This window comes from Brenneria sp. L4-2C (assembly GCF_040240335.1).
GTDB lineage: Bacteria > Pseudomonadota > Gammaproteobacteria > Enterobacterales > Enterobacteriaceae > Brenneria.
In genome coordinates, this window is record NZ_JBEIAC010000001.1 from 690,910 (window position 1) to 747,956 (window position 57,047).

General features: G+C 53.8%; 54 protein-coding genes (2 of these 54 only partly in view). 21 read left to right on the forward strand and 33 right to left on the reverse strand.

The genetic code is table 11. From position 1 onward, the window contains the following. Both ABRZ26_RS03220 and ABRZ26_RS03225 read right to left on the reverse strand, forming a co-directional pair. Positions 1-456, reverse strand: the 5' portion of a protein-coding gene (locus ABRZ26_RS03220; RefSeq protein ID WP_319602782.1) for an N-acetylmuramoyl-L-alanine amidase. It extends 384 nt beyond the left edge of the window; 456 of the gene's 840 nt are visible here — the first part of the coding sequence; it begins with the start codon at positions 454-456; its stop codon lies beyond the left edge, outside the window. Between the two features lie 55 nt (positions 457-511). Further along, positions 512-835, reverse strand: coding sequence for a heavy metal-binding domain-containing protein (locus tag ABRZ26_RS03225; RefSeq protein WP_319602783.1), 324 nt, complete (start codon positions 833-835; stop codon positions 512-514). A 317-nt stretch (positions 836-1,152) separates the two neighbouring features. On the opposite strand from ABRZ26_RS03225, the gene artP reads away from it, so the two are divergent. The 5 genes from artP to artJ (ABRZ26_RS03250) all read left to right on the forward strand — a co-directional run bounded on the left by artP (position 1,153) and on the right by artJ (ABRZ26_RS03250) (position 4,850). Then, positions 1,153-1,881: an arginine ABC transporter ATP-binding protein ArtP gene (gene artP, locus ABRZ26_RS03230; RefSeq protein ID WP_319602947.1), complete on the forward strand. Its 729-nt coding sequence runs from the start codon at positions 1,153-1,155 to the stop codon at positions 1,879-1,881. Between the two features lie 20 nt (positions 1,882-1,901). Next, the gene (gene artJ / locus ABRZ26_RS03235) at positions 1,902-2,633 is read left to right on the forward strand and encodes an arginine ABC transporter substrate-binding protein (protein WP_319602784.1); all 732 of its coding nucleotides are present in this window, start codon (positions 1,902-1,904) and stop codon (positions 2,631-2,633) included. An 11-nt stretch (positions 2,634-2,644) separates the two neighbouring features. Next, complete coding sequence (gene artQ, locus ABRZ26_RS03240) at positions 2,645-3,361, forward strand: arginine ABC transporter permease ArtQ (RefSeq protein ID WP_319602785.1); 717 nt, start codon at positions 2,645-2,647, stop codon at positions 3,359-3,361. Continuing rightward, a complete protein-coding gene (gene artM / locus ABRZ26_RS03245; RefSeq protein ID WP_319602786.1) occupies positions 3,361-4,029 on the forward strand; it encodes an arginine ABC transporter permease ArtM in 669 nt (222 codons plus the stop codon). The genes artQ and artM overlap by 1 nt, the downstream gene beginning before the upstream one ends. Before the next feature lie 89 nt (positions 4,030-4,118). Then, the gene (gene artJ / locus ABRZ26_RS03250) at positions 4,119-4,850 is read left to right on the forward strand and encodes an arginine ABC transporter substrate-binding protein (protein ID WP_319602787.1); all 732 of its coding nucleotides are present in this window, start codon (positions 4,119-4,121) and stop codon (positions 4,848-4,850) included. 57 nt (positions 4,851-4,907) lie between these two features. Here artJ (ABRZ26_RS03250) and rlmC read toward each other — a convergent pair whose 3' ends face one another. Further along, positions 4,908-6,044, reverse strand: a complete 1,137-nt coding sequence (gene rlmC, locus ABRZ26_RS03255; RefSeq protein WP_319602788.1) for a 23S rRNA (uracil(747)-C(5))-methyltransferase RlmC — start codon at positions 6,042-6,044, stop codon at positions 4,908-4,910. A gap of 297 nt (positions 6,045-6,341) precedes the next feature. Next, complete coding sequence (locus ABRZ26_RS03260) at positions 6,342-6,794, reverse strand: YbjO family protein (protein ID WP_319602948.1); 453 nt, start codon at positions 6,792-6,794, stop codon at positions 6,342-6,344. Between ABRZ26_RS03260 and ABRZ26_RS03265 the strand changes: the two genes are divergently transcribed. Then, the gene (locus ABRZ26_RS03265; RefSeq protein WP_319602959.1) at positions 6,772-6,954 is read left to right on the forward strand and encodes a hypothetical protein; all 183 of its coding nucleotides are present in this window, start codon (positions 6,772-6,774) and stop codon (positions 6,952-6,954) included. The genes ABRZ26_RS03260 and ABRZ26_RS03265 overlap by 23 nt on opposite strands. Here ABRZ26_RS03265 and potI read toward each other — a convergent pair. From potI to nfsA, 7 genes are all read right to left on the reverse strand, one after another. Beyond that, entirely contained in the window at positions 6,951-7,796 is an 846-nt protein-coding gene (gene potI / locus ABRZ26_RS03270; RefSeq protein ID WP_319602789.1) for a putrescine ABC transporter permease PotI, read from the reverse strand. The two genes, ABRZ26_RS03265 and potI, sit on opposite strands and share 4 nt — an antisense overlap. Next, positions 7,793-8,758: a putrescine ABC transporter permease PotH gene (gene potH / locus ABRZ26_RS03275; RefSeq protein WP_413556067.1), complete on the reverse strand. Its 966-nt coding sequence runs from the start codon at positions 8,756-8,758 to the stop codon at positions 7,793-7,795. Before potH ends, potI begins: the two co-directional genes overlap by 4 nt. A gap of 12 nt (positions 8,759-8,770) precedes the next feature. After that, positions 8,771-9,904: a putrescine ABC transporter ATP-binding subunit PotG gene (gene potG / locus ABRZ26_RS03280; protein ID WP_319602790.1), complete on the reverse strand. Its 1,134-nt coding sequence runs from the start codon at positions 9,902-9,904 to the stop codon at positions 8,771-8,773. Positions 9,905-10,062: 158 nt separating this feature from the next. Then, positions 10,063-11,172 (reverse strand): spermidine/putrescine ABC transporter substrate-binding protein PotF, encoded by a 1,110-nt coding sequence (potF, locus tag ABRZ26_RS03285; protein WP_319602791.1) that lies wholly within the window; start codon positions 11,170-11,172, stop codon positions 10,063-10,065. A gap of 404 nt (positions 11,173-11,576) precedes the next feature. After that, a complete protein-coding gene (locus ABRZ26_RS03290; RefSeq protein ID WP_319602792.1) occupies positions 11,577-12,056 on the reverse strand; it encodes a type III secretion system chaperone family protein in 480 nt (159 codons plus the stop codon). Positions 12,057-12,241: 185 nt separating this feature from the next. Then, positions 12,242-13,138: a 30S ribosomal protein S6--L-glutamate ligase gene (gene rimK / locus ABRZ26_RS03295; protein WP_319602793.1), complete on the reverse strand. Its 897-nt coding sequence runs from the start codon at positions 13,136-13,138 to the stop codon at positions 12,242-12,244. 93 nt (positions 13,139-13,231) lie between these two features. Continuing rightward, the gene (gene nfsA / locus ABRZ26_RS03300) at positions 13,232-13,951 is read right to left on the reverse strand and encodes an oxygen-insensitive NADPH nitroreductase (RefSeq protein WP_319602794.1); all 720 of its coding nucleotides are present in this window, start codon (positions 13,949-13,951) and stop codon (positions 13,232-13,234) included. Positions 13,952-14,329: 378 nt separating this feature from the next. Between nfsA and ABRZ26_RS03305 the strand changes: the two genes are divergently transcribed. Beyond that, positions 14,330-14,596 carry a GrxA family glutaredoxin gene (locus ABRZ26_RS03305; protein WP_319602795.1) on the forward strand — a complete coding sequence of 89 codons (267 nt, stop codon included), beginning with the start codon at positions 14,330-14,332 and terminating at the stop codon, positions 14,594-14,596. Between the two features lie 145 nt (positions 14,597-14,741). Here the strand turns inward: ABRZ26_RS03305 and ABRZ26_RS03310 are convergent, their stop codons facing one another. The 4 genes from ABRZ26_RS03310 to ABRZ26_RS03325 all read right to left on the reverse strand — a co-directional run bounded on the left by ABRZ26_RS03310 (position 14,742) and on the right by ABRZ26_RS03325 (position 18,287). Beyond that, positions 14,742-16,028, reverse strand: coding sequence for a purine-cytosine permease family protein (locus ABRZ26_RS03310; RefSeq protein WP_319602796.1), 1,287 nt, complete (start codon positions 16,026-16,028; stop codon positions 14,742-14,744). A 19-nt stretch (positions 16,029-16,047) separates the two neighbouring features. Continuing rightward, positions 16,048-16,737 carry a helix-turn-helix transcriptional regulator gene (locus ABRZ26_RS03315; protein WP_319602797.1) on the reverse strand — a complete coding sequence of 230 codons (690 nt, stop codon included), beginning with the start codon at positions 16,735-16,737 and terminating at the stop codon, positions 16,048-16,050. A 28-nt stretch (positions 16,738-16,765) separates the two neighbouring features. After that, entirely contained in the window at positions 16,766-17,179 is a 414-nt protein-coding gene (locus ABRZ26_RS03320) for a GNAT family N-acetyltransferase (protein WP_319602798.1), read from the reverse strand. A gap of 736 nt (positions 17,180-17,915) precedes the next feature. Then, positions 17,916-18,287, reverse strand: a complete 372-nt coding sequence (locus ABRZ26_RS03325) for an inner membrane protein YbjM (RefSeq protein ID WP_319602799.1) — start codon at positions 18,285-18,287, stop codon at positions 17,916-17,918. Between the two features lie 434 nt (positions 18,288-18,721). On the opposite strand from ABRZ26_RS03325, the gene ABRZ26_RS03330 reads away from it, so the two are divergent. Then, complete coding sequence (locus ABRZ26_RS03330; RefSeq protein WP_319602800.1) at positions 18,722-20,410, forward strand: aspartate:alanine antiporter; 1,689 nt, start codon at positions 18,722-18,724, stop codon at positions 20,408-20,410. Positions 20,411-20,588: 178 nt separating this feature from the next. Here ABRZ26_RS03330 and ABRZ26_RS03335 read toward each other — a convergent pair whose 3' ends face one another. From ABRZ26_RS03335 to rbsK, 3 genes are read right to left on the reverse strand one after another with little or no spacing between them, the layout of a single operon-like run. After that, complete coding sequence (locus tag ABRZ26_RS03335) at positions 20,589-21,602, reverse strand: aldose 1-epimerase family protein (RefSeq protein WP_319602801.1); 1,014 nt, start codon at positions 21,600-21,602, stop codon at positions 20,589-20,591. Positions 21,603-21,617: 15 nt separating this feature from the next. After that, on the reverse strand, positions 21,618-22,952 hold the full coding sequence (fucP, locus tag ABRZ26_RS03340) for an L-fucose:H+ symporter permease (protein ID WP_319602802.1): 1,335 nt from the start codon (positions 22,950-22,952) through the stop codon (positions 21,618-21,620). Between the two features lie 14 nt (positions 22,953-22,966). Then, a complete protein-coding gene (rbsK, locus tag ABRZ26_RS03345) occupies positions 22,967-23,896 on the reverse strand; it encodes a ribokinase (RefSeq protein WP_319602803.1) in 930 nt (309 codons plus the stop codon). Between the two features lie 198 nt (positions 23,897-24,094). Here rbsK and deoC point away from each other — a divergent pair, with 198 nt between their 5' ends. Then, complete coding sequence (gene deoC, locus ABRZ26_RS03350; protein WP_319602804.1) at positions 24,095-24,775, forward strand: deoxyribose-phosphate aldolase; 681 nt, start codon at positions 24,095-24,097, stop codon at positions 24,773-24,775. 165 nt (positions 24,776-24,940) lie between these two features. Continuing rightward, the gene (gene deoR, locus ABRZ26_RS03355; protein ID WP_319602805.1) at positions 24,941-25,714 is read left to right on the forward strand and encodes a DNA-binding transcriptional repressor DeoR; all 774 of its coding nucleotides are present in this window, start codon (positions 24,941-24,943) and stop codon (positions 25,712-25,714) included. Here the strand turns inward: deoR and ABRZ26_RS03360 are convergent. The 4 genes from ABRZ26_RS03360 to ABRZ26_RS03375 form a co-directional block, all read right to left on the reverse strand. Further along, positions 25,711-26,916: a serine hydrolase gene (locus ABRZ26_RS03360; protein ID WP_413556066.1), complete on the reverse strand. Its 1,206-nt coding sequence runs from the start codon at positions 26,914-26,916 to the stop codon at positions 25,711-25,713. The two genes, deoR and ABRZ26_RS03360, sit on opposite strands and share 4 nt — an antisense overlap. Before the next feature lie 264 nt (positions 26,917-27,180). Then, positions 27,181-27,840 carry a methionine ABC transporter permease gene (locus tag ABRZ26_RS03365; protein ID WP_319602806.1) on the reverse strand — a complete coding sequence of 220 codons (660 nt, stop codon included), beginning with the start codon at positions 27,838-27,840 and terminating at the stop codon, positions 27,181-27,183. Continuing rightward, the gene (locus ABRZ26_RS03370; protein WP_319602807.1) at positions 27,833-28,849 is read right to left on the reverse strand and encodes a methionine ABC transporter ATP-binding protein; all 1,017 of its coding nucleotides are present in this window, start codon (positions 28,847-28,849) and stop codon (positions 27,833-27,835) included. The genes ABRZ26_RS03365 and ABRZ26_RS03370 overlap by 8 nt, the downstream gene beginning before the upstream one ends. 194 nt (positions 28,850-29,043) lie before the next feature. Continuing rightward, positions 29,044-29,889, reverse strand: a complete 846-nt coding sequence (locus ABRZ26_RS03375) for a MetQ/NlpA family ABC transporter substrate-binding protein (protein WP_319602808.1) — start codon at positions 29,887-29,889, stop codon at positions 29,044-29,046. Positions 29,890-30,048: 159 nt separating this feature from the next. Between ABRZ26_RS03375 and ABRZ26_RS03380 the strand changes: the two genes are divergently transcribed. Beyond that, the gene (locus tag ABRZ26_RS03380) at positions 30,049-30,666 is read left to right on the forward strand and encodes a glutathione S-transferase family protein (RefSeq protein ID WP_319602809.1); all 618 of its coding nucleotides are present in this window, start codon (positions 30,049-30,051) and stop codon (positions 30,664-30,666) included. 14 nt (positions 30,667-30,680) lie between these two features. Here ABRZ26_RS03380 and ABRZ26_RS03385 read toward each other — a convergent pair whose 3' ends face one another. Continuing rightward, a complete protein-coding gene (locus ABRZ26_RS03385; RefSeq protein ID WP_319602810.1) occupies positions 30,681-31,823 on the reverse strand; it encodes a PQQ-dependent sugar dehydrogenase in 1,143 nt (380 codons plus the stop codon). 377 nt (positions 31,824-32,200) lie between these two features. Here ABRZ26_RS03385 and rimO point away from each other — a divergent pair, with 377 nt between their 5' ends. Further along, positions 32,201-33,514: a 30S ribosomal protein S12 methylthiotransferase RimO gene (rimO, locus tag ABRZ26_RS03390; RefSeq protein WP_319602811.1), complete on the forward strand. Its 1,314-nt coding sequence runs from the start codon at positions 32,201-32,203 to the stop codon at positions 33,512-33,514. A gap of 193 nt (positions 33,515-33,707) precedes the next feature. Next, positions 33,708-34,472, forward strand: a complete 765-nt coding sequence (sanA, locus tag ABRZ26_RS03395) for an outer membrane permeability protein SanA (RefSeq protein ID WP_319602812.1) — start codon at positions 33,708-33,710, stop codon at positions 34,470-34,472. 21 nt (positions 34,473-34,493) lie between these two features. On the opposite strand, the gene yeiB is transcribed toward sanA, so the two are convergent. The 3 genes from yeiB to ABRZ26_RS03410 form a co-directional block, all read right to left on the reverse strand. After that, positions 34,494-35,657, reverse strand: a complete 1,164-nt coding sequence (gene yeiB, locus ABRZ26_RS03400; protein WP_319602813.1) for a DUF418 domain-containing protein YeiB — start codon at positions 35,655-35,657, stop codon at positions 34,494-34,496. Between the two features lie 116 nt (positions 35,658-35,773). Then, entirely contained in the window at positions 35,774-36,436 is a 663-nt protein-coding gene (folE, locus tag ABRZ26_RS03405) for a GTP cyclohydrolase I FolE (protein WP_319602814.1), read from the reverse strand. A 299-nt stretch (positions 36,437-36,735) separates the two neighbouring features. Continuing rightward, positions 36,736-38,421, reverse strand: a complete 1,686-nt coding sequence (locus tag ABRZ26_RS03410) for a methyl-accepting chemotaxis protein (RefSeq protein WP_319602815.1) — start codon at positions 38,419-38,421, stop codon at positions 36,736-36,738. 653 nt (positions 38,422-39,074) lie between these two features. On the opposite strand from ABRZ26_RS03410, the gene ABRZ26_RS03415 reads away from it, so the two are divergent. The 3 genes from ABRZ26_RS03415 to ABRZ26_RS03425 all read left to right on the forward strand — a co-directional run bounded on the left by ABRZ26_RS03415 (position 39,075) and on the right by ABRZ26_RS03425 (position 41,489). Beyond that, positions 39,075-40,196: an S-(hydroxymethyl)glutathione dehydrogenase/class III alcohol dehydrogenase gene (locus ABRZ26_RS03415; protein ID WP_319602816.1), complete on the forward strand. Its 1,122-nt coding sequence runs from the start codon at positions 39,075-39,077 to the stop codon at positions 40,194-40,196. A gap of 24 nt (positions 40,197-40,220) precedes the next feature. Then, positions 40,221-41,066: an S-formylglutathione hydrolase gene (fghA, locus tag ABRZ26_RS03420; protein WP_319602817.1), complete on the forward strand. Its 846-nt coding sequence runs from the start codon at positions 40,221-40,223 to the stop codon at positions 41,064-41,066. A 210-nt stretch (positions 41,067-41,276) separates the two neighbouring features. Further along, positions 41,277-41,489: a KTSC domain-containing protein gene (locus ABRZ26_RS03425; RefSeq protein ID WP_319602818.1), complete on the forward strand. Its 213-nt coding sequence runs from the start codon at positions 41,277-41,279 to the stop codon at positions 41,487-41,489. Positions 41,490-41,549: 60 nt separating this feature from the next. Here ABRZ26_RS03425 and ABRZ26_RS03430 read toward each other — a convergent pair whose 3' ends face one another. Then, positions 41,550-42,656 carry an oxidoreductase gene (locus tag ABRZ26_RS03430; RefSeq protein ID WP_319602819.1) on the reverse strand — a complete coding sequence of 369 codons (1,107 nt, stop codon included), beginning with the start codon at positions 42,654-42,656 and terminating at the stop codon, positions 41,550-41,552. A gap of 242 nt (positions 42,657-42,898) precedes the next feature. Here ABRZ26_RS03430 and ABRZ26_RS03435 point away from each other — a divergent pair, with 242 nt between their 5' ends. Both ABRZ26_RS03435 and ABRZ26_RS03440 read left to right on the forward strand, forming a co-directional pair. After that, positions 42,899-44,413, forward strand: coding sequence for a sugar ABC transporter ATP-binding protein (locus tag ABRZ26_RS03435; RefSeq protein ID WP_319602820.1), 1,515 nt, complete (start codon positions 42,899-42,901; stop codon positions 44,411-44,413). 71 nt (positions 44,414-44,484) lie between these two features. Continuing rightward, entirely contained in the window at positions 44,485-45,405 is a 921-nt protein-coding gene (locus ABRZ26_RS03440) for an ABC transporter permease (protein WP_319602951.1), read from the forward strand. Between the two features lie 356 nt (positions 45,406-45,761). Here ABRZ26_RS03440 and ABRZ26_RS03445 read toward each other — a convergent pair whose 3' ends face one another. The 4 genes from ABRZ26_RS03445 to yieE form a co-directional block, all read right to left on the reverse strand. Further along, positions 45,762-46,724 (reverse strand): 2-hydroxyacid dehydrogenase, encoded by a 963-nt coding sequence (locus tag ABRZ26_RS03445; RefSeq protein ID WP_319602821.1) that lies wholly within the window; start codon positions 46,722-46,724, stop codon positions 45,762-45,764. A 398-nt stretch (positions 46,725-47,122) separates the two neighbouring features. Then, entirely contained in the window at positions 47,123-49,228 is a 2,106-nt protein-coding gene (locus ABRZ26_RS03450) for a TonB-dependent receptor (RefSeq protein ID WP_319602822.1), read from the reverse strand. Between the two features lie 398 nt (positions 49,229-49,626). Beyond that, on the reverse strand, positions 49,627-51,099 hold the full coding sequence (locus ABRZ26_RS03455; RefSeq protein ID WP_319602823.1) for an amino acid permease: 1,473 nt from the start codon (positions 51,097-51,099) through the stop codon (positions 49,627-49,629). 142 nt (positions 51,100-51,241) lie between these two features. Continuing rightward, the gene (gene yieE, locus ABRZ26_RS03460; protein ID WP_319602824.1) at positions 51,242-52,114 is read right to left on the reverse strand and encodes a DNA-binding transcriptional regulator YeiE; all 873 of its coding nucleotides are present in this window, start codon (positions 52,112-52,114) and stop codon (positions 51,242-51,244) included. Between the two features lie 394 nt (positions 52,115-52,508). Here yieE and ABRZ26_RS03465 point away from each other — a divergent pair, with 394 nt between their 5' ends. The 3 genes from ABRZ26_RS03465 to nfo all read left to right on the forward strand — a co-directional run bounded on the left by ABRZ26_RS03465 (position 52,509) and on the right by nfo (position 55,255). Next, a complete protein-coding gene (locus ABRZ26_RS03465) occupies positions 52,509-52,850 on the forward strand; it encodes a hypothetical protein (protein ID WP_319602825.1) in 342 nt (113 codons plus the stop codon). A 253-nt stretch (positions 52,851-53,103) separates the two neighbouring features. Next, positions 53,104-54,126 carry an IS110 family RNA-guided transposase gene (locus tag ABRZ26_RS03470; RefSeq protein WP_319602826.1) on the forward strand — a complete coding sequence of 341 codons (1,023 nt, stop codon included), beginning with the start codon at positions 53,104-53,106 and terminating at the stop codon, positions 54,124-54,126. A 280-nt stretch (positions 54,127-54,406) separates the two neighbouring features. Then, positions 54,407-55,255: a deoxyribonuclease IV gene (gene nfo, locus ABRZ26_RS03475; protein ID WP_319602827.1), complete on the forward strand. Its 849-nt coding sequence runs from the start codon at positions 54,407-54,409 to the stop codon at positions 55,253-55,255. A gap of 72 nt (positions 55,256-55,327) precedes the next feature. Here nfo and fruA read toward each other — a convergent pair whose 3' ends face one another. Together fruA and fruK are read right to left on the reverse strand one after the other, a co-directional pair. Then, complete coding sequence (gene fruA, locus ABRZ26_RS03480) at positions 55,328-57,019, reverse strand: PTS fructose transporter subunit IIBC (protein ID WP_319602828.1); 1,692 nt, start codon at positions 57,017-57,019, stop codon at positions 55,328-55,330. 16 nt (positions 57,020-57,035) lie between these two features. Continuing rightward, a protein-coding gene (gene fruK / locus ABRZ26_RS03485) for a 1-phosphofructokinase (RefSeq protein ID WP_319602829.1) crosses the window boundary here: on the reverse strand, positions 57,036-57,047 show its final stretch. 927 nt of this gene lie beyond the right edge of the window; the window shows 12 of its 939 coding nt (coding positions 928-939); its start codon lies off the right edge, out of view; its stop codon occupies positions 57,036-57,038.

Here is a 57,047-nt window from a genome sequence, read left to right on the forward strand (position 1 = left end):
AACGATTTGTCGGGCCATATCCGTCAATACCGCAATCTGAGGCGGGGGAAACGGCGCCCATTTTACGCCGGTCAGCGTGCGTCGATAGCCGGCGTTTTCCAGTTCAATGCCAATCGACGAATTATTAAGACGCGTAAATCCACGCCAGCCGCTGGCCCCGGCATGCCACGCGGCTTGCGATTCAGGCACCAGTTGCCATACCACCGGCTTACCCTGATCAAGCGGCGGATGCGCCGGGATGAGGTAATGCGCGCTGACGTGTTCGTCCGTCAGCGTACTCAGCGAAGAGGAAAAATCCTCCGCCGTATAGTGGATCACCAGAAAACGGATACGCGATTCCTGAGCCTGCGCATGATGCGCGCTATCGACTTTATAACGGCCCAGATCCTTCAGCGAAGACGCCGACTGACACCCGGCCAGCAATAGCGACATCAGAATAACGAGGCATTTGATCATGACTTTCCCACTGTGATTTCTCGCCAGTTTGCTGTCTGAAGTGATGACGCATTGATTAACGGCGGACTTTCACCGCGGTCCCGCTGATTGACACCATCAGCATACTGCTGTCCTTGCCCACGGTTTCATAGTCGATATCGATCCCGACCACCGCATTGGCGCCCAGATCCGCCGCCTGTTCCTGCAATTCTTTGAACGCAATCTGTCTGGCTTTACGCAATTCCTTTTCATAAGCGCCGGAGCGACCCCCTACGATGTCGCGAATGCCGGCGAAAAAATCACGGAAAATATTCGCGCCCAGAATCGCTTCGCCGGTCACGACGCCGCAATATTCCGTAATGGTGAACCCTTCCAGAACCGGGGTGGTAGATAATTGCATAATGAGCTCCTGCATGATGGATGAACGTAACAGCCTATATTAACGCGCGTTTAGACGGCAACGGCTGTATCAAAACCGACGGTATTAACATAGCCGCTTTTCGTCATCGCGCGCAGCGGCTTTCGCCATAAGCAAATTATCTGACCGGATAATTTCCGTCACCGCCGACCCTGTCCGTCCGTGAGCGGAGAAACCAGTGTTTTGTGCTATTATTTAAGCAACAAACCGCTTATCAGCAAATTTTAACCTACGGCGATTGCATAACTATTCTGCCGACGTTAACATTCGCGGCATCAATGGCTATTCAATTCTTACGCATGAGTATTCAACTAGACGGCATCAATTGTTTTTATGGCGCACACCAGGCGTTGTTCGATATCTCACTCAACTGTCCTGCGGGCGAAACGCTGGTTTTGCTTGGGCCCAGCGGTGCCGGGAAGAGTTCTCTGCTACGTGTCCTCAACTTGCTGGAAATGCCGCGCTCCGGTACGTTATCCATCGCCGGCAAGCAGTTTGATTTCAATCAGCCGCCCGCAGAAAACGCGATTCGCGAACTACGCCAAAACGTGGGGATGGTCTTCCAGCAATATAATCTCTGGCCCCATCTGACGGTGACGCAAAATCTGATTGAAGCGCCCTGCCGCGTACTCGGTTTGGGAAAAAACGAGGCCAGAGCGCGAGCGGATAAATTGCTGACCCGTTTGCGTTTGAATGATTTCGCCGATCGTTACCCCCTTCATCTTTCCGGCGGCCAGCAACAGCGCGTCGCCATTGCCCGTGCGCTGATGATGGAGCCTCAGGTGCTGCTGTTCGACGAACCGACCGCGGCGCTGGATCCTGAAATTACCGCTCAGGTGGTCGGCATTATCCAGGAACTGACGCAAACCGGCATTACTCAGGCGATTGTGACCCACGAGGTTGAATTTGCGCGCAAAACGGCCAGCAGAGTGGTGTACATGGAAAATGGACGCATTGTGGAGCAAGGCGACGCCAGTCATTTCTCCCGGCCCCAGACCAAAGAGTTTGCCGGCTATTTATCCCACTGATTAATGATAGGAAAATAACAATGAAGAAATTAATCGTTGCCGCCCTGCTCGCTGCCGTCGGCACCTCCGCCAGCGCGGCGGACACCATCCGTTTCGCCACCGAAGCCTCCTACCCGCCGTTCGAATTCGTCGACGCCGCCAATAACATTCAAGGCTTCGATATCGATCTGGCTAACGCACTTTGCAAAGAAATACAGGCTACCTGCACTTTCAGCAATCAGGCTTTCGACAGCCTGATCCCCGGTCTGAAATTCCGCCGCTTTGAAGCCGTTATCGCCGGAATGGATATTACGCCGGAACGTCAGCAGCAGGTGTCGTTTACCCAGCCCTACTATGACAACTCCGCGCTGTTCATTGCCCAGAAGGGCAAAATCGCCGATGTCGCCGCGTTGAAAGGAAAACGCGTCGGCGTGCAAAACGGCTCGACCCACCAGAAATACCTGATGGATAAACACCGCGAGATTAACACCGTACCCTACGACAGCTACCAGAACGCGGTGCTGGATCTGAAAAACGGCCGTCTGGACGCGGTGTTCGGCGATACCGCCGTGGTCAATGAATGGCTGAAACAGAACGACAACCTGTCGGCTGTCGGTCACAACGTCACGGACAAAGACTATTTCGGCATTGGTCTGGGGATCGCCGTTCGTCAGAATAACGAGGCGCTGTTGAAAAAATTCAACGACGCCCTCGACAAAATCAAGCAGGATGGTACCTATCAGACCATCTACCAAAAATGGTTTCAGCAGTAATCCGACTCTCAATGACTGAATTTCAACCTATTGCAAGCGCCGCCGGCATGACCGTCGGCCTTGCCCTTTCCGCGCTGGCGTTGGGGCTTATACTCGCCATGCTGTTCGCCGTCTGGGAAACCGCCCGGTGGAGAGCGCTCGGCTGGTGTGGGACGATGCTGGTGACGCTATTGCGCGGCCTGCCGGAAATTCTGGTGGTGCTGTTTATCTATTTTGGTTCTTCCCAGCTACTGATGATGCTGGCGGACGGCTTTACCCTGAATCTGTATCTGGCGCAGATACCGATTCAATTGAACATCGAAACGTTTGAGGTCAGCCCGTTCCTGTGCGGCGTTATCGCGCTGGCGCTGCTGTACGCCGCTTATGCCTCGCAAACGCTGCGCGGCGCGCTGAAAGCCGTACCGCAAGGCCAGTGGGAATCCGGTCAGGCGCTGGGGTTGAGCAAATCGGCCGTTTTTATCCGCCTGATTATGCCGCAGATGTGGCGTCATGCCCTGCCCGGCCTGGGTAACCAGTGGCTGGTATTGCTGAAGGACACGGCGCTGGTGTCGCTCATCAGCGTAAACGATCTGATGTTGCAGACAAAGAGCATCGCCACCCGGACACAGGAACCCTTTACCTGGTATGTGGTTGCCGCGGCAGTCTATTTAGCGATCACGCTATTAAGCCAGTACGTTCTCAAGCGCATTGAGCAGAGAACCACCCGTTTTGAACGGAGGCCGTCCTGATGCTCGCTTATATACCTGAGCTGCTTAAAGGTCTGCACACCAGCCTGACGCTGACCGTGGTGGCTATCCTCGTGGCGCTGGCGCTGTCGCTGTTGCTGACCATCGTGCTGACGTTAAAAGTCCCGGTGTTGTCTGCGCTGACGAAAGGCTACATCACGCTGTTTACCGGCACGCCGCTGCTGGTGCAAATCTTCCTGATCTACTACGGTCCCGGTCAGTTTACCGCTATTCAGCAAATTCCGTGGCTATGGCGCCTGCTGTCGCAACCCTGGCTGTGCGCCATGGTCGCGCTGGCGCTCAATAGCGCCGCCTACACTACCCAGCTATTCTACGGTGCGATAAAAGCCATCCCTGACGGGCAATGGCAATCCTGTGCGGCGCTGGGCATGTCGAAGAAACAAACGCTGCATATTCTGCTGCCGTTTGCTTTTAAACGGGCGCTGTCATCCTATTCAAATGAGGTGGTGCTGGTGTTTAAAAGCACCTCTTTGGCCTACACCATTACCCTGATGGAAGTCATGGGGTATAGCCAACTGATGTATGGCCGCACCTATGACGTCATGGTATTCGGCGCGGCGGGCGTTATCTATCTTTGCGTCAACGGCATACTGACGTTGCTGATGCGCTTGATCGAGCGACGCGCGCTGGCGTTTGAACGCAGGAACTGACAGGGTTTTCTGGTGTATCCGCCATTGAGCCGGCATTGCCGTACGGATAACGCGCCGTACGAGTAAAAGAAACAGACTGGAGTATGTACATGAAAAAATTGTTGATCGCCACATTACTGGCAGGGATGACATTCAGCGCCGCAGCCGCAGACACCATCCGCTTCGCGTCATCGGCGACTTATCCGCCGTTCGAGTCTCTGGATGCGAATAACGAAATCGTGGGTTTCGATATGGATCTGGCGAAAGCGCTGTGTAAACAGATGCAGGCCAGTTGTACATTCACGAATCAGGCGTTCGATAGCCTGATCCCCGCGCTGAAATTCCGTCGCTATGACGCGGTGATTTCCGGGATGGATATCACCCCGGAGCGCAGCAAACAAGTGGCGTTCACCCAGCCTTACTATGCCAACTCGGCGGTGGTTATCGCACAGAAAGGCAAATTTAGTGATTTTGCCGCTCTGAAGGGGAAACGTATCGGTATGGAAAACGGTACAACCCACCAAAAATACATGAACGACAAGCATCCGGAAGTGAAAACCGTGGCTTACGACAGCTATCAAAATGCGGTGCTGGATTTGAAAAACGGCCGTATTGACGGCGTATTCGGCGATACCGCCGTGGTGAACGAGTGGATCAAAACCAACCCGACGCTGGCCACCGTCGGCCAACACGTTACGGATCCGGAGTACTTCGGAACCGGGTTAGGCATTGCCGTTCGCCCGAATGACAAGGCGCTGCTGGAAAAACTGAATAACGCGCTGGAGGCCATCAAAGCCGACGGCACGTACCAATCGATTAACGATAAGTGGTTCCCGCAATAAATCCCCGCTTGCACTACGCGGTAGCGCATACCGCGTAGTGCACCGCTTTCCCCTCGCTCAGTCCCGCGCGTTTCTTTGCAACAGCGTCAATACCTCATAATGCGCGGTATGCGGGAACATATCGAACAACTGTACCCGTACGGCACGGTAGTTGGTCATAACGTCCATATCTTTCACCATACTTTCGGCGTTGCAGCTGGAGTAAAGGATATAGTCCGGTGCCATACGGCTCAGATAGTCGCACAGCTCGCGGCCGATACCCCGGCGCGGCGGGTTGACCAGCACCAAATCCGGGATCCGGGCGTTAGCGACGGCGAACTGCGTTGAATCCAGCGCCTGAAACGCGAGTTGCGTCAGACCGAGCTGCTCGGCGGACAGACGCGCGCAGGCGATGGCCTCGGCGCTGATCTCTATACCGGTCAAGCGCATGGTCGGCGAGGCGCAATGCAGACCAAAACCGCCGACGCCGCAGAATAAATCCCACATACTGCGGATATTCAATTCCGCCACCCAGTCGCGGGCGGTGGCGTACAGCGCCGCGGCCACCTGCGGATTGGTTTGAAAGAAACTTTGCGGACGAATATAGAGCGGGACATGGTTAAGCCGTTCCGCCAGCGATGACGCGTCGCTGAGGATAATTTCCGTCTCCCCTTCCATAATCGCCTGATGCACCGGCTGAATATTGACCGAGATCACCTCAAGCTGGGGGAGCTGCTGTTGCAGCCAGGGCAATGCCGCCCGCAACTGGTCGAGTTTTTTTTCTGAGCGCAGAACAAAGCGCAGCATAAAGGCGCCGCGCCAGCGGCTTTCCGTCAGCAGCAAATACTTTAGCTCGCCGCGCCGACGGCAGACGTTATAGGGCGTCAGCCCGGCTCTGGCGATAAATATCTTCAGGGCGGCAAACACCGGCGCGAAACTGTCCGGGTAAAGCGGACAGTCGCACAGGTCGACCGCCTCGCCATCGCGATGCAGCATGCCCAGCAACGGTCGCTCAACACTGCCGCTGACCACCATTTTCGCTTTATTGCGAAAAGCAGACTGAGCCGAAGGACAAACGGGCAGCCATTGTTCAACCGGGCGTGACTGTAGTAAGTCGGTAAGATGTTGCTGTTTATCAGCGAGTTGCTGTGGATAGGTTTTTTCCAGCCACTGGCAGGAACGACAGGTTCCCGCGCTATACCGCGCACAATGCATAAAAAATCTAACTATCAGGTGAAAACAGAATGACGCGGATTGTACCACCACCGCGCCGTCATTTCCGCCGCAGAAAAAAACGCCGCTTGCGGCGGCCCGCAGGGCGAGTCTCAGGGACGAAGACGAGTAAAAAAACGCCTGGAGCGTTTTTCAACGCCGCTTGCGGCGGCCCGCAGGGCGAGTCTCAGGGATGAAGACGAGTAAAAAAACGCCTGGAGCGTTTTTCAACGCCGCTTGCGGCGGCCCGCAGGGCGAGTCTCAGGGATGAGACGAGTAAAAAAACGCCTGGAGCGTTTTTCAACGCCGCTTGCGGCGGCCCGAAGGGCGAGTCTCAGGGATGAGACGAGTAAAAAAACGCCTGGAGCGGCGCGGCAAAAAAAGCAATATCACGACCAGCAGATCGGGGATCTGCTGTAATAACAGCTGGTGCAATACCGCGAGGTGATTATCGCCGGAAATATGGAATATCGCCGGAAAATGTTCGCTCAAGGACGCGAGCAGCATATAGAACGCCACCAGACACTGGCAGATCACATATCCCCAACGACCCCAGTTAGCCCCTGCCAGTACGGCCAAACCACAGCGAATTTCCGTGCCGATCACCGCCAGCGACAGCAGCAGGATCAGCGCCGAGTCCCATTGCTGCACGCTGCTTGCTATCCATCCGCCCAGTTCACTCAGGCCCAACTCCCAGGCCAGCAGTAAAATTCCCACAACGCGGAGCGCAATGATGGCGATGCCGGCCACCATTACCGGCACGGGCGCATATTTTTTTCGCGGTATGCGTTTGCTTTTACTGTACAAAATCGCCAGTTTCTCCCTTTATATAGAACAACAACGCCACCAGACGAAGGTGGCGTTGTTATTAACAGCGAGGCCGGCAGCTAAAAAACAAACGGCGGCGAATTAACCCCGTCTGGCTTTCTGCAAATCACGCTGACGCTGTTTCTCGGCCCTGGCCATAAACCACCAGGCAATAAAACCAATAATGCCGACGACCAACAATATCAAAGAAGCAAGCGCGTTAATCTGTGGATTAACCCCCATCCTTACGCTGGAGAACACCAGCATCGGCAGCGTGGTGGAGCCCGGCCCGGCAACAAAACTGGCGATAACCAGATCGTCCAGCGACAGGGTAAACGCCAGCAGCCAGCCGGAGATCAACGCCGGCGCAATCATCGGCACCGTAATAATGAAGAACACTTTTAACGGCGTGGCGCCCAGATCCATCGCCGCCTCTTCAATAGAACGATCCAGCTCCCGCAAGCGCGCGCTGATCACCACCGTGACATAGGCGGTGCAAAACGTCACATGGGCCAGCCAGATGGTGAACATTCCGCGCTCCGCCGGCCAGCCGATGGCATGCCCCAATGCGACAAACAGCAGCAACAGGGACAGCCCGGTGATTACATCCGGCATCACCAACGGCGCGGTCAGCATAAATGCAAAGCCGTTTGACCCGCGGAAACTGCCGAAACGCACCATCACCACCGCCGCCAGCGTTCCCAGCACCACGGCCATGGTGGCCGAGGCCGCCGCGATCGTCAGGCTGAGGACGACCGCGCTGATCATCGCCGAATTATGGAACAGCTCAGCATACCAGCGCGTTGACCATCCCGCCCATACCGTCACCAGCTTGGAGCTATTGAAGGAATAGATCACCAACATCAGCATCGGCGCGTAGAGAAAGGTAAAACAGAGCACCAAAATCACAATGCGCCACGGCGAACGCACTACCGGCAGATTATTCATTGCTCGCCCTCCGCGGTTTTGCTTTGATGCTTGTGGAACCAGATGATCGGCATAATCAGCAACAGCAGCATGATAATCGCCACCGCGGAAGCTACCGGCCAGTCACGATTATTAAAGAACTCCTGCCACAAAATACGGCCAATCATAATGCTATCCGGTCCGCCCAACAGTTCCGGGATCACATACTCGCCCACGGCGGGGATAAACACCAGCATCGACCCCGCGATGATGCCGCCTTTCGTCAACGGCACGATAACGCTGAAAAAGGTTTTCAACGGCCGGGCGCCCAGGTCGAGCGAGGCTTCAACCAGTGAATAATCCAGCCGCGTTAACGCGGTATAGATCGGCAAGACCATAAAAGGCAGATAGGAGTACACCACGCCGATATACACAGCCAGATTGGTATGCAGAATCACCAGCGGCTGATCGATAACGCCCAGCCACAAAAGAAAGTTATTCAAAATACCATTATTTTTCAAAATCCCCATCCAGGCATACACGCGGATAAGAAACGATGTCCAGGACGGCAGAATAACCAATAACAGCAGAATATTTCGGGTGGAAGGCTTGCTGTGCGCCACGGCCCAGGCCAGCGGATAACCGATCAACAGACAGCCCAGCGTCGATATCGCCGCAACCTGCAAGGATTGCAGGTAGGCATCGACATACAGCGGGTCGCCGAGCAATTGCAGATAGTTCGCCAGATTCAACGAAATATCCAGCTTATCATCCGCCCAGGAAATCAGGTCGGTATAAGGCGGCACCGCGCGCGCCATCTCCGCCAGGCTGATCTTGAATACAATCAGGAACGGCAGCAAAAACAGCAGCAGCAGCCAGAAATACGGCAGCGCAATCACCAGCTTACGGCCGTGCTCCTGGCGCCAGCGCGCAATCAGCAGGGCGAATCGCCCTCTTTGCTCTTCCGGCGGTACGGCGGCGTTATGTCCAGAAAACATTGTCATTATCACTCCCCGCTACACCGTCAGCACCACGCAACTATCAGCGTCCCAGCACAACCGCACTTCGTCGCCCCAGGTCGGCGAGCCTTTGCGATAGCGGTCGGCATTCTGCAACTGCGCGCTGATAATCTGCCCGCTGTTCAGTCTGACGTGATAAATCGACAGGTCGCCCAGGTAAGCAATGTGTACCACTTCCCCGACGGCGAAATTACAGCCGTCGGCCGGCGTCCGATCGCAAAGCATGATTTTCTCCGGCCGGAGCGCGATATACACCGGCACGCCGTCAACGATGGATACATCGGAATCGACCTTCAGCGGATGAACCAGTCCGGGGCTGCGTATAATCAACTCGTCATCCCGGCGCTCGGTCAGCACGCCTTCAAACATATTGACGGAACCGATAAACTCGGCGCTGAAGCGGGTATTCGGATGCTCGTATATCTCTTCCGGCTCGCCAATCTGCACAAACTTGCCGCGGTTCATGATGGCGATGCGCCCGGCCATCGTCATCGCTTCTTCCTGATCGTGCGTCACCATGACGCAGGTCACCCCGACGCGCTCCAGAATATCGACGACTTCAAGCTGCATGCGATCGCGAAGTTTTTTATCCAGCGCGCCCATGGGTTCATCCAGCAACAATAGCTTGGGACGTTTGGCCAGACTGCGCGCCAGCGCTACGCGCTGACGCTGACCGCCGGAAAGCTGATGGGGTTTACGTCCGGCAAACTCCTGCATATGCACCAGCGTCAGCATTTCTTCCACGCGATCTTTTATCTCGGAACGCGATAGCCGGTCTTGCTTCAAACCGAAAGCAATATTCTTTTCCACCGTCATATGGGGGAACAGCGCATATGACTGAAACATCATATTGATGGGGCGCTGGTAAGGCGGGACCAAAGAAAGATCCTGTCCATCCAGCACAATCTGGCCCTGTGTGGGATGTTCAAACCCTGCCAGCATACGCAACAGCGTGGATTTTCCACAACCAGAAGCGCCCAACAGCGCAAATATTTCACCCTTGTAAATAGTCAGACTCACGTCGTCGACGGCGGCCTGGCCATCGAATGATTTAGTCAGGTTACGAACTTCCAACAGCGGCGTCACCGCTTTTTGGGGCCTGGGTTGGGGACGGGGAATAGCTTCACTCACTTCGCATTGCTCTCCGGCAAAAGCAAAACAAGTCGCCGTCTGGCTTCAGGCGGAATACGGCCTTTACGCACATGAGGCGACACGATTAGACACTCTTAATAGTGCAAACAGGCGGTATCGGCCGCCTGTTGTGTATACATATTCAGGATGAAAAACGCTTACTTTCCGCTTTTTACCCTGGTCCAGGCGCGCGTACGCGTGCGGTCAATTTGTGGCGATTGAACCTTGAGCGTAAACAGCTTGGCGCGTACGTCCGCTGGCGGATAGATACCGGGATCGTTGCGAATGTCTTCGTTCACCAACGGCACCGCTTCTTTATTCGCACTGGCGTAGTACACATGGTTGCTGATATTGGCGATGACGTCCGGCTTCAGCAGATAGTTCAGGAACTGATAGGCGGAATCCACATTTTTGGCATCCGCCGGAATGGCGAAAACATCAAAGAACGCCAGCGCCCCTTCTTTCGGGATACTGTAATGAATGTTGACGCCGTTCTTGGCTTCTTTGGCGCGGTTGGCCGCTTGCATCACGTCGCCGGCCCAGCCGATAGCGACGCAGATATCGCCATTCGCCAGATCGTTGATATATTGCGAGGAATGGAAGTAGCGAATGCTGGGGCGCAGTTTCAGCAACAGTTCCGTCGCCGACGTCGTGTAGTCGTTCGCTTTGGTGCTGTTAGGATCCTGGCCCTGATAGTTCAAGACGGTGGCGAAAATCTCTTCAGGCGCATCCAGGAAAGAGACGCCGCAGCTTTTCAGCTTTTCCAGATTTTCCGGTTTCAATACCAGATCCCAGCTATCAACCGGCGCATCGGCGCCAAGCGCCGCTTTGACCTTATCGACGTTGTAGCCGATGCCGGTGGTCGCCCATAAATACGGCAACGCATATTTATTATCCGGATCGTGCTGAGCAATCAGTTTCAACAGTTCAGGATCGAGATTTTTGTAATTCGGCAGTTTACTTTTATCCAATGGCTGGAAAACGCCGGAAGCGAGTTGACGCTCGAGAAAACTGGCCGAAGGCACGACCAAATCAAACCCGGTGCTGCCCGCCATCAGTTTGCCTTCCAATACTTCATTGGAGTCAAACACGTCATAAACCACTTTTATTCCCGTTTCCTTCTGGAAATTCTGCAACGTGTCCGGCGCGATATAGTCAGACCAGTTGTAAACATGCAGCACTTTCTCTTCCGCAGACGCGGTGACGGACGCGGCCATCATTAAGCCAGCAACAACACCCGATAACCATTTTTTACGTTGGGTGAACATCCGTTCCTTCCTCCATACAAGGATGTGATTCATGAGAGTAAACTTATATCCGTCGGATACAAAAATCTTCCTGCGTCTATGTCATCGCGACAGCAAGCAATGAATAGTTATGTTGTTCATCTTTCCGGCTATCTGCGTTGAATGCAGCATAGCGGACGCCGTTACAAATGCGAGCCTATCGCAAAACTGTGACAGAAATTAAGCATAACCGCACTGCACCGGTCATACCATAGTCGAACGGAAAAAATGGTTTTTATCGATTATTTATTCATATTTTATCTATGCAATAGGGGCATTTACCGATAAACGCCGATTAATGCTCGGTAAAAACAGCAAAAATGTAGAATAAATGACGGATGACTTAAAATAAGTAAAACTGATTGCTGCCGTTGGCAGCAATGGCTTCAATGAAGGAAGGAGGTATTCATTCTACTGGCAGGAGTTTCTTCTTCATCACCAATAAACAGAAGATTATTTGCCCCGGCCTCTAAAATGACCATTGATATTTGCTCTTCAGATTGCTGCATGAAGTGCCTGAACTGCTCCAGCGTCATACCCGCGGCAACGCTGAACGACTGACAAACGATCAGCTTCGGCAGATTGTCATCCTGGACATCGATAAAGGCTTTTACCGTCAGGGAACTGGCGTTGATTTGACTCAAGTCGCCCACCAGCGGGATTAACGCGCTGGGTTTCACCTCGGCCAGGGCCGAAAACAGCACTACGTTATCCACCAGATCAACCTTGGCGTCGAATACGCCGTCAAAATTCTGCATATGCGGTAAATGCAGCGCCTGACAGGAGTCGCATTCGAAAAACAGGATGTTTAATTGATCCAGCCACCGCCGTAGCATAGCCAAATCCGGGACGATGAGTGAATCCATTATTTTGCCTCATGCTGACTGTTGTTAAAAAAGGGTCCATAGCTTACGGAATATTACCGCCCGATGCCATGACAAACACGCGTTAAATTGCGATAAATCACCAACGACCCGTTGCGTATTTTATGGCGGGCCGTTCATGCCCGCCACCTTTTTTGACCGATGCGCGCCGGCCAAGATACAAAACGCTAACCTTTATGCGCCGATAACGCCCGGACATGTTGCTCGATAAATTCAATGATCATGCCGGCGATATCAATCCCGGTGGTGCTTTCGATGCCCTCCAGCCCCGGCGAGGCATTCACTTCCATCACCAGAGGCCCGCGCTCGGCGCGCAAAATATCCACTCCGGCGACATTCAATCCCAACGTTTTGGTCGCATTAAGCGCAACCGCTCGCTCACGGGCGGTAATTTGCACCCTGCTCGCCGAACCGCCGCGATGCAAATTGGACCGAAACTCGCCCGCTTTAGCCTGTCGTTCGATGGCTGCCACCACCCGGTTGCCGATCACCAGACAGCGAATATCCCTGCCCCGTGCCTCCCGCACATACTCCTGCACCAGAATATGGGCATTCAGGCCGCGAAAAGCGTCAATCACGCTCTCCGCGGCCTGGCGGGTTTCCGCCAGCACCACGCCGATACCCTGCGTGCCTTCCACGAGCTTCACGACCAGCGGCGCGCCACCGACCATTTCTATCAGGTCGCTGGTATCATCCGGCGAATGGGCAAAACCGGTAACCGGAAGATCGATGCCGGCGCCGGCCAGCAACTGAAGCGAATGCAGCTTGTCGCGGGCGCGGATAACCGAGACGGCGTTGTTAAGCGGGAAACTTCCCAAGCATTCGAACTGGCGCAGCACCGCCGTGCCGTAAAACGTAATTTGCGACCCAATGCGCGGAATAACCGCATCATATTTAACCAGCCGACGCCCGCGATAATGCACCGACGGCGCCGCCGAATTGATATTCATGTAACAGGACAGCGGGTCAATGATATCAATCCGATGTTTGCGCTCTTCCGCCGCTTCACGCAGCCGTTTGCAGGAATATAACGAACCATCACGAGACAGAATCGCAATCTTCATAAATGTCCCATACCCAATAGATTGATGGCGGGCTATCCTGCCCGCCTCCGGGCCGACGCAATTGCGTCTTGAAAAATAACGGCAATGCGGATACTAACGTATCGCCCATCCCTGCCGATGCAAGTAATCCAGCATAAACGGCCGCAGTTCTTTTTTTAGCGTGCGCTGGACATGTTCGCTCCAGCTATCACTCCGATTATGGGTGCGCTGTAGGTAATACTCCGCCAATTGCCGATCGTATTCGGCCAGTTTTTCACGATCGAGCGGTTGGTAGGTATTCTCATGCATTAACATTGCCGGCGGCAATCGCGGTTTTAACGCCGGATCGGCGTCGGGGTATCCCAGGCAGAGACCGAATAACGGCAGCACCTGTTTCGGCAGTTGCAGCAAAGCGGTGACATCAGCGATATTGTTGCGGATGCCGCCGATAAACACGCCGCCCAACCCTAATGACTCTGCGGCGACCAATGCGTTCTGCGCCATGATGGCGGTATCCACGCAGCCTATCAGCAACTGTTCCGCCAAGCCGGTTTCGGCCTGTGGAAATATTTGCAGATGACGGTAAAAATCGGCGCAAAACACCCAAAACTCCGCCGCCTGCGCAACATAGCCCTGCTCGCCGGCATAGTGAACCAACGTCTGCCGCATGGCCGGATCGGTAATGCGGATAATTGAACTGCACTGTAAAAAACTGGAGCTGGAAGCGCTTTGCGCGGCGGCGACGATCGCGCCGCGCTGTTCGTCCGTCAGCGTTTGTGAGGTAAAAGCACGAATGGAACGATGATGTCGTAATAGATCAATGGTGGGCGTCACTCTGATATCCTTCAGGCATTATGTACTTTACCGATGAAAAGTTCTGATGCATGGCGTCATTATACTGTGCGGATCCTTAATGCAAACAGACGCCGAGCGCGCATAGGATATTCCGCCGACCCCAGCGGATAATTATAGGTCAGCCGACACGCCGGACCAACTTTCTTCCACCGCCGCCATCACGCCCTTGTCGGGCAAGCAAGGCCAACAAGGCTGCAACCGATAAAGGAAGCGTATATGATAGATAAAGCGAATTATTGCGACAGGCAACGACGACTTTTTTTCATCGGCTAATGCAGGCATAGTCACCGCATTAAAGATAGGCATTCGCCGGCAATTTCAGAAAAACGACACTTTTCCCATTTATAAGGAGTTTACATGTTCGCTGTTATTTTCGGGCGCCCGGGTTGTCCATACTGTGTGCGCGCCAAAGCGTTGGCAGAAAAACTGGCTGAACAGCGTGATGACTTCCGTTTCCGCTATGTCGATATCCGGGCGGAAGGCATCACGAAAGACGATTTGTCGAAGACGGTAGGCAAACCGGTTGAAACCGTGCCGCAGATATTCCTGGATGAAAAACACATCGGCGGCTGTACGGACTTTGAAGCTTACGCGAAAGAAAATTTGAGTTTGTTCCAAAAATAATCGGCGCACGACAAAAAAGACGCATGTTGCGTAATAAGGCTGATGACAAAGGACGTCGCGCGGTGAGAATGGATAGATTTGTCAACAGGCTGAATGCCGGTCGCTTAAGCTGACCGGCATTTTTTTAAAGGATGGCACGGCCTGTTTAATGTCCGGTCGAAACCCTGCTGCCGCGTTTAATCAGCCAATACAGAAGACTGGCCGCCAATAGCGAATTAAGCGCCGGAATCCCCCATTCTATGGCGAAGCCTACTATGGCGCCGGCAACACTCGCGGCGATGGCCGCCCAACCGATCAACGGCGTATCGGCGGCTTCCGGCAGTTCGCCTGCTTTTCTGCTCGCGGCGAGTAATTGTCCATGAGTGCGTAAAATATAATAATCGACCAGCATGATGCCGATAATCGGCGGGAAAAGTACGCCAAGCAGCGTGAGAAAATCCACGAACCTATCCAAAATACCCATCACGGAAAGGAAGGTGCCAATAAACCCAATCACCAGCGTGATCGACATATAGCTGAGTTTTCTGCCGGTCATGCCTTCTATGGCGTTGGCAATACCCAATGATGACGAATAAAGATTGATGTCATTGATTCTCAATGTGGAGAAAATGACCGCGATCAGCCCGATACCCCCGGCGGTTTGCGACATGATGGTCACCACATCGGCGGTATTCAGCGCCCGGGCAATTAATATCGCCAACCCGTTGACGATAAATTCCCCCACGATGATCGACATAATGGTGATCCAGAAAACGTGGTTGCCTTTTCGGGAATAACGGGTCATATCGGGGGTAATTAAACTTGCCACAATACAGCCGCCGACCACCATGGTGGCGCCGGCGCTGATGGAAACGGCCGCGCCGGCGGGAGCGGAACGCAGCAACTCGGCGATATTGTGCCCCGAGAGGGTCATAACGGAGATATAGCCGACAATAAAGATAAACAGCGGAACGGCTATTTTCGCGGTAAATTTTAACGCCTTGAAGCCAAAGGCGACCAGAATCGTCAGCGCGGCGCCGGACAGGGTGGCCGACCAGCCAAAGCCTAACCTGTCGCCGAGGGCGAAGTTGAGGGCTTTGGCAAAGACGGCGTTTTGCACGCCGAACCAGCCCAACAGGCTGACGGCTATCACCACGCCGATCAATACGGAACCCACGCGGCCGAAACCGCACCATCGGGCCAGCAAACTGCCGGATAATCCCTCTTTCATACCCGCATAGCCAAGGCCCAACGTTACCACCCCGAATATCGAGCTGCCGATAAAAATCGAGATAAAGGCATCGCGCAGCGTCATTGCGTTGCCCAGTACGGCGCCTAACATAAATTGATCCAGCGCGGTCAGCATCCCTATATGGACCAATGCCACATTAAAAAAGGGCAACCGTACATTCATCGGCACCCGACTGACCGGATAATCATCGATACTTTCCATCCGAATATCTTCCTTATATTTAAATAAATTGAATGCCTTTCTCTATGAGCGAATTTGGAACATAATTATCCAGTCCCAGATGACGACAAAACTCCTCGAATTGATTCAATGAATGGACGTTCGCCTTTTGATATATGCTATATACTCTATTCTGAATGGTTTTATAGGAAACGTTCATTTTTCTGGCGATCTCTTTATTGCTTAGTCGTTGCAAGATCAGAAAAACAATATCAAGTTCAGACTTGGTAAAAATGCTGGTGGTTAATTCGGTATTTAACGTCGTGGGCTTTTTGTGGTCAATATAAACCAGAGGCGACAGCGTATTAAGCGGCCTGGCGTTCCACATGGTTGCGATGCAAATCCGCTCTGCATTAAAGATGGGGATTTTCTCGCTAATGAACGGCGTTAGCGTTTTTTTGCCGTACCAATAGTGGGTTTCGATAACGGTAACGCGCTGTGCGCTATTTTCCGTACGGCGATCATGCTCTTTCAGGTCATCGGATAACTCAGCCCAACCGGCAGGAAACTCATCATCAAACTTCCCCTCGATATCAAAATTCAGGGGCGTATTGGTATAAAGGTATGCCGCTTTATTCATATAGATATGCCTGGATTCCAAATCTTTAATCCCCCAGGGCTCATTCAGGTACTCCATCATGGTGATAAGGCTGCGGATATAATCATTCATACTTTTTGATGACGATGGCATCCTGCCCTCCTTTTAGACTCAGGCTGACTCAGCGGATCAGTTTTGCTAAATAGTGCCGCGTATGCTTGTGGGCATATCCCGGCAGGTTGCCGTATTCTCGATATCCCAGTTTCTCGTAAAAGCCCCGCGCCTGAAAACTGAAGGTATCGACATAGGCCAGATGGCAACCGCGTTTAAGCGCTTCCTCTTCGGCTTTTTTCATCAGTTGGCTGCCTAATCCGGTTTTTCGGTATTTCTCGCTGACCCATAGATATTGTACTTCAAGGCCTCCCCACCAGGTTCTGGCCACCAGACCCGCCACGATGGCGCCGGTCTGATCCTTGAAGTTCAAAAATAATGGCTGAATATCGACGGCGTCATATTTTTCATTGTGCTGCCACAAACTTTGAATAACGTAGTCTTGTTCACTTTGATCCGGCTTATCGGTAATATTTAAATTCATTTATTATTCGCATCCTTATTATTTATATATAAAAGATATTTACAGCATTCATGATTGGTCAATAGCACAAATAGTCTTCTGAAACAAGAGGGGTTTTCACCCGTTCTCATATTTGCATATTGCGTTATGGTAAGCAGCGTTATAAGAACATAAAGTTCGAGATATTTATATCATGCCAGATCAATCGGGGTATGTGAATAATGTCCTTCACCAGGGAAACATATTCAGAGGTGATAGTGCCGGATGCCGAATCCGCCTGCTACTAAAATAATGCCTGACATGTGGAGAAAAAATATAGGATAAATCACCGCAACAGTAGTAGTCGGACTGAGCGTATTTTGGCCGGGTGAACCTGTTAGTCGTCAACCAGTTCAACATATTTTGATATTATATAACCAGCGGTCTCTTTAAACATTTTTTATATAATTTGCCGATGGATCAATTTTAGCCGTATGTATTCGTCATAAAGGCAAGTTGCCTGTGCGTCGACTTTGTTACTCGGCTGCTGTAAGCAGCGTTCAAATCTGCTCCGGCAGCTTTGTCAGTCACCTGAATCACGGACTTGAGCAAGCGTATCAGGGTTAATTGAGAGACATCCTGCCTCTCACCGCTGGCTGGCCTGCCGTTGCTGATCAACGTCGTTCCCGACGAATTCGACCATCAGTTATCGCGTTGTTCAAACCGATAGCGTTTTGTCCGAATAGAGGAGCAAGCCCCATCCGCGATAAACGCCGATTCAGCGAAAATACCGCCGATAGGTCGCATGCAGGCATAAAACGCCCAGCGCGCCCAGCACACTCCAGAATACCGCGCTCAACATATAAGCCAGCTCTTGCCAGAACGAGTGATTGGGCGCGCGGCCAAAATGCAGGATAAGCAGGCACACCGGCATCGCGATGAGCGATCCAATCAATGGATACAGCAGCCGTCCGCGCCGGGACAGACAGCTTGCCACGATGCCCGGCAATAAAAAGAGCAACATTCCGGGATCGCCACGCAGCCCATCGTCAGAGACCACATCAGGCACATTCATTTTCTGACCTAAAAAGACCACGGTAAACAATAAAAAACAACAGGCTGAACCAATCCAACCTTTATCGTTCGCCATACGTTTCCTCTCTTGATATGCCGTCCACGTCATATCTGACCGATGCCCTGCTCCACCTGTTTCACGCTGCGGCCTGACCGTATCCCCGGACGATAACGCCGGGAATGCGCTGCGATCACGCCTGAAAAAGCGATGGGGTTAAACTTCGACACGGTAAATATGAATGACTGAATATCCCCGATATGACATAAAGTGAGGTATCGCCACTATTTATTCAGTGAATACTGGTTGTAAGACCAACAAACATCTAGAATAGCGACGCCACAATAATTGCGATGAACAATTTGTACAGCATAAATTAGACTGATCGCGCCGGGTTCCTGCTCGCCGACAGTTATTTATGATGTCAGTGGAACCTATGCAGTTAATGGCTAAATCTAGCCTCTATAACCATTTATATCAAGCACTTACTGGTAAATGACAAGTTACATCCCATGAATATAAACGTCGCTGATTTGTTAAACGGGAATTACATTCTGCTGTTATTCGTGGTTCTTTCATTAGGACTTTGCCTTGGGAAGTTACGTCTGGGGCCAGTACAACTCGGTAATTCTATTGGTGTTTTGGTGGTATCGTTATTACTCGGACAACAACATTTTTCGATTAACACCGAAGCGCTCAATCTCGGTTTTATGTTGTTTATTTTTTGCGTCGGAGTGGAAGCCGGGCCTAATTTCTTTTCAATTTTTTTCCGCGACGGCAAGAATTACCTCATGCTTGCCCTGGTGATGGTGGTCAGCGCCATGCTGCTGGCGCTGGGATTAGGCAAGTTATTCGGCTGGGGGATCGGGCTGACGGCCGGTATGCTCGCGGGCGCCATGACATCCACCCCCGTCTTGGTCGGCGCCGGCGACACCTTGCGCACCATGTCCGGCCTCGGCGCGCAAATAGGCGTAGAGCAGGACCACCTAAGCCTGGGCTATGCGCTGACCTATCTTGTCGGCCTGGTCAGCCTGATCTTCGGCGCGCGCTATCTGCCCAAATTACAGCATCAGGACTTGCCGACCAGCGCGCAGCAGATTGCCCGTGAACGTGGGCTTGATACCGACAGCCAGCGAAAAGTGTACCTGCCGGTTATCCGCGCCTACCGCGTCGGTCCGGAACTGGTCGCCTGGGCTGACGGGAAAAATCTGCGGGAACTGGGCATTTATCGCCAGACGGGCTGCTATATTGAACGCATCCGCCGCAATGGCATTTTGGCCAATCCTGATGGCGACGCCGTACTGCAACTTGGCGATGAAATCTCTCTGGTGGGCTACCCCGATGCTCATGCCCGTCTGAACCCCAACTTCCGCGATGGGAAAGAAGTGTTCGATCGCGACCTATTGGATATGCGCATCGTCACCGAAGAAATCGTGGTGAAAAACCACAATGCGGTCGGTAAACGTCTCAGCCAATTGAAACTTACCGATCACGGCTGTTTTCTTAACCGCATTATCCGTAGCCAGATTGAAATGCCTATTGATGACGGCGTGGTGCTGAATAAAGGGGATGTGTTGCAGGTTAGCGGCGACGCCCGCCGGGTAAAAAGCATTGCGGACAGAATCGGGTTTATTTCCATTCACAGCCAGGTGACCGATCTGCTGGCCTTCTGCGCATTCTTTATCATCGGCATCATGGTCGGCCTGATCACCATCCAGTTCAGTAATTTCACGTTCGGCATCGGCAATGCCGCCGGTTTACTGTTTGCCGGCATCATGCTCGGCTTTCTGCGCGCCAACCACCCGACGTTCGGCTATATCCCGCAAGGGGCGCTGAATATGGTGAAAGAATTCGGCCTGATGGTGTTTATGGCCGGCGTCGGATTAAGCGCCGGCAGCAGTATCGGCCGCAGCTTCGGCGAAATAGGGATGCAAATGCTGGTCTCGGGCTTAATCGTCAGCCTGGTGCCGGTGGTTATCTGCTTTTTATTCGGCGCTTATGTGCTGCGCATGAACCGCGCCCTGCTGTTTGGCGCCATGATGGGCGCCAGAACCTGCGCGCCGGCAATGGAGATTATCAGCGATACCGCCCGCAGCAATATTCCGGCGCTGGGATATGCGGGTACCTATGCCATCGCCAATGTATTGCTGACATTGGCCGGTTCGCTGATCATCATCATCTGGCCGGAATTGCCGGGATAACAGGAAGTATAAAAAATTGTCACTATTTCTGACAAAAGGCAGAACTTTTCCTTAAGGCCAGAGTCTGAATTACTGCCACTGCTTTTCTTTGTTATCCCCATATTGAGGAGCCCGTCGTTCCCGCCTTTCAGGTTCAAGAACGATGGGCGTTTTCTTTTTTGCATCCCGCCCAAAACCCTTAACCCAGCCCGGTTTCCACATGAAAACGCCGTGTTTCGCCGGCGGCCATTTCAATCAGGGTTCCTGCCCGACGAGCCGCATTGTATCCCTCAGGCCGGCAGGTCGCGGGTAACGCAAAGGCCGCTACTTTTTGATCGCCGTTATACAAAACCCAGCGAGTCGCATAATTCAGCTCCGCGCTGGAAAAACGGGTCACAAAACGATGCCCCTGCGGCGCATGCATACTGAACTCCACCTGCTGCGCATACTGAGACAGATTATCGGCGAAAAAAACGATTTCCGGATCGTAAAACCCAGGTTCATCCAGCGCATTGAAGCTTTCCGGCGCCTGCGCCAGCTTCTCCGTATAACTCAGCCACTGCGCCGTTGGATGTACATGTCCCGGAATGGAGCGGCGTAAGGCGAAAGCCCGATCGGGAATGTTCTGACTGAATGTCGCCCCGGCCACATAGGCGTAGTTCATATGGCACATATACTGTAACGGCATAGGCGCGCTCGCCAGATTCGTCACCGTCATCTCAATATTCAGCAGCGTACTGCCCGCCGTCATAGTCACCGCCGGCGCCGCACGGTAATGATGACCGAATCCTTTCACATACTCATAGTCCCCCGTCAGCGTCAAGGCGTCATTGCCGATGATCAAGCGCGCGACGTCCATTGGCGCACAAGCCATTTCTCCGTGCAGTGGATGTTGATCGTCCGCGGCGGGACAGCCGTTGCTTAGCAAACCGGAATGAAAGGCGAAGCAGCCATAGGTATCGATGATGCTACTGCCCGGCTTCGGCTGCGAAAAAGGATTGCTCATGGTCAGAGAATGACCATCGAATTCGGCATCCCAAATCATCTGCCCGTAGAATGGCAAAATGATGATGTACCCGCGCGCATTCTGTAATTTGATGGCCTCAATCCCTGAAACATAGCGAAACGTCGTTGCCGAAAAGTGTGCGTTTTCCAGCAGTATCCGGGGCTGTTCCGTAAACATCGAACGTGATAAATGTATTTGCGTGCTCATTAAATATCCCTCTCATCAAGCGTCATTACTGGTCGCGGGCCGATCGACGGCCAAATGCCGCTTGTTGCGCATTTCGCCCCAGAAATAGAAACCGACATAGGCAAAGCACAACAGAGACACGCCAAAAGATTTTTGCAGAGAACCCAAATGATCGGAGACATATCCCTGCACTGCCGGCACCACCGCCGCGCCGACGATAGACATCACGATAATGGCGCCGGCGACCTCGGTGTATTTTTTGTCGACGGTATCCAGCGTACCGGCATATATCGTCGCCCAACAGGGGCCGAACAGAACGCTGACGAAGACCGCGGCATAAACGGCGGTAAAATTCGGCACCATGACGACATAAGCCAGCGTCGCCACGCCGGCCGCCGAGTAAGCGATCAGGACTTTTTCGGCGCTGAAGCGCGTCATCAGGAAATTGGCGACAAACTTACCGATAAAGAAGCAGATAAAGCTGTAAATCATAAAGTTAGAAGCATCACGCTCGTTGGCCGCTCCTAAAGTTAACGCCAGACGAATGGTGAAAGACCACACAGCGACCTGCATACCGACATAGAGAAACTGCGCCACAATGCCGCGTTTGAAATGGTTGTTGCCCGCCAGATAACGCAGCGTCTCACCGAGCGACGGCAGCGTCTGCTTGTTCTGTCCCTCATTTTGCACCTTACAGGTTGGATAGCGGGTCAGCAGGAATAGAAAGAAAACTATCAGTAACACGAAAATCAAATACTTATAGGGTTCCAGCGTGTATTCCAGCATTTGCAGGCGGAACGTGTGGATCTGATCCGGCGTCATGTTCGCCATCTGACTTTCCAGGCTATCGCCTTCCTGGAATACCAGATATTTACCCAGGACAATCCCCATCAATGCGCCGACTGGGTAAAATGTCTGGCTGATATTCAGGCGCAGCGTGGCGTAATCACGATGACCAATCATTGAGCTGTAGGTGTTGGCGGCCGTTTCCAGAAAACTCAACCCAATGGCTATGGCGAAAATCGCCGCCAGGAACATGGTATAGGTCGCCATGTGAGATGCCGGATAAAACAGACTACAGCCGGCGATATAGAGCGTCAGGCCGATCAAAATCGCGATCTTGTAACTGCTTTTCCGGATCACTACCGATGCCGGGATCGCAATCAAAAAATAGCCGCCGTAAAATGCGCTTTGCACCAGCGCACTGGCGAAGTCGCTCAGTTCAAACACGCTTTTAAATTGCGTAATCAAAATATCGTTCAAGCTGGCCGCGCATCCCCATAACGGGAACAGGCACGACAACAAAATAAACTGAAACAATGGCGTCTTATTCAGATAGCCATCTGGCATTTGGATAATATCCTGACGCATGATGTTTTCCCCGGTTAGTTGGCGAGAGAATGATTGGCAAGAAAATCACGAAATTGCGCCGCATCCGGATAAGCACGCTGGGTGCCTTTTCCCGTAACGCTATAGGCCGCAAAAGCAGAGGCGTATTCCATCGCGCGTTTTATGTTTCCGTCCTTCACAAAGTAATGCGCAAAACAGCCGATAAAAGCATCCCCGGCGCCGCTGGTATCAATGGCGTGAACGCTGACCGGCTTAACATGATGTATCTGTTCCCCCGTCATCCACACCGAGCCGCGGTGACCCATGGTGATAATCAGGTTTTTCAATCCCCTGGCCAGCAGCAAGCGTCCCGCGCTGAAAATGTTCTCTTCGGTATCAACCGGCATACCGGTCAGAATTTCCAGTTCGGTTTCGTTCGGCATAAAGAAATCGCACTGGCAGGCATAGTCGATATCCAGCTCGCGCGCAGCCGGCGCTGGATTCAAAATGACCTGAATGTGATGCCGGCGAGCAAAATCAATGGCGTAATAGACGGTTTCCAGCGGGATCTCCAACTGGAGAATAAACAGTTTGCACTGTCTGAGTGATTCAGCGGCCGCGTCGATGTCCCGGGCCGATAGATGGTTATTCGCGCCTTTAATAATCAAAATCCGGTTATGTGACGACTTATCGACAAAGATCGGCGCCACCCCGCTAGAGATGCCGGCGACCGGCGTAACATAGCGAACGTCCACGCCCAAATGCCGTAAGTTCTCTATGGTGTTGCCGGCGAACAGGTCGTCGCCGACCCGGCTGACCATCATGACGGACGCCCCCAGCTTGGCGGCAGCAACCGCTTGATTCGCCCCCTTCCCGCCGCAGCCTATCTCAAAGTCCGGCGCCGCCAGCGTTTCGCCTGTTTTAGGCATCTCATCAATGTAAGTGATGAGATCCACCATATTTGAACCAATGACTGCGATATCCATAATCAGCTTCCCCGGATGGTTTTTTTAATTATTAAATGTTACGTTAATAACAATAACAACCATGGTTTGTTATTAATGTGACAATGATCGCAAGCGGCAGGTATTTACGTGGAAAAAAGAACAGATAAAATTGATATTGCAGTTAAAATGTTATAATTATAACATCCATAATTTATTAAACAGTCAAAGGAGCCAACCATGACGACTGAAACGCGCGATTACGCCCCCTATATTGACCACACGCTGCTGGCCGCCGATGCCACCGAACAACAAATCATCAAGCTGTGTGAGGAAGCGAAAACGCATCGCTTTTATGCGGTTTGCGTTAACTCGGGTTATGTCCCCTTAGCCGTCGGTCAGTTAAAAGGCACACCGGTGCGGGTTTGTTCGGTGATTGGCTTTCCGCTGGGCGCCGGCCTGACATCCGCCAAAGCCTTTGAAGCGAAAGCCGCCATTGACGCCGGCGCCAGAGAAATAGATATGGTGATCAATATCGGCTGGTTGAAAAGCGGAGACGTCAGCGCCGTTAAGGCCGACATTCAGGCCGTGCGCGAGGTTTGCGCCGCTATACCGTTGAAGGTAATATTGGAAACCTGCCTGCTTAGCGATGAACAAATCGTGCTGGTTTGTGAGATGTGTCGTGAGCTGAATGTCGCATTCGTCAAAACATCCACCGGGTTCAGCACCGGCGGCGCGCGCGTCGAGCATGTGAAACTGATGCGTGAAACAGTAGGCCCAACGGTTGGCGTTAAAGCCTCCGGCGCGGTTCGCGACCGTCAGACGGCGGAAAACATGATCCTCGCCGGCGCGACCCGAATCGGCACCAGTTCCGGCGTCGCTATCGTTTCCGGCAAATCGTCCGCGGCAGGAAACTACTGATTATCATTCCGCATAGATGAAATTGCTTTCCCCCGACGTGATGACAATGCGAACAAGCGGATGAGGTATCTTCAGGGACGCCTCTCCCTGCGCAGGCTGAATATATCAATCATCATGGTGCGTATGGAATTATTCGATTAGGCAGACCCATTATCAGGACATCACATGGAAACGCGGCGCGAAGAACGGATTAATAAACTTGCCCAGGCCTTGAAATCAACCGACAAACTGCACCTTAAGGACGCCGCCCAGTTACTGGGCGTGTCCGAGATGACCGTTCGCCGCGATCTGAGCGCCGAGCCAGCGGCCGTGGTATTGCTCGGCGGCTATGTGGTCAGCGATTTGAAGAATAACAACGCCACCAATTATTTTGTTTCCGATCAACAAAACAAACATGTGGCGGAAAAACGCAGCGCCGGCGCCGTCGCCGCGCGTCTGATTGCTGCGAACGATACGGTATTTTTCGATTGCGGCACCACCACGCCTTTTATTATCGACGCCATTGCCGAAGACCTGCCGTTTACCGGTATTTGTTATTCCCTGAACACCTTTCTGGCGTTACAGGGAAAGCACGCCTGCCAAGCGATCCTCTGCGGCGGTCAGTTTCACCCGGACAACGCCATTTTCACGCCGCTCGGCCAGCGCAACGAGCTTGATAACGTCTGCCCGAATAAAGCGTTTATTTCAGCGGCGGGAATCGATCTCGCCGCCGGCGCCACCTGCTTTAATTTCGCGGAACTGAGTATGAAACACCGGGCGCTGGCGATGTCGCAGCGCGCCATTCTGGTTGCCGATAGCAGCAAGTTCGATCTGGTTAAACCCGCCTGTATCGGCCCGCTGACGCTGTTCGATACGCTGATAACCGATCGCCAACCGGCGGCCGGCTATCTTCGCTACTGCAACGATCATGGCATTCGGTTGATGAACATCGACCATTAACCGAACAGACCGCCAAACCACTGCTGAAACTTCAGCATTACCGAATCCCACAATCGGCTGAAGAATCCCGCTTCCGGGATCTCGTCCAGCGCCACCAGTTGATGCTGCCCGATGCTCTTGCCGTCAAGCTGAAAATCAATGGCGCCGACGACCTGATTCTTCGCCAAAGGCGCCGACAACTGCGGCTGAAGCAGCGTAAAGCTGGCTTTCAAATTTTTCATCTGCCCTTTTGGGATCGTCAATGCGGCATCCTGCGCCACACCAAGCCGGGCCTCTTTCTGCGTGCCGTACCAGACGCGCTGCGTGGTAAAAGGCGCGCCCGTCTTGATCGGCGTGATGGTTTCATAAAAGCGAAATCCCCAGGTAAGCAGTTTCTCACTCTCGCGGAAACGGGTCGCATCCGTCGGCGCGCCCAGCACCACGGAGATTAAGCGCATTGGGCCTTCGGTGGCTGATGCCACCAGATTATGTCCGGCGCCGCTGGTATGACCGGTTTTGATGCCGTCCACATTGAGATTGGAGCTCCACAGCAGGCGGTTTCGATTAGGCTGGCGAATGTTGTTGAAGGTAAACTCTTTTTCTTTATGCAGCGCATACTCGTCCGGCACGTCGCGAATCAGCGCCTGACCCAGTAACGCCATATCGCGCGCGGTGCTGTACTGTCCCGCCGCATCCAGTCCATGAACGGTAAGAAAATGGGTATTGGTCAATCCCAGCGTTTTAACATAGTTGTTCATCAGGCTGACGAACGCATCCTGACTGCCGGCCACATAATCCGCCAGCGCAATACTGGCATCATTGCCCGATTGAATGACGATGCCTTTATTCAATTCCGAAACCGGAACGCGATCGCCGGGCTTCAGAAACATCAGCGACGATCCGCGCAGCACCGGATTGCCGGTCGCCCAGGCGTCTTTCCCGACGGTGACCTCATCCGTCGTGCGTATTTTCCCGGCTTTTATCGCCTGTCCGATGGCATAACTCGCCATCATTTTTGTCAGGCTCGCCGGGTCAAGACGTTCATCCGCGTTAGATTCGGCCAGCACTTTTCCGCTGTGATAATCCAATAGGATAAATGCCCTCGCTTCAATCTGCGGGACGGTTGGGATCTGTTCGGCATGCGCCAACGGCATCAATCCCGTCAGCAATACCGCGCTTAGTGTGTAAGATTTGAGATGGGCAAAGAGAAACGTTTTCTTCATGAGATCGCCGGATATCCACAATTCATTTAAAAGATTTAACTTTCAATATGTTTTGAAAACTTTAGACACAGCCAAGGTAGCCCGTCATCTCCCTCAAGGAAACAATTCACTTTGTAAAGATAATCAAAGAAATGAAAAGGTCTAAAAAAGACGCGCCGGCGGGAAAAAAATCAGACAATCGGCAATGGCGCCGACAGCGCTGGTCGGGATAACGCCATGCGGCACCGGATAGGGTGCCGCATCAGATTAATACAAGACAGACAATCAGCGGCGTTCGCGTTTGTCCGCCTGTTTCGACAGCCAGTCGCCCAGCGTTTGCACAATCTGCACCAGGATGACCAACGCGATCACGGTGATAATCATCACTTCGGTTTCATAGCGATAATAACCAAAGCGGATCGCCAGATCGCCGACGCCGCCGCCGCCGACAATCCCGGCCATGGCCGAGTAGCCGATAAGGCTGACCAGCGTAATCGTCAGTCCGCGTAATAAACCGGCTTTGGCCTCCGGCAGCAATACGGTACAGATGATACGCATCGGGCTGGCGCCAAAGGCTTCCGCCGCTTCGATAATCCCCGGCTCGACCTCGCGCAGCGCGCTATCGACCAAACGGGCGTAAAAAGCGATCGCCGCGACCGACATCGGTACCGCGGCCGCCACCGGCCCGATGGTGCTGCCCAGCAGGATCTGCGTCAGCGGCAATAACAGCACCAGCAGAATGACAAACGGAATGGAACGGATGATGTTCACCACCACGGTGCTGAGCAGGTAAAGCGCCCGGTTCTCCCAAAACAGGTGCCGATCGGTCACGTAGATCAGGAACCCCAGCGGCAGCCCGCCGATCACCGCGAACAGGGTCGAAATCCCCACCATCTGGAACGTTTCGCCAAACGCCGCGACCAGATCGATCCATAAATCAGCCATGTAACACCTCCACCTGCGCCGTCGTGGCCTGAATATGCGCTATCGCTTCCGCCACTTTTTCCGGACTGGCCGGATGGGTTAACAGCGCGACCAGAATGCCTAATGCGCGATTGCCGATATACTCGATTTTGCCATGCAGGATATTGACGGAGACGCCATAACGGGTCGCCACATCAGACAGCACCGGCTGTTCCGCCGAATCGCCGACAAACAGGATTTTCAGCAATGTACCCTGTAAATCCTCCAGCAGACGAGGAGGAAGCTCAAGATTCAGCGTATGCGCCACCAGTTGACGAGTAAAGGCATGCTGCGGCGCGGCGAAAATATCAAACACATCGCCTTCTTCCACCACTTTGCCGCCGGTCATCACCGCGACGCGGTCACAGATCGACTTGATCACGCTCATCTCATGCGAAATCAGCACGATGGTGATACCCAGCTTCTGGTTAATCTCTTTGAGCAACACCAGAATCGACGCGGAGGTTTCCAAATCAAGCGCGGACGTCGGTTCATCGCACAACAGCACTTCCGGACGATTGGCGATGGCTCTGGCAATGCCTACGCGCTGTTTCTGCCCGCCGCTAAGCTGAGAAGGAAACGCGCCGGCCTTATCGCCCAGTCCCACCAGATTCAGAATCTCCGGCACCCGCTGCGCGATTTCCTCGCTGGACTTGCCGGCCGACTTCAGGCTGAACGCCACGTTTTCCGCCACGGTGCGCGTTTGCATCAAATTAAAATGCTGGAAAATCATGCCGATTTTCTGGCGCTGTTCACGCAAACTCTTGCCATGCAGGTCGCTGATTTTTACGCCATTAACGAGCACAAACCCGTCCGTGGGCCGTTGCAATACATTGATCGTCCGCAACAGCGTGCTCTTCCCCGCCCCGCTGGTGCCGACAATCCCGAAAACTTCTCCCGGTTTGATATGCAGCGTCACATTATCAACGGCGCGATTTCCCTGCTGCTTCCCGTGAGAGAAGTCAACACATACCCCTTCTAACTGAATCATTATCCGCAAACTCCTGGCATTAGCGGAAAAGAAGAAAGCCGGTCACTGACCGGCCAGACAAATACCACAGGTTAATTGCCGGCGCCGCCTGCTCTCGCTCGCCTGGCCTGATATTACCCGCTCCGTTGGGATTTTCCCCGAGCATATCGCTTCTCGAACGAAACGCACGGCTATCAGGCGATACCGGCTCGCGCTTATTGTGCGGGCGCGGGCGTGGTCGCCAGCATCCATTCCGGTTTCTGGAACTGACTGAACATCGACCCCGGCTGGTTAATCACCGCAGCATAGGCGGGCGATTCAACAACGGCCTTGGTATCTTTGACAAACGGCTTATCCAGATCTTCCGTGCGCACCGCAATCACATTCTTCAGATTTTCATCCAGCGTTTCCAGCTTGATGGCGGAAGACAGCTTGAGTCCCGCCGCAAAGGCGAAATTGCCATTAACCAGCGAACCGGTCACGCTGTCCAGCGTTCTGGGTAACTGCGCGGCCTCCAGCGGTTTGAAAACCAAACCGCGCGGATTTTCGACAATATCCTTTTCCGATGCTTTGGTGGCATCGATATCGGGCTTAATGGTGATCAGACCCAGCGATTGTAAAAAACGCAGGCCGCGGGCAAGGTTGGTGGCATCGTTGGACAAGGTGATGACGTCGCCCTTTTTCAGTTCATCCAATGATTTGATTTTATTGGAGTAAAGCCCCATGCTGGCCGTCGGCACCACGATCAACCGACTGATTTTCAGGTTTTTATCCGCCGCGAATTTTTCCAGATACAGCGTGTGCTGGAACAGGTTGGCGTCAATACTGCCGTTGGCGAGAGCGAGATTGGGCTGAACGTAGTCGCTGAATTCGCGCACTACCACTTTGTAACCTTTTTTCGCCAGTTCAGGTTTAATCGCCTGATTAACCATATCGCCATAAGGCCCCGGCGCCACGCCGAAGACAATAGTGTGCGGATCGCTGTTGGCGCAGGCCGCTTGAATACCGGCCGCCAATAGTGCAACACCCAACGTTGCACGAAGAGAGTGTGTCAATTTCATTGAAATATTTCCTGTCAGAACACGACTTTTCGTCATTATTGAGAATAACAAGTTAAATCATAAAGATTAAAAAGGCATATCATTATTTCTCATCTACGACTCGCTGGGTAGTTTACTTTATCCTTCACAGCATAAACTTTTTCTTTCCGGAGATACCGAATGGTAACGATTTGGGGACGTGAAAACTCGACTAACGTCAAGAAAGTGCTTTGGTGCGCGGCGGAATTGGCGCTGCCTTACCAACATATCCCGGCCGGCGGGCAGTTCGGCCGCAATCAGGATGCGCATTATCTGGCGATGAACCCTAACGGACTGGTTCCCTGTTTACAGGACGGCGAGCTGGTGCTGTGGGAGTCCAACACGATAGTGCGTTATCTGGCCGCGCAATACGGAGAAAACTCGCTGTATATTACGGATGCCGGCGCAAGGGCGAACGCCGAAAAGTGGATGGACTGGTCGATTACGCTGGCGAGCGCGTTTGGTCCTGTCTTTATCAATATGGTGCGCGTCGCGGCGGACAAACGCGATATGGCGCTGGTGGAAAAAGGGATGACGGAATGTGAGCGGCTATTGAGCATTGCTGATGCGGCGCTGGCGAACCAAACCTGGTTATCGGGCGATAAATTCGGCATCGGCGACATTCCGCTGGGCTGCATCGCCTATGGCTGGCTTAACATGCCCATCGAGCGCCAGGCGCATCCCAATCTGGCGCGCTGGTATCAACAGCTCACGGCGCGTCCGGCCTATCAAACACACGTCATGATCCCGTTATCCTGAAATAGCAGGCACCGTCAGGTGCCTGGCCCTACTTTTAGCAGCTTGCCGTTATCATGATCGGTCAGCACGTAAAGATAGCCGTCCGGCCCTACCCGCACGTCGCGAATACGTTCATCGCGCTCATTCAGCAATCGCTCCTCCGCCGCCACCTTATCGCCATCCAGCGTCAGGCGGATCAAATTCCGCTCCGCCAGCGCGCCGATAAACAGCGAGTTTTTCCACTGTGGGAATCGGTCGCTGTTATAAAACGCCATACCGCTGACGGCCGGGGATTTCTGCCAGTAAAAAATGGGATTCGCCATGCCCGCCACCTGTTCGCCTTTGGCCTCGGGGATCTTCAGCCCGGAATAGTTGATGCCGTAGGTGGCTAGCGGCCAGCCGTAGTTCTCGCCGGCTTGGGGAATATTGATTTCGTCGCCGCCGCGCGGCCCGTGCTCATTTTCCCACAGCGCGCCCGACCAGGGATTCAGCGCCATCCCCTGCGGGTTGCGATGACCGTATGACCAGATTTCCGGTCGGACGCCGGGTCGGTTAACCAACGGATTATCCGGCGGAATTTCCCCGTCCGCGCTCAGACGGACAATTTTCCCCTGGAGTTTGTCCAGTTCCTGCGCCGTCGGCCGTTGATTATTCTCACCTAAGGCAATAAACAGATATCCCTGACGGTCGAACGCCAGCCTGCCGCCGAAATGGTTTCCGGTGGACAACTTGGGCTGCTGGCGGAAGAAAACCGTAAAATTCTCCAACTGCGTATAGTCATCCGACAAACGACCATAGCCCACCGCCGTTCCCGCTTTTCCATCTTCGCCCTCTTCGGCAAAACTCAGATAGATGCGCCGGTTCTGGGCAAAATCAGGCGACAACGTCACGTCCAGCAGCCCGCCCTGCGATTTGGCATACACCTTCGGCACGCCGGCGATAGGCTCGGAGAGCCCGCCTGCCGCCTGCCAGCGGCGTAAATTACCCGCCCGTTCGGTAATCAGAATCCCCTGTTCGTTCGGCAAAAAAGCCAATGACCAGGGATGATCGAGTTTATCCTGCAACTCCGTCACCTTGAGCGGCGCGGCGAACAACGAGGCGGAAAACAGCAATGCAGCGGCCAGAAATAACCAGCGGCTCAGCGGCGGTAGGGATAACGATAGCGGGCGGTAAGGCATGGCGTTGTCTCCATTCAACAAAAGTTCTGTAAATTTAGGCGGCGGGGAATGTTTGTGCAAAAAATCGACGACAGCTTTACATTTTCTGAAGAAAGGGAGGAACGATATCCTGTGCGAGCCTTACCGGTACAGATTATCGTGACTCGATCGTTCTGATGCTATTGATGTCCCGTTATTTCATAAAGTGGATGCCGCCGTTGAATCGCACGGCTATCCGCGAGCGTCATGCCGGCGCCGATATAGAAAATGCCCGTCCATGCGAACAAGCCGACCAGCATATAATCGCCCGCTGACTTTAGTCGTATGACTATAAGCCACACCGACTATGGTGTAGAATTCGGCGGTTTTCCTTTTTGAATACATTGTGAGCAAATAACATGCAACAACCCCGCATTGGCTTCGTAAGCCTGGGCTGCCCGAAAAATCTGGTGGACTCCGAGAGGATCCTGACCGAATTGCGTACTGAAGGTTACCAGGTGGTGCCGCGCTACGACGATGCCGAACTGGTGATCGTCAATACCTGTGGTTTTATCGACAGCGCCGTGCAAGAGTCGCTGGAAGCCATCGGCGAAGCACTGAATGAAAACGGCAAGGTTATCGTCACCGGCTGTCTGGGCGCCAAAGAGAACCAAATCCGGGAAGTCCATCCCAAGGTGTTGGAAATCACCGGGCCGCACAGCTATGAGCAGGTACTGGCGCATGTGCATCAATATGCGCCCAAACCGGAGCACCATCCGTTCACCAGCCTGGTTCCGGCGCAGGGCGTGAAGCTGACGCCGCGTCATTACGCTTATTTAAAAATATCGGAAGGCTGCAACCATCGCTGCACCTTCTGCATTATTCCCTCCATGCGCGGCGATCTGGACAGCCGTCCGATTGGCTCGGTGCTGGATGAGGCGAAACGACTGGTCGAGGCGGGCGTCAAAGAATTGCTGGTGATTTCTCAGGATACCTCCGCCTACGGCGCCGATGTCAAGCAACGCACCGGCTTCTGGAACGGACAACCGGTGAAAACCAGTATGGTCAGCCTGTGCGAACAGCTTGCCACATTGGGCGTGTGGGTGCGCCTGCATTACGTCTACCCTTATCCGTACGTGGATGACGTCATTCCGTTGATGGCCGAAGGGAAAATCCTGCCGTATCTGGATATTCCTTTGCAACACGCCAGCCCTCGCATCCTCAAGCTGATGAAACGCCCCGGCGCGGTGGAAAGAACGCTGGAGCGCATCAAACGCTGGCGGGAAATCTGCCCGGAACTGACGTTACGCTCAACGTTTATCGTCGGCTTTCCGGGTGAAACGGAAGAGGATTTCCAGATGCTGCTGGATTTCCTGCAACAGGCCAGACTGGATCGCGTCGGTTGTTTCAAATACAGCCCGGTGGAAGGCGCGGCGGCGAACGAACTGCCCGACCAGGTGCCGGAAGAGGTCAAGGAAGAACGTTATCACCGCTTCATGCAGCTTCAGCAGAAAATTTCCTCGCAACGCCTACAGGAAAAAATCGGTCGGCAGTTGCTGGTGCTGATCGATGAAATCGACGCTGAAGGCGCGATTGGCCGCAGTATGGCCGATGCGCCGGAGATCGACGGCGTGGTGTACCTGAATGGCGAGACCGACGTTAAGGTCGGCGATATCGTGAGCGTGAAGATAGAACACGCAGACGAGTACGATTTGTGGGGCAGCCGGATCTGATCGTCCCTCTCTCTTTGCCGGTCTTTTGTTCAAGACAAGACCGGCATGGTTATTCAACCTGTCCGCTTTTCACCCTGTTGCGGTAAAATTCATCAATAATCATCCCCCTGTGACGCCTGCGCCTTGCGTCTGACTTTCAGGTAAAGTAGCCTTGGGTCATGACTACTCCGATCGCCTTATCCGAGGCATAAGCATGTGGAAACGCTTGGTATACAGCCTGTTAACAATCATTGGCGCGCTGTTGCTGTCTGCTTTTGTTCTCGATCGCTGGATCAGTTGGAAAACCGCTCCTTTTGTCTACGACGAACTCCAGGATCTGCCGTCACGCCAGGTTGGCGTGGTGCTGGGTACCGCCAAGTATTACCGCACCGGGGTTATCAATCAGTATTACCTCTTCCGTATTCAGGGCGCGTTGAATGCCTATAACAGCGGTAAAGTCAGTTACCTGTTGCTGAGCGGCGACAACGCCCAGCAAAGCTATAACGAACCCATGACCATGCGTCGCGACTTAATCGCCGCCGGCGTACCGCCGACGGACATCGTGCTGGATTATGCGGGATTTCGGACGCTGGATTCGATCGTCAGGACACGAAAAGTGTTCGATACCAATGATTTCACCATTATCACCCAACGTTTTCATTGTGAACGCGCGTTATTCATCGCTTTGCATCTTGGCATTCAGGCGCAATGTTATGCGGTGCCGTCGCCGAAAAATATCATGATGGTGCGTGTGCGGGAGTTTGGCGCCAGACTGGGCGCGTTGTTTGATTTGTATATCCTGAAACGCGAGCCCCGCTTTCTCGGCCCCACCATCTCTATTCCCGCCCAGCATAATATTCCTGATGATGCGCAGGACTACCCCGCGGTGCTGCCTGAACAACTGCCGAATATCGCGCCCGCCGTTTCAGAGCGGCCGGCAAGCGCGCCGGACGACGCGGCGGAAAGAACGGCGCAATAACGTCGCCCGCGCGAAGAAGAATCATCGCGGCGCGCGCGTAACCGCCGCAGTCAGCTTGCGCCACAGCCATTCGAACGGCCCTTGTTGAAACGATTTCAGCCAGTAGTGGGAAAAGAGCAGATTTATCCCCCAGACCACGGGAACGATCGCCGCCAGTTGCAGGCGATCCAAACGCATAAACAGCCCGAGATGATTAAACAGCACCGTGCATACCAGGGTTTGCAATAAATAGTTTGTCAGCGCCATGCGGCCGATATCGGCGATCCAGTATGTGATACGCCACCGGCATAATGTCGGCCAGAATCCATAACACAGAGCCAGATACCCTATCGCCTGTAACGGCGCGCTCAGTTCGCGCGGGATCTGCAATAACAGGCCGCTCCAGCGATATTCCCAGTGAACCAGCCATTGCGCCGCCACCCCGGCGCCGTTGATAAACAGCGCCAGAGGAATTATCCATAAGGCCAGTCGGCGATAATGCGTCAGACGAAACGCGCCCTTTAGCCAGCCGCTGCGCATCAATCCCGCGCCAAACAACATGGAACCCGCCAATAACCAGCCGTATTGAACGCCCAGCGACAATAAGCTGTCGATAAGCAGATCCACCCGGTTACGCCACGCCTCCGGCCCGCCCGATGTCTGCCAATGGACCTCATAGGCGATATCCGCCGCCGCCGGCTGCCAGAAACGTCCCGGTTGCAGGTTGAGCAACTGGCTTAACACCAGCAACACGCCAATCCCGACGACATACATGATCGCGCCGCTGCGCAGCAAGATCCGACTGCCCTGCGCATGGCGAATCATGCCGTAACACACCAGCCCAATCAGGCCATAATCCAGCAGAATGTCGCCATCCCAGAAGAAAATGGTATGGATCAGCCCCATGATCATCAGCCAGAACAGCCGGGCATGGATCCACGCCGTGCCGCGCGACAACAAAAGCTGCAATCCCGCGCCAAACAGCAGCGAAAATAGCGTCAGAAATTTCGCCTGCACCGTCAGATCCATAATGGCCCAGGTCCAGACATCGCTCGGCGCGGGCAATCCCTGATAGGCGGGATTGAGATAGGCGGCCTTCGGTAAGCCGAACGCCGTGATATTCATCAGTAAAATACCAAGTACCGCGACACCTCGCGCAAAATCCAGCGTCGCAATACGTGATGACGGTGTGGGTTTAGAAGGCATAGCGTCTACGTATCAAATCATCGGAATAGATGATTGTATTAACAGACGGCCAGAAATAATACGCATTTTGTTGATAGACGGGCGCTTATTTAGCATCGCGCCCGCCGAAGAATGAATTAACCGTGATGACGTACCGCGCGTAGAAATTCCTGACGGGTGTTCTGACTGGATTTGAATAGTCCGCCCAGCGACGTGGTGGTCGTCGCACTGGTGGCGTCGCGGATGCCGCGCGCTTTGACGCAATAATGCACGGCGTCAATCGATACGGCGACATTATTGGTACCCAACAGCGTTTGCAGGGCAATCAGGATTTGCTGCGTCAAGCGTTCCTGCACCTGCGGACGTTGAGAAAAGAACTGCACGATACGGTTGATTTTTGATAAGCCAATCACCCCATCTTTCGGAATATAGGCGACCGTCGCCTTGCCGTCGATGGTCACGAAATGATGTTCACAGGTGCTGGTCAAGGTGATATCCCGGACGGTGACCATTTCATCCACCTTCATCTTGTTCTCAATGATGGTGATTTTAGGAAAATTGGCATAATCCAGACCGGAGAATATTTCATCAACATACATTTTCGCAATGCGATGCGGGGTCTCTGCCAGACTGTCATCTTCCAAATCAAGACTGAGCAGATTCATCACTTCCGTCATATGCGCGGCAATCCGCTTTTTCCGCGTATCCCGATCTAACAACTCTCCACGCAGCGGCGTTTCAAGACCTCGCGCCATCAACGCTTCATGAACCATGACGGCTTCTTTACTTAAGGATGACATTATTATTCTCCAGCAGGTGTTACTCATCTTGACGTTGGCCGGGCCAATACGCGCCACCACTGTAGTTGAGAGAGAAACGATTATCCAGTGATAGTGCCTCATGATAGTTGAAATAGATTCAGCTTATCATTCACCGGCTATTCCCTTGCCAACCCTGTGGGATGAGAAAAAACAAAAGCACCGGCCGCGACGCCGGTGCTTGCTGAGAGTTTATACGTTTCCCCTTTCAGGTTGCAACGGCGTTCGCTACCGCAACCACCGCCGGGACGGCTTTCGATAACGGTTTTTCCGGCTTTTCATCAGAAGGTTTCCCAATTATCACTGCCGCTTGCGTTCTTCTTGCTTTTGTCTGCGGCAAGCAACACGGGCGTGGCTGTCGGCAGCGTTTTTGCCGGCTGCTGATTGCCGCCCTGCCGACGCGTTTCATTGACGGACAGTTGGAAGACGGATACCGCCGCGGTTAACTGACGGGCTTGATCTTCCAGAGAGGCGGCGGCGGCGGCGGACTCCTGCACCAATGCGGCATTCTGCTGGGTTACGCCATCCATTTCCGTCACCGCCTGACCGATCTGGCTGATACCGCGGCTTTGTTCGTCGGAAGCCGAGGCAATCTCGCCCATCAGATCGTTGACCCGGGTAATGGCGGTAATGATGGACTCCATCGCTTCACCGGTTTGCGTGACCTGATGCGAACCGGTATTTACCCGCTCCACCGACTCGGCGATCAACCCCTCGATTTCCTTGGCGGCCTGCGCGCTACGCTGTGCCAGATTACGCACTTCCCCCGCAACCACCGCAAAACCTCGCCCTTGCTCGCCGGCTCTGGCCGCTTCCACCGCGGCGTTAAGCGCCAGGATATTGGTTTGGAAGGCTATGCCGTTGATGACGCTGGTAATATCGGCGATTTTTTTCGAGCTGGTGGCGATATTGGCCATCGTTCCCACCACCCCCGTGGTGACTTCGCCCCCCTTTTTGGCGGCGATGGCGGCATCCTGAGCCAGTTTGCTGGCCTGATGAACGTTCTCCGCGTTTTGCTTCACCGTGGCGCCGAGCTGTTCCATACTGGCGGCCGTTTGTTCCAACGCCGCGGCCTGCTGCTCGGTACGGGAAGAGAGATCGTTATTGCCGCCTTTGATTTCACTCGCGCCTTGATAGATCGACGAGGCGCTATCGCGAATGGTTGAAACCGTATTGATCAGGCTACTTTGCATATCCCGCAAGAAAGGGATCAATTGGCCGACGCAGTTGCGGCCAAAGTCATCAAGATGTATGCCTAGCTGGCCATCCGCCAGCACCTTGAAGTGGCCTTTAATCATGTCCAACGGCTTGACCAGATAATTCGCCAGATAGCGGTCGGTCAGTAGCAAAATCAACAGACCGACGATGGCCGCGACCAGCAGGATAGTTTTGTTCCAGCCGACCAGATCGTGTACGCGGGCAAACGAGCTGCCGGAGGAGGCGATAGCATTGGCCTGATATTTGTCCATGCTGCCGCCGAAGGTGATACTCAGATTAGGATAAACATCTCTGAACAGATGACGAAACGCCTCGGGACGATTGTCGCGAACCGATGCGAACAGCGGTTGCAACCCGTTCTCAATCAGCCGCGTCCAGTTTCCCGCCATCTCTTCGACCATGGCCTGATCGACATCGCCGTGATCGGCGGCTTTAAATTCCGCCAGCTTGGCCAAGGTGTTTTTTATCGCTTCATCCGCCGAGACGAGCAACTTGTCCACCTCGGCGGTTTCGCCGCTCTGGTTATAATCCATTGCCCGAATTAAACGGATAGCGGCGCGAAAATATTGATCGCTGCCGTCGGCGATGGTGTCGGCATTTTTTTTCTGTATTTCCCCCGATTCTAATAAATTGGTCATTTCGCTCAGTGATGACGACATATAGAGCGATACCCCGCCCCATAAAAGTAGGAATATTCCCAGAATGCTTAAAAGCATGGCCCTGATGGTGATATTTTTTAAAAATCTCACAGAAAAACCCCTTATTCATTATTTAACGAACACTTTTATTTACTCAATGCTAATTTTTAACACAAAAGCAAACCTTTTGTTACATTTTTGGCGGCATAATCCTGTTTTTCCTTTTCGTTATCGGCAGTAATCGCGAGGGGTTTACTTCTTTTGATCAACAAATTCGATGACAATCACAAAAACAATAGCCAATGACTATTATTTGTTTGCTGTTATTTATTTGAATATTAGGAAAATAATTAGCGGTGTTTGATGAGATAATAAACCAACCCGTTCATTTATTTCATGCCCGTTTAATTCTCGATAGCCAAATTCCCTCAAACTGAAATCGTCTGCATAATAATAAAAATGACTCAACACACTCTTTTTCATAACTCAATGCTATTTTTCATAAAAGCCTTTAAATAATCAGGCAATGATTGATTATTGACGCGAGCCGCGGCGAAGCCCCCCTCAGTATGCGGGCCGGCGGAATGATGTTGCATCAGTCGCAATGACAAAACCTCGGCGGCGGGTCTGACGATGCTGATGCGGCAGCCCAGGAAAACGCATCAGCAAGGAATTCCACTTTAAAGATAATCTTCACTAAAATAATTTGGCAACTAAGGTTAAACTTTCCTGCAACATACTGCCGACATGAGAGATCTCACACCATGCAAATGATTAAAACCCGTGCCGCCGTCGCCTGGGGACCAAACCAACCGCTGTCCATTGAGGAAGTGGATCTGATGCCGCCGCAGAAAGGTGAAGTGCTGGTCCGCATCATTGCCAGCGGCGTTTGCCATACCGATGCCTACACGCTTTCGGGTAAAGACCCGGAAGGCGTTTTCCCGGCCATCCTCGGACATGAGGGCGGCGGTATCGTCGAAGCCGTCGGCGAAGGCGTGACCAGCGTCGCCGTCGGCGATCACGTGATCCCCCTGTACACCCCCGAATGCGGCGAATGTAAATTCTGTCGCTCCGGCAAGACCAATCTGTGCCAGGCAATCCGCACCACGCAGGGAAAAGGGCTGATGCCCGACGGCACCACCCGCTTTTCCAAAGACGGTCAGCCGATTTTCCACTATATGGGGACCTCCACGTTCTCCGAGCTCACCGTGGTACCTGAAATCTCGCTGGCTAAAATCAGCAAGGAAGCGCCGCTGGAAGAAGTCTGCCTGCTCGGCTGCGGCGTCACCACCGGCATGGGCGCCGTTATCAACACCGCCAAAGTGCAACCCGGCGACAGCGTGGCGATCTTCGGACTCGGCGGCATCGGGCTGTCGGCGATTATCGGCGCGCAGATGGCCGGCGCCGGACGGATCATCGGCATTGATATCAATACCAGCAAATTCGATCTGGCGCGTAAGCTGGGCGCCACCGACCTGATTAATCCCAAAGACTACGATAAACCCATTCAGGAGGTGATTGTCGAGCTCACTGACGGCGGCGTCGATTTCTCCTTTGAGTGTATCGGCAACGTTAACGTGATGCGTTCGGCGCTGGAATGCTGCCACAAAGGCTGGGGCGAATCGGTGATTATCGGCGTCGCCGGCGCGGGCGAAGAGATCGCCACCCGCCCGTTCCAACTGGTGACCGGACGCGTGTGGCGCGGGTCCGCCTTCGGCGGCGTGAAAGGCCGCAGCCAATTGCCGGGCATTGTGCAGCGCTATATGGATGGCGAATTTCAGCTCAGTGATTTTATTACTCACACCATGGGGCTGGAAGAGATCAATACCGCCTTCGATTTAATGCATGAAGGTAAGTCGATCCGCTCCGTCATCCATTTCCGCTAACGGCGAACAAGGAGACTGCGCGCGATGAGCACGTCACTGGAACTTCTGGAAGAATACCGCCTGTTTGGCGGCTGGCAACGGCGCTACCGTCATGCGTCGGACACGTTGCATTGCGACATGACGTTCAGTATCTATCTGCCGCCGACCGTCGATGATGCCCCGCGGCCGGTGCTGTACTGGCTATCGGGATTAACCTGCAACGATGAAAATTTCACCATCAAAGCCGGCGCGCAACGCGTCGCCGCCGAGCTGGGCGTGGTGCTGGTTATGGCGGATACCAGCCCGCGCGGGGAAAACGTCGCGGATGACGCCGGCTACGATCTGGGTCAGGGCGCCGGATTTTACGTCAATGCCGTCCAACAGCCCTGGGCCGCCCATTACCAGATGTATGATTACGTGCGTGATGAACTGCCGGCGCTGGTTCAACGGCATTTCAACGTCAACCGTCGTCAGTCCATCAGCGGACACTCGATGGGCGGACACGGCGCGCTGATGCTGGCATTGCGCAATCCGGAGCGTTATCTGTCCGTTTCCGCTTTCGCGCCTATCGTCAATCCCAGTCAGGTTCCCTGGGGCCGCAAAGCGTTAAGCGCTTATCTGGGCGAAGACGAAACGCAGTGGTTGCAGTATGACAGTTGCCATTTGCTGGCCAACAGTCAATACAAACGCCCTATTCTGATCGATCAGGGTGACGGCGATCGGTTTTTACCTGAGCAGTTGCAGCCGGAAAAGCTGGCCGAACCGGCGAAGCGGCGCGACTGGCCGTTTACGCTGAGAATTCAGCCCGGCTATGACCACAGTTATTTTTTCATCGCCAGCTTTATTGAAGATCACCTGCGCTTTCACGCCCGCTATTTGCGGCAGCAATAATCGGGACATTGATCGGTTCAGACGAGTTTGTTTGCGCGAGACGATCGGGCGGCGGAATTAATCGCCGCCCGATCGCTTTTCCACAGGTAAAGAAAAGCGTCGGCATGCCGATAAAACATCTTTGCAGAGGCGTATCATTACGGGCGCGCGGCGCCTATTGTCAAACAGCCCGTGGTCGCCGAACAAAAAATTTAGTGGGAGTATTTGATTTTGCAAAGAAAACGAGTTTCATCATCAGAATTGTTTTCCGTCGGCTACAACGAGGAAAAGCATGTGCTGGAAATAGAATTGCTGAATGGCAGCATCTATCAATATCGCGGCGTGGCCCGAATGATTTATGAAGAGTTAATGGCGAGTGCCGCTAAATCCCAATATTACTCCCGCTACATCAAAAGCTCATTTCCCTACGAAAAAATTCAGTGATCAATAGGCGAATCAGGCGCTTGTTGCGACAGCCGCCTGATCCGCCCGTTGTCACCCTGCTCAACCTGCCGCCGTTTCCGCCGCCTTAATGCTTTCCACCGTCCTGAGCGCGTCCAGCAAGACAGACGCATTCAACGTTAACGGCAGATAATGAATGGATTCGCTCGGTTGCAAGGTGCGCTCCACCACGGCCTGAATAGACGGGCCGTCGTTAATGTCCACATTCAGTTCCGCCAGCGACGTCGGCAGTCCAAAGACCTTAAATGCGGCCTTCAACTGGCGTAGCGTCTCGATATCCCCTTGCAGCGCGGTTTGCACCAGAATGCCGTAAGCGACTTTAGTGCCATGCAAAAAGCGCTCAGTCTGCGGCAACACCGTCAATCCATTATGCACCGCATGCGCGGCGGCCACCCGCGTGTAGCGTTCACCCAGTCCGCCGACCATGCCGCCGCCGGCGATAATGGCATCGACGACATCAAGAAAGTCCTGCGTTAACGTACCGCTGGCCGCCGCTTGCAAAGCAGATTCGCTTTTTTGCAGCAACACATCGCGGATATCCAACGCGGTTTGCAGCCCAAGCCGCACGGTCAGCGGCAAACTTTCAGGCTGAGGGCTTAGCACCACCGCCTCATACCACTTGGCCAGGGTATCGCCCACGCCGGCCAGCAAATACTCGACGGGCGCCGCGAGGATAATGCGCGGTTCCACCAGCACCAGATGATTGGCGTCGGTAAAGATCTCGAAGCGCAGCGCCTGGCCTTCGTCGGTATACCAGACGGAAAGCGGCGTCCAGGCGGCGCAGGTCGCGGCAATCGTCGGGATCGCCACCAGCGGCGCGCCGACTTCGCGCGCCACCACTTTCGCCGTATCCAGCACCGCGCCGCCGCCGATACCGATGACCACCCGACAGTCGTCGCCCGCCAGCGCCGCCAGTTTTGCCACTTCGCCCCGACTACAGTGCGCCGCGAACAACGCGCGCCGCGCCGACGGCGCATCAAATTCAGCGGGCAGATAAGGCCGGGCCGCCGTTAACGCCCGATCGCCATATATCCATAACGCGTTGTTCAGCGCCTCCGGCGAATAAAAATCCAGCAGCTTATCGATGGCGCCGGCAAAAGAAAAATAGTTGGCCGGACCGGTCTGTACACGGATTGCCGTTGTGTTCATGGTCTGATGTTCCTCGCGGCGCCACGTTGAACGTGAGCGATGGCGGTAATAAGGAGAGTGATTGATAGCGCTATCTTATTCACTTACCCGGCGCGGTTTAAGAATTTTTTTGCTTAACTTATTCTTTTTCATTCGTAGATTCGCGCCTTTATCACGCTGAATCTGAATTAAATAATGTTAGTTCTGTGTTACATTTCAGGCCGGTTTTTTGATGACAATCACCGCCAAGAGCGTTACTGAACATGATATCTACCCCCCAACGAACACGATTGGAAATGCGCAACATTTCCATCTCATTTTCTGGCTTTCATGCACTGAAGCAGGTTGATTTTACGCTAGAGGGCGGTTCTATTCATGCATTAACCGGCGCAAACGGCGCGGGCAAATCGACCCTGATGACCATTCTGTCCGGTGTGTACCGCCATTATAGCGGCGACATCCTGATCGATGGCTGCCGGGTCGATATTCATTCGCCCCGCGCGGCCAAACAGTATGGCATCCATCTGGTACAACAGGAAGTGGACGTCGCCCTGGTGCCTACGCTGTCCGTGGCGGAAAATATTATGCTGGATACGCTGGCTCAGCACGGACACATCCTCAACTGGCCGCAGGTTTATCGCCAGGCGCAGGCGCTGCTCGACCAGCTCGGCATCCATCTGGATGTTCGCCAACGTCTGGATCGCTGTTCGCTGGCGGAAAAACAACAAATTCTGTTAGCCAGAGCCTTATCCCACGAATGTCGCTTTTTAATTTTAGATGAACCCACGGCGCCGCTCGATCAGGCGGAAAGCGCGCGCCTGTTCCAGGTCGTACGCCGTTTACAGGCCGCGGGCATCGGTATCGTTTTCATTTCTCACCGTATTCATGAATTAAGCGAGATTTGCGATACGCTGACGGTGCTGCGCGACGGCCAATTCGTCAGCAGCGGCGCGATGCAAGGGCTAAGCGGCGAGCAAATCGTCGAGAAAATGCTGGGACACCGGCTGGATGATATCTTCCCGCCGCGACGCCGCACGCCATCGCCCGATCCCTTGATCCGGGTTAAAGGACTGCATGACGAAACCTTGCTGCGGGATATCTCGCTGACGCTGCGTAAAGGCGAAATTCTCGGCATCGCCGGCCTGGCGGGCGCGGGAAAAACCGAACTGTGTAAAGCCCTGTTCGGCGCCACGCCCAGCAAAATCGAGCAAGGCGAATATAACGGCGCGCCCTGGCGCCCGCATTCGCCGTATCAGTCCGTCGAACAGGGCATCGCCCTGGTGCCGGAAGAACGACGTAAGGAAGGCATTTTTATTGAAGAGTCCGTCGCCATGAATCTCAGCGTCAGCGCCAGCAGCAGCTTTTCCCGCTGGGGCGTGTTCAGCCACCGGCAGGCGCTGTCCTGGGCTAAACAGATCATTACGCGCTTGACCATCCGCACCACCGGGCCGCTGCAAAAACTGCGGCGGCTGTCGGGCGGCAATCAGCAAAAGGTGGCTATCGGCAAATGGCTGCGCAGTGAAGCGCAGGTGCTGATCTTTGATGAACCCACCAAAGGCGTCGATATCAAAGCCAAACAGGATCTGTTCTCGCTGATTGACGGTCTGGCCCAGCAGGGCAAAGGCATTATTTACGCCTCGGGCGAATTTTCCGAGCTCATCGGTCTGTGCGATCGCATCTGCGTATTATGGGATGGACGCATTGTCGCCGAACTGGATGCATCAGCCATTGATGAAGAAACACTACTTTTGTATTCAACTGGAGGAACTCCCGCGTGAGTCACCAACTATCACCTAACGGGGTTCTCCCCTTGCGTCACCGCTTTTTCGAATTTTTGTACAAATGGGGCATGCTGATCACCGTCGTCGCGCTGATTGCGCTTTTCGGCCTGGCGTCGGACAACTTTCTCGATCCCTATAACATCATCAATATCCTGCGCTCAATCGCCATCGTCACCGTGATTGCGATTGGCGTATCCATCTCGCTGTCGGTGGGGGGATTCGATCTTTCCGTCGGCTCGACCGCGTCGCTGGCCAATGCGCTGGTGATTTCGCTGTTCGTCTGGCACGGCTTCGGCACCACGGGGGCGATCGTCCTGACGCTGCTGCTGTGTATGCTGGTTGGCTTGTTTAACGCATTTCTTATCGTGGTGCTGAAAATTCCCGATATGCTGGCAACGCTGGCCAGCCTGTTCGTCATTCAGGGCGTCGCCATGACCTACAGCTACGGCGGCTCCATCACGCAGAATATGGTGCTGCCGAGCGGTGAAATGGCCGAGGGCGTCATTCCGGAGTTTTTCGCCACGCTGGGGCAGGTTCCCGTCATTGTCGTCATCATGCTGGCGGTGACCGTCATCGTCCAGCTGTATCTGTCGCTCACCAAGCACGGACGCCGCATGTACGCCATCGGCGGCAACCCTGAAGCGGCGCGTCTGGCCGGCATCAGAACGTCCCGCTATCGGATTCAGGCCTATCTGCTGTCTTCATTGCTGGCGGCGCTGGGCGGCATTTTATTGGCCTCGCGGATCGGCTCCTCACAGGTCAATGCCGGCGGCGGCTATTTAATGGATGCCGTCGCCGCCGCCTATATCGGCTTCTCGTTGGCCGGTTCAGGCAAACCCAACGCATTAGGCACGCTGGTCGGCGCGGTCATCCTCGGCGTACTGCAAAACGGGCTGGTGATGCTTTCCGTGCCTTACTATGCCATGGATATCATCAAAGGCCTGGTGCTGGCCCTGGCCCTCGCCATGACCTATATCCAGAAACGCTGAAATAATTCCTGCGAAGTTCATTCCCGGACGCTGGCTTCACCAGCGTCCGGGATAACGCGGCGTTAGCAATTGGGATAAGCGGGACATCAATCGCCGTGGCGAATATAAAAAACAAAACATGAAATCGAAAAAAACATTAACGCAGCTTATTTAATAAGGCGTCATCTAATAACTTCACGTTAATGGTATGAATAAAAATCATTTTAATTAACCGCAGTAAAAACAGTTCAATCAATATCAGGAAATTATTATTGTCTGACGATGACGGATAAAAATTCCTGCGCTGATGTTCTCAACCTACAAAAGCCAAACAATATATCCGGTTGCTGTGCTGAATATTCGGCTGTACGAGACTATCAATATCCTTTTTGCTGAACAAATTCATCAATATTTTCAATCGTCTTTTCCATTAATATTTGCAAAGCGGAAGCCGACGTCCAACCAATATGCGGAGTAATCAATAAGTTAGGTAGTGTCTTTGCCGCAGTCATCAACGAATGATCCCGCAAAGGCGGCTCTTGCGTCAGACAATCCAACGCGGCTCCCGCGATAGTACGCTGCTGCAAGGCGGACAACAGCGCCGCTTCATCTATCAGTCCGCCGGCGGCCGTGTTGACGATGACCGCCGTCGGCTTACACAACGCCAGCGTTTGCGCGTTAATCAGAGCTCGGCTTTCATCACTCAGCGGGCAGTGTAGCGAAATAATGTCCGCCGTTTGCAACACCTGTTCAAACGGCAAATAGCCCTGGCGGCACGTCGCCGCCCCTTTGCGTTCGGCGAATACCGGCTTCATCCCCAGCGCCGTCGCCAGGCGAGCGACCTCACGACCCACCGCGCCGGCGCCGATGATGCCAAGCGTTGAGCCGGCGATGTCTTTTACCGGATGGTCGAAATAAGAAAACCGTAACTCCCGCGCCCAGCGATCGCTAAGCTGGTCGCGATACCAGGCGATCAGGCTATGTTTCAGCGCGAAAATCATGGCAATGGCGTGTTCGGAAACCGCCTGGGTAAAACAGTTCGGCACGTTCTTCACAGCGATGCCCAGTTCGGCGGCGGCCTCGGTATCAATGGTATTCGTCCCCGTCGCGGCCACCGCAATCAGTTTTAAACAGGGTAGCGCCAACAGGGTTTCCCGGCTTAATACGGTTTTATTGGTGATAATGATATCGCTGTTTTTCGCCCGGGCAATAACCTGATCGGGCGCGGTATAGCTATATTCGATCCATTCATGGCGGCATTGCGGCCGCCTGAAACTGTTCTTTTTTAAAAAAATAGTTTCAGGCAACGCTCTCTTGTCCAAAAAAATAATTTCCAGCATAGCGTCCACTCTGACTGTTATTTATACGGCAAGACCTGAATATCGATAGCAACAAAATTTATTTACCACAACTAAATCACATAAATCGCTCTGCAAAAATAACAGCGACACTGTTCCTCGACACGCTCAAGAATAGTTAACTAATGATATATTATTGCAATTAAATTATGACCCGTCTCATTATTATTAGACGCTGATATACAGCTTGCCATTAGCGTAAACCGTATTTACACGATTAACAACGCCAGAGATAATGAATTCCCTTAATTATCGCTTTTATAAAAAAGTGGTAGGCATAGCGCGGCGCGCAGGCGGATTAACGGCGATTGGCAAGTGATGGGAGCAAGCGGAAACAGGGAATGGCGATGTGGGCTTCAGGCGCCCGCATCGCCGGCATATCAGAAGGTTACATTTACCGATACCCAGTAGTTACGACCCGTTACTACCGAGCCGCTGGTCGAACGGCTGAAGGAATAATAATCCCCCGTCGTGAACGCGCTTCTGCCCGTACCGTAGGTGCGTACGCCGCTGGAGAAGTCCCTATCGAACAGGTTGTTGATCGCGCCATTGACGGTGACATCCGGAGACAGCTTATAGGAGCCGCCCAGATTGAAGACCGTATAGGATTTAAAATACGCGCCCTTTTCGTCGTAAGCGGCCTGTTGCGGGACTGACAAGGTATCGTAATTCTGCGTATAGCGCGCGGTCTTGCCGCGGTATTCCGCCTTCAGCCAGGTGGAAAACTTCTCATTAACGTTCCAGTTCAGACGGGCATTGGCCATATGTTTCGGCGTATTGGTCAGGCGTGCGCCTTGATTGTCGCCGTCTTTCTGTTCGCTGTCGGTAAAGGTGTAGTTAAGATTGAGTTTCCAGTCCTCCGACCATAACGGCACGATGGTCGCCAGTTCCAGGCCCTGAGTTACCGCTTTGCCAATGTTGGTATAAGTGCTGCTGAAGTCATCGATCTCCTGGGAAGAGATCATATTGCGATAACGGTTATGAAACAGAGTGGCGTTGGCGCCGAATCCGCTGTCGTTCTCGTAATAAACCCCCAGTTCGGTATTGGTGCTCTCTTCCGGTTCCAGATCCGGATTACCGATGGTGGTCACCGTTCCCTGACTGGTCACCCCGCTCACCCCGTTATGCAACTGGGCCAGCGAAGGGGTTTTGTAGCCGGTACTGACGCCGCCCTTCACCGTCCAGTCGTCCGAGGCGTTCCAGACCAGGTAGGAACGCGGGCTGACGTGTCCGCCAAAGGTATCCTGATACTCGTAGCGAGCGCCGTAGGTCAGCGCCAGGGAATCCAGCAGCCGCCACTCATCCTCGGCAAACAGCGCCCAAGCGTCCTGTTCGAATTTCTCCCCGGTATTCGCCAGTACGATGCCGTCCTTCATCGTCGCATTCCAGTACTGACCGCCGACGCTCAACAAATGGCTGTCGCCCAGCGGCGCCGTCAGCTTGGTATCTAGAATGATATTGGTATTTTTCAGCAGCCGTTTCTCACCGGCGGCGCTTGAGCCGGGCAAAACGGAATCCGTAGTAATAAGGCGGCCTTTGTTTTCCGTTTGGTTATAGGACAGACTGGAGTTCCAGATGCCGAAGTCCAGTTGGTTGTCGCTGCCCAACGTCACCTTGCGGCGCTGGTAGCGCAGCGTATCTTCATAACCGCCGGCGGCGCCGATCGTACCCAGCTGATTTTCCGCGTTGTCGTATTTCTGGTTGGCGATTTCGCCGTCCAGCCACAGCGCGTTTTTGTCGTCCAGCGCCCAGGTCAGTTTACCGCCAAGCAGGTAGTTATCCGATTTGACCGGATTGGCTCCGCGCCGGTTCAACAGTTCTCCGGACGAGGATTCCACGTTTGAGGCATCGCGGCGGAAAATACTGCCGCGCAGCGCCAGCCCCAGCTTATCTTCGATCAGCGCGCCACCGGAGTAGAAGGAGAATTTAGAGGTATCGCCGTATTTAGTGTCTTCCTGGAAGGCGTGTTCCAGCGTAGCGCTGCCGGACCACGCCTGCGCCACCTTTTTAGTAATGATATTCACCACCCCGCCCATCGCCTCGGAGCCGTACAGCGTGGACATCGGTCCGCGAATGACTTCGATGCGTTCGATGGCGGACAGCGGCGGCATAAAGCTGGTGTTCATGGCGCCGAAGCCGTTCGGCGTAACGTCCGAGGTGCCGTTCTGACGGATGCCGTCAATTAGAATCAGCGTATAGCTGCTGGACATGCCGCGAATACTGATATCCAGCCCGCCCGTTTTCCCGGTGGTGCTGCGCACGTCAACGCCTTCCACGTCGCTCAGCGCCTCGGCCAGATCGTTGTATTTACGTTTACTCAGATCGTCCTGACTTATCACCGAAATACTGGCCGCGGCGTCGGTGATCTTTTGTTCATAGCCGGAGGCCGTAACGACCAGCACATCCTCCTGCGGCGCGCCGATAACGGATGCCGATGCGCCTGCTGCGAGCGCCAATGCCACTGATTTTCTTATATTGATTGACATGTTTATTGTCCTTCTAAAAACGGATAAACCACGTTGAGTTTTTTTGTCAGAACCAGTGTAATTAATTCAATCAAATTGTAAATATAAATAAATATCATTTACAAAATCATTCCCATACGCAACCAGTAAAATCAAAACCATATAAAACAATGAGATAGAAAATCGTTAATAACAAAAATACAGATGAGCATAAAAAACACTCAACAAATCAATTGAATAAACTTGCCTGATTTCGATAATGTCAGTCAGGTGGCGAGCAGATAACAACCAATAATGGGAGAGTAATCAGGAAGGATAAACGGCATAAAAAAAGGTTGTTTCACCGCAGTGAAACAACCCGATAAAACTATCGCCCTCGCCGTTTAGAGGGGGAAGACGAACGCCTCGCGCGACAGGCGCTATTTGCTTTCAGGAAAGGTCATATCCTGATACTTGATAAAATGCGTACCGCGGGAAAACTTGTAGCCGAACCAAATCAACAGAAACAGCGGAATGCCGATGTAGGTTGCCGTCACGCCGTACCAGTCGATTTTATCCTCCAGGAAGGCCTGATAGTTTTGCCCCAGTGTAATCACCAGACAGAGCACGAAGGCAAACAGCGGCCCCAGCGGGAAGAAACTGGAGAGGTAAGGAAGACGGCTCAAATCGTGTCCGGCCTTCACATAACCGCGGCGGAAACGATAGTGACTGATGGCAATCCCCAGCCAGGCGATAAAACCCGTCATACCGGACGTGTTAAGCAGCCAGAGATAAACCGTCTGGTTGCCGTACATGGATGACAGGAAGCACAATGCGGCCACGATACTGGTCGCATACAGCGCATTACGCGGCACCCCGCTCTTTGACAGGGTGGCGAAAATACGCGGCGCTTTCCCCTCGGAAGCCAGCGTAAACAGCATACGGGTACAGGCATACATGCCGGAGTTGCCCGCCGACAACACCGAGGTGAGAATAACGGCATTCATCACCGCCGCCGCCGACAGCAAGCCGGCATGCTGGAACACCAGCGTAAACGGGCTGACGGCGATATCTTTGACATCGTTGCGCAGCAGATTGGGGTCGGTATACGGGATAATCAGGCTGATGATCAAAATGGCGAAGATATAAAACAGCAGAATACGCCAGAATACCTGACGAATCGCGCGCGGAATATTTTTCTGCGGATCTTCCGACTCTCCGGCCGCCACGCCGATCAACTCAGTACCCTGGAATGAAAAACCGACAATCATCGCCACGCCGATCATGGCGGAAAATCCGCCCGCAAAAGGCGCATCGCCAATCTGCCAGTTATGTACCCCGGCATTTTCGGCGCCGCGCAAAATCCCCACAATCATCAGGATGCCGACGGCGATAAATATCACCACCGTCACCACTTTGATCAGCGAGAACCAATATTCAGCTTCACCGAATCCTTTTACTGAAATGATGTTCAATAACACCATCACCGCCAAAAATAGCGCGCTCCATATCCAACCGGGGACGTCTGGAAACCAATAGCCCATAACCAACTGTGCGGCGACCAGGTCAACCGCAATCGTGACCGCCCAGTTGTACCAATAATTCCAGCCCAGCGCGAAACCGAAGCCTTCTTCAACATAGCGGGAGCCATAAGTTGCGAACGATCCGGACACCGGCATAAATGCCGCCAGTTCACCCAGACTGGTCATCAGAAAATAGACCATCAGGCCGATGAGCGCGTAGGATAACAACGCCCCACCCGGCCCGGCCTGTGAAACCGTTGCGCCGGAAGCCACAAACAATCCGGTGCCAATCGAACCGCCAATCGCGATCATCGTCAAATGCCGTGCTTTAAGCTCACGGCGCAGGGATGTTCTACCCTGAGCAGAATTTTGCATATCTTGCTGAGCCATTATTGTCCTGACTGCTCTTGCTAAAAAATTGAGGCGGGATTGTAACAAATAGCCTTAACCAGGATAGCCGGGATCGTTGAATTATAAGTTAGGTTCATAACTCAAGACCGATCATTAGCAATACACCGTCTCTCCGCCCCCGTTATACCGCCTCGTGGCAATAGCTCAGGAAACGCTGCAAAACATTGGAAAGATGTTTCTGACGATGATGTACCAGGTACAGCGTGCGCATAAATTTGGGCAGCGGAATCGGCAACTCCACCAGGGTGCCCATCTCCAACTGTTCGGCGATAACATGGCGGGACAGGCAACTCACGCCGATACCATGGCGCACCGCGTGTTTAATTGCCTCGGAATTACCCAGCTCCATCACCAAATGAAAACGCGGCAAGTGCGCCAATAGCAGGTGATCCAGTACCTCGCGCGTGCCGGAACCCTGCTCGCGCAGCACCCAGGGAACGTCGCTCAACGCCGATAAAGACAATGTCTGCCGGCTGAGCGGATGCGTCGGCGCGCAGAATACCACCAGCTCATCTTCCAGCCAGGGTTGCGTGACCAGATCGGGATGATGACAAGGCCCTTCGATCAACCCGAGATCGACGCTGAACTCCGACACGCTGGTAATCACATCCTGAGTATTGCCAACGTGTAATTCCAAAGGGATTTCGGGAAAATCATGACGATAGCGGGCAATCATGGCGGGCAACAGGTAATTGCCGATTGTGCTGCTGGCGTAGATACGCAACGCCCCGTTATCTCGGCGAAAAAGCTGCTCAATCTCCGTTGATTGCTCAAGCAGCGACAATGCTTTGGGATAAAGTAAGCGCCCATGCTCATTTACCACTAATCGTTTACCCACACGATCAAATAATTGAACGCCCAATTGCCCTTCCAGATCAGCCAGTGCGGCACTGACTGCTGATTGAGAAAGAGCGAGTACGACCGAGGCCTGAGTGGTTGAACCACTTTTCAGGACTTCAGTAAACACTTCCAACTGACGTAATGTGATATGCATAGCAGGCTCTTTATCTAAAATATCTATAAATTATAAATTTATAATCAATTAATCTTTTAACTACTCTGATAATAGGATTGGCCGTCGGCCCGTTATTCTCAGAACAGGTAAATAAAATGATGGCTATTCCCGCCGTTCGGCAGCTTACTCAGCGTCGCTATCGAACGATACAAATTCTCCCGGGTTTATTGATAATAGGTTTGCTGACATATCTCCTTCTTTTAACTGGCAACTATGGCGAAATTCATACTACTGCGGGGACCAGGCGCATTAACACTGGCAATCGTGGCAGGCGTCATACTGGGTAATACGGTATATCCATGACTTAATTTATTTTACGTCCCGATCGCGCAGTGGGTAAAACGCCATCTGCCGCGCAGGGGAATTATACTTTATGCAAGCATCCGGAGAGATAAATCGCGGTGACAACCGCGTCATTTTTGCCGCGATGGCGATGTCCCTTTCCCCCGACGATAACGGCTTCATCTGCATTATCACTGGTTGTCTTTCAATCCGCAAACCTGCGGCAATACCTCGGATCGACGCTACGCAAGGTTGCCCGGATTGTCGCCGCGCTAAACTCACCCACAGGTATTCCCCGGCGCCGGCCGGCGAACTCATCGGGTTGGATAATATGCCGCTTGCCATGGCGATGATAGCATTGAGGCTGACTACCCGCATTAGCGACACTCATCATGCCGGGACAAAAACGCTGTTATTCATCGGGCTGATTTAACCGGCGCGTGATTAATCTGACTTTTGACCGCTTATTCAGCCGGACGTCAATAAATTACCGGTTAATGGCTGGTTAACCTGAGCGACAATGCCATAATGCGCCGTCACGAAGAGGAGAATGAGATGAACGCATCCCAACTCTTTGACGAGTGGCGCAGAGGCTGAAAGGCGGGGTGTGGAGCCCCGCAGATTTCCGGCATCATCGTGCCCAATAACGGGATGCATATCGCTCCCTCAGACTGGAGGCTCCACACATGTCGAAATATACCCCGGTTGGCGTTGATATCGCAAAAAATCTGATTCAGGTTCACTTCATCGATACTCTCAGCGGCGAAGTGGTGGACAAGCAACTACGCCGTCAGGATGTCCTGACTTTCTTCAGCAACCGCGAGCCTTGCCTGATTGGTATGGAAGCCTGCGGCGGCGCACAGCACTGGGCCAGGGAGTTGGAAAAACTGGGGCATCAGGTACGCCTGCTACAGGCGAAGTTCGTCAAGGCGTCCCTGATGGGCAACAAGAACGACGTCATGGATGCCCGCGCCATATGGATGGCGGTACAGCAGCCGGGCCGGGCGATAGCGGTAAAGAGCGAGCAGCAGCAGGCGGTTCTGGCCCTGCACCGCATGCGTCGCCAGTGGGTGAAGTTCCGCACCGCTCAGACCAATGCTCTGCATGGCTTGCTGCTGGAGTTTGGCGAAACGGTACGTAAAGGTCGTGCCGCGCTGGACAAAGCGTTGCCTGTGGCGCTGGAGCGACTGAAGGAGAAGCTGCCGCCGTTTCTCATCACCCAGATTGCAGAACAGCACCGCCGCCTGAGCGACCTGGACGAGCAGATTGGCGCTCTCGAGAAACAGTTGACGGCGCTGGCGAAACAGAACGAGACCTGCCGGCGGCTGATGGATATCCCCGGAGTGGGGCCGCTGATAGCGACGGCGGCGATGGCCACGATGGGCGACGCCCGCGCGTTCCGGTCGGGACGGGAGTTCGCGGCCTATGTGGGCCTGGTGCCGAAGCAAACCGGCACGGGTGGCAAGGTACGGCTACTGGGGATAAGCAAGCGGGGAGACGCGTATCTGCGCACGCTGTTTATCCATGGAGCGAGGGCGGCGAGCCTGCTGGCGAAAGAGCCGGGGCCGTGGATAACGGAGCTGAAAAAACGGCGACCGACCAGTGTGGCGATAGTCGCGATGGCCAACAAGCTGGCGCGTACGGTGTGGGCGGTCGCGGCGCACGAACGAGAGTACCGGAAAGATTACGTCAGCGTCAGGCCATATTAAGGCAGGGCGCTGGAACCCATTAACCTATAAACAAAAGGGTGAATGCGGAAAGGTTGCGAGGGCAGCCAGAGTGATGACGAAGACAGGTAAGACCGGGACTTGCCAAACCTGAATGATGTGTCGGGCATAAAGCCCGTCAGGAGAATGAGGAGCAAGTCGGCGAATCTCATCGAGGCCCGCGGCGCAGGCTGCAACAAGGCCGGATATAGAGCTGCGACTTATCCGTCAACGTCAACACAACGGAAGCCTTGCAAACGGGATGCGTTCATATAGATACATCATGAAATACGTAGGTGCGCATGTCAGTGCGGCCGGCGGTGTCGATCAGGCGGTCATACGCGCTCATGAGCTGGAAGCCACGGCTTTCGCCTTATTCACCAAAAATCAACGGCAGTGGCAGGCTGCGCCATTGACGCCGGAGGTGATTGAACGATTTAAAACCGCGTGTGCGACCTATGCCTATACCCCGGCGCAGATTTTGCCGCACGACAGCTATCTGATTAACCTGGGCCACCCAGAGAGCGAAGCGCTGGAAAAATCACGCGCCGCCTTCATTGACGAAATGTCGCGTTGCCGGCAACTGGGGCTGACGCTGCTGAATTTTCACCCCGGCAGTCATCTGAAACAGATTGATGAGGCAAGCTGTCTGGCCCGTATCGCCGAGTCGATTAATCTTGCGCTGGCGGCAACGGAAGGCGTGACGGCGGTTATCGAAAATACCGCCGGGCAAGGCAGTAACCTGGGATTCCGTTTTGAACATCTGGCCGCCATTATCGACGGCGTCGAAGACAAAAGTCGCGTGGGAGTCTGCATCGACACCTGTCATGCCTTTGCCGGCGGCTATGATTTACGTACCAGGGAAGCCTGTGAAAAAACCTTTGCCGAATTCGATCGGGTGGTCGGATTTCACTATCTGCGCGGTATGCATCTGAATGATGCTAAAAGCGAATTCAACAGCCGGGTAGACCGCCACCACAGCCTGGGAGAAGGAAACATCGGCAAAACCGCCTTCAGTTACATCATGGGCGATGCCCGCTTCGATGGCATTCCGCTCATTCTGGAAACCGTGAATCCGGATATCTGGGCCGAAGAAATCGCCTGGCTCAAATCACAGGATTGCCGACACTAAAAGCTAAAAGGCGCCGCTGAGTCAACCCCAGCGGCGCCTTTTCCCTACTTCCCTGTATAGCGGCTCGTTCCGTTAAGCCGCTGCTTTCACCAGTTGGTCATCCGGACGTTTCAGGAACGCGTACAGCACGCCGGCCACCACGGTCCCTGCGATAATAGCGAACAAATAACCTAATACCGGCGTAATCGCGCTGGGGATCAACAGCACAAACAGACCGCCGTGCGGCGCCATCAGCTTGGCGCCGACCGCCATCGAAATGGCGCCGGTCAACGCGCCGCCAACGATGCAGCATGGCAGTACGCGTATCGGATCGCGGGCGGCGAAAGGAATCGCCCCTTCGGAGATGAAGCACAGCCCCAGAACCAGCGCCGCTTTACCGCCTTCACGTTCCGTCGGGTTGAATTTCTTGCCGGCCAGCAGCGTCGCCAGGCCCATCGCTAGCGGCGGCACCATCCCGCCGGCCATAATGGCGGCCATCGGGCCATAAATCTGGCTGCTCAGCAGCGTGGTGCCGAACACGTAGGCCACTTTGTTCACCGGCCCGCCCATATCGGTACACATCATGCCGCCCAGGATAGCGCCCAGGATCACCGCATTCGCCGTACCCATGGATTGCAACCAGTCGGTTAAACCGGTCAGGATCTTGGCGACCGGCGTGCCGACGCCGTAGACCATGATCAATCCCATCAGCAAAGTGGCTAACAGCGGAATAATCAAAATCGGCTTCAGAGCCGACATACTCTGCGGCAATTGAATATGCTTATTGATGGCTCTGGCGATATAACCGGCCAGGAAACCGGCGATAATCCCGCCCAGGAAGCCGGCACCCATGGCATTGGCCAGCACGCCGCCGACCAAACCCGGCGCCAAACCGGGACGGTCGGCAATGGAAAACGCGATATAGCCGGCCAGAACCGGAACCATAAGCATAAAGGCCGCGTCGCCAATCATTTTCAAGTGCGCGGCCAGCGTGCCTTCAACCTTAAAGGCTTCGATACCGAACATAAACGACAGCGCGATACATAACCCGCCGGCGACCACCACCGGCAGCATGTAAGACACGCCGGTCAACAGGTGGCTATAAGGACCAGTGCCGCCTTTTTTGGTCTGACCGGTCGCCTCGGCGCCGTTTTGTCCGCCCGGCTGATAAACCGTCGCTTCCGCCAGCGCCTTATCCAACTCCTGCGCGGTCTTTTTCAGCGCCAGACCGGTAGAGGTGCGGTACATTTTCTTGCCGGCGAATTTGCTCAGATCGACTTCAATATCCGCGGCGACGATCACCACATCCGCCTGCTCCACTTCTTCCGGCGTGATGGGATTGCCTGCCCCGACGGAACCGCGGGTTTCCACTTTCACCCACCATCCACGTTTTTTCGCTTCGGTTTCAATGGCTTCGGCGGCCATGAAGGTATGCGCCACGCCGGTCGGACATGCCGTTACGGCGACGATGCGTTTTACTGAAGAGCCAGACGGAACCGCCGGCGCGGCGGCGGCCGCCTGATAAGTCGCAGCCTCCGCTTTCGCTTTCTCCAGGAAAGCGTCCGGTTGGCTCGCGGCCAGTTCGACATCGCCGACATAGACCTGTTTGCCGTTCAGCGTCGAGTCCGCCGCCGCAGCCGCGCCAAGAATGATCGCCAATTCGGCCTCATCAGCCTGTTCTGTAAACGTCAGCCCCGCTTTCGCGGCGGCTGAGCCGAGTAGATTTTTCACCAGACGGCTTCTTGCCAGGCCCAGTGATTTATCTAAAATCAGCAGCGTTTTCATTATTCGTCTCCTGCTGTCAGTTAAAAGG

What these genes read in the sequence shown, in the direction of transcription:
- ABRZ26_RS03225 (WP_319602783.1), bottom strand. Translation starts at nt 835, where the DNA reads ATGCAATTATCTACCACCCCGGTTCTGGAAGGGTTCACCATTACGGAA.
- artP (WP_319602947.1), top strand. Translation starts at nt 1,153, where the DNA reads ATGAGTATTCAACTAGACGGCATCAATTGTTTTTATGGCGCACACCAG.
- artJ (WP_319602784.1), top strand. Translation starts at nt 1,902, where the DNA reads ATGAAGAAATTAATCGTTGCCGCCCTGCTCGCTGCCGTCGGCACCTCC.
- artQ (WP_319602785.1), top strand. Translation starts at nt 2,645, where the DNA reads ATGACTGAATTTCAACCTATTGCAAGCGCCGCCGGCATGACCGTCGGC.
- artM (WP_319602786.1), top strand. Translation starts at nt 3,361, where the DNA reads ATGCTCGCTTATATACCTGAGCTGCTTAAAGGTCTGCACACCAGCCTG.
- artJ (WP_319602787.1), top strand. Translation starts at nt 4,119, where the DNA reads ATGAAAAAATTGTTGATCGCCACATTACTGGCAGGGATGACATTCAGC.
- rlmC (WP_319602788.1), bottom strand. Translation starts at nt 6,044, where the DNA reads ATGCATTGTGCGCGGTATAGCGCGGGAACCTGTCGTTCCTGCCAGTGG.
- ABRZ26_RS03265 (WP_319602959.1), top strand. Translation starts at nt 6,772, where the DNA reads ATGATGGCGATGCCGGCCACCATTACCGGCACGGGCGCATATTTTTTT.
- ABRZ26_RS03260 (WP_319602948.1), bottom strand. Translation starts at nt 6,794, where the DNA reads ATGGTGGCCGGCATCGCCATCATTGCGCTCCGCGTTGTGGGAATTTTA.
- potI (WP_319602789.1), bottom strand. Translation starts at nt 7,796, where the DNA reads ATGAATAATCTGCCGGTAGTGCGTTCGCCGTGGCGCATTGTGATTTTG.
- potH (WP_413556067.1), bottom strand. Translation starts at nt 8,758, where the DNA reads ATGACAATGTTTTCTGGACATAACGCCGCCGTACCGCCGGAAGAGCAA.
- potF (WP_319602791.1), bottom strand. Translation starts at nt 11,172, where the DNA reads ATGTTCACCCAACGTAAAAAATGGTTATCGGGTGTTGTTGCTGGCTTA.
- ABRZ26_RS03290 (WP_319602792.1), bottom strand. Translation starts at nt 12,056, where the DNA reads ATGGATTCACTCATCGTCCCGGATTTGGCTATGCTACGGCGGTGGCTG.
- rimK (WP_319602793.1), bottom strand. Translation starts at nt 13,138, where the DNA reads ATGAAGATTGCGATTCTGTCTCGTGATGGTTCGTTATATTCCTGCAAA.
- ABRZ26_RS03305 (WP_319602795.1), top strand. Translation starts at nt 14,330, where the DNA reads ATGTTCGCTGTTATTTTCGGGCGCCCGGGTTGTCCATACTGTGTGCGC.
- ABRZ26_RS03310 (WP_319602796.1), bottom strand. Translation starts at nt 16,028, where the DNA reads ATGGAAAGTATCGATGATTATCCGGTCAGTCGGGTGCCGATGAATGTA.
- ABRZ26_RS03315 (WP_319602797.1), bottom strand. Translation starts at nt 16,737, where the DNA reads ATGCCATCGTCATCAAAAAGTATGAATGATTATATCCGCAGCCTTATC.
- ABRZ26_RS03320 (WP_319602798.1), bottom strand. Translation starts at nt 17,179, where the DNA reads ATGAATTTAAATATTACCGATAAGCCGGATCAAAGTGAACAAGACTAC.
- ABRZ26_RS03325 (WP_319602799.1), bottom strand. Translation starts at nt 18,287, where the DNA reads ATGGCGAACGATAAAGGTTGGATTGGTTCAGCCTGTTGTTTTTTATTG.
- ABRZ26_RS03330 (WP_319602800.1), top strand. Translation starts at nt 18,722, where the DNA reads ATGAATATAAACGTCGCTGATTTGTTAAACGGGAATTACATTCTGCTG.
- ABRZ26_RS03335 (WP_319602801.1), bottom strand. Translation starts at nt 21,602, where the DNA reads ATGAGCACGCAAATACATTTATCACGTTCGATGTTTACGGAACAGCCC.
- fucP (WP_319602802.1), bottom strand. Translation starts at nt 22,952, where the DNA reads ATGCGTCAGGATATTATCCAAATGCCAGATGGCTATCTGAATAAGACG.
- rbsK (WP_319602803.1), bottom strand. Translation starts at nt 23,896, where the DNA reads ATGGATATCGCAGTCATTGGTTCAAATATGGTGGATCTCATCACTTAC.
- deoC (WP_319602804.1), top strand. Translation starts at nt 24,095, where the DNA reads ATGACGACTGAAACGCGCGATTACGCCCCCTATATTGACCACACGCTG.
- deoR (WP_319602805.1), top strand. Translation starts at nt 24,941, where the DNA reads ATGGAAACGCGGCGCGAAGAACGGATTAATAAACTTGCCCAGGCCTTG.
- ABRZ26_RS03360 (WP_413556066.1), bottom strand. Translation starts at nt 26,916, where the DNA reads ATGAAGAAAACGTTTCTCTTTGCCCATCTCAAATCTTACACACTAAGC.
- ABRZ26_RS03365 (WP_319602806.1), bottom strand. Translation starts at nt 27,840, where the DNA reads ATGGCTGATTTATGGATCGATCTGGTCGCGGCGTTTGGCGAAACGTTC.
- ABRZ26_RS03370 (WP_319602807.1), bottom strand. Translation starts at nt 28,849, where the DNA reads ATGATTCAGTTAGAAGGGGTATGTGTTGACTTCTCTCACGGGAAGCAG.
- ABRZ26_RS03375 (WP_319602808.1), bottom strand. Translation starts at nt 29,889, where the DNA reads ATGAAATTGACACACTCTCTTCGTGCAACGTTGGGTGTTGCACTATTG.
- ABRZ26_RS03380 (WP_319602809.1), top strand. Translation starts at nt 30,049, where the DNA reads ATGGTAACGATTTGGGGACGTGAAAACTCGACTAACGTCAAGAAAGTG.
- ABRZ26_RS03385 (WP_319602810.1), bottom strand. Translation starts at nt 31,823, where the DNA reads ATGCCTTACCGCCCGCTATCGTTATCCCTACCGCCGCTGAGCCGCTGG.
- rimO (WP_319602811.1), top strand. Translation starts at nt 32,201, where the DNA reads ATGCAACAACCCCGCATTGGCTTCGTAAGCCTGGGCTGCCCGAAAAAT.
- sanA (WP_319602812.1), top strand. Translation starts at nt 33,708, where the DNA reads ATGTGGAAACGCTTGGTATACAGCCTGTTAACAATCATTGGCGCGCTG.
- yeiB (WP_319602813.1), bottom strand. Translation starts at nt 35,657, where the DNA reads ATGCCTTCTAAACCCACACCGTCATCACGTATTGCGACGCTGGATTTT.
- folE (WP_319602814.1), bottom strand. Translation starts at nt 36,436, where the DNA reads ATGTCATCCTTAAGTAAAGAAGCCGTCATGGTTCATGAAGCGTTGATG.
- ABRZ26_RS03415 (WP_319602816.1), top strand. Translation starts at nt 39,075, where the DNA reads ATGCAAATGATTAAAACCCGTGCCGCCGTCGCCTGGGGACCAAACCAA.
- fghA (WP_319602817.1), top strand. Translation starts at nt 40,221, where the DNA reads ATGAGCACGTCACTGGAACTTCTGGAAGAATACCGCCTGTTTGGCGGC.
- ABRZ26_RS03430 (WP_319602819.1), bottom strand. Translation starts at nt 42,656, where the DNA reads ATGAACACAACGGCAATCCGTGTACAGACCGGTCCGGCCAACTATTTT.
- ABRZ26_RS03435 (WP_319602820.1), top strand. Translation starts at nt 42,899, where the DNA reads ATGATATCTACCCCCCAACGAACACGATTGGAAATGCGCAACATTTCC.
- ABRZ26_RS03440 (WP_319602951.1), top strand. Translation starts at nt 44,485, where the DNA reads ATGCTGATCACCGTCGTCGCGCTGATTGCGCTTTTCGGCCTGGCGTCG.
- ABRZ26_RS03445 (WP_319602821.1), bottom strand. Translation starts at nt 46,724, where the DNA reads ATGCTGGAAATTATTTTTTTGGACAAGAGAGCGTTGCCTGAAACTATT.
- ABRZ26_RS03450 (WP_319602822.1), bottom strand. Translation starts at nt 49,228, where the DNA reads ATGTCAATCAATATAAGAAAATCAGTGGCATTGGCGCTCGCAGCAGGC.
- ABRZ26_RS03455 (WP_319602823.1), bottom strand. Translation starts at nt 51,099, where the DNA reads ATGGCTCAGCAAGATATGCAAAATTCTGCTCAGGGTAGAACATCCCTG.
- yieE (WP_319602824.1), bottom strand. Translation starts at nt 52,114, where the DNA reads ATGCATATCACATTACGTCAGTTGGAAGTGTTTACTGAAGTCCTGAAA.
- ABRZ26_RS03465 (WP_319602825.1), top strand. Translation starts at nt 52,509, where the DNA reads ATGCAAGCATCCGGAGAGATAAATCGCGGTGACAACCGCGTCATTTTT.
- ABRZ26_RS03470 (WP_319602826.1), top strand. Translation starts at nt 53,104, where the DNA reads ATGTCGAAATATACCCCGGTTGGCGTTGATATCGCAAAAAATCTGATT.
- nfo (WP_319602827.1), top strand. Translation starts at nt 54,407, where the DNA reads ATGAAATACGTAGGTGCGCATGTCAGTGCGGCCGGCGGTGTCGATCAG.
- fruA (WP_319602828.1), bottom strand. Translation starts at nt 57,019, where the DNA reads ATGAAAACGCTGCTGATTTTAGATAAATCACTGGGCCTGGCAAGAAGC.